We start from the raw sequence: 55543 nt of genomic DNA on the forward strand, positions 1-55543 counted from the left end.
ATCATGGCGGGGAAGTTGAAGGGGGTGATTCCGGCGACGACGCCGAGCGGGCTGCGCAGGGAGTGGACGTCGATGCCGGTGCCTGCGTTGTCGGTGAACTCCCCCTTGAGCAGGTGCGGGATGCCCGCGGCGAACTCGACGACCTCCAGGCCGCGTTGCAGGTCGCCGTGGGCGTCGGCGACGGTCTTGCCGTGCTCGGCGGACAGCATCCGTGCGAGGCTCTCCCGCTCGCCCTCGACGAGCTGGAGGAAGCGCAGCAGCACGCGGGCCCGGCGCTGCGGGTTCCACTGCCCCCAATCCGCCTGCGCCTCCTCGGCGTTGGCGATCGCCGCTTCGGTGTCGGCGCGGCCGGCCAGCGGGACACGTGCCTGTACGGCGCCGGTGTTCGGGTCGTACACGTCGGCGAAGAGACCGGACACGCCGGTGGTGTGCTTTCCGCCGATGAAATGGGTGAGTTCACGGACCATGGATGCCTGCTCTCGTCAGGTTGGATCCGGGGATGGCACGGCAGGCCGACGGACCGCACCCGGGTGGGGGTACGCCGCTGCGGAAATGCCGTGAGAACTACGAGCGCGCGAAATCGGTGTGTGCGTGCTCCGCCGGATCACCAGGGTCGTGGGTACAAACCGGTGCCATGCGTGTCTGCTCCATCCTCGTGGACAACACGGAACAATCCGCGGCCGGTATCCTGACTCCCGGATCCCCGCGTGCCGCCCGCCTTCCCGACAGACCTCGTCAGTGGCGTGTGGATGGCAGCACACTCCCCGGTCACAGTGGCGGGACCGTGCCGGTTTCTCACCGGCTTCCCTGCACCGCGGACCTTGTGCCCCGAACATATAGTTGGACGTCCTAGTAAGTCCAGAGTCATCGCCGCGCGGCCTACAGTCGGTGCATGCGCATCGTCTCCCTGCTTCCCGCGGCCACGGACCTCGTGGCGGACCTCGGACTCGCCGCTGACCTGGTCGGACGCACCCACGAATGCGACTGGCCGCCCGCGGCGATCGCCTCGGTGCCCGTGGTCACCCGGGCCGAATTCGACGCGGACGAGCTCAGCAGCCGGGAGATCTCCGCCGCGGTGGGAGGCTCGGCGCACCGCGGATCCTCGCTCTACACCCTGGACACGGAGGCACTTGCCGCGCTCGCGCCGGACGTCCTGCTCACCCAGGATCTCTGCCGGGTCTGCGCGGTGTCCTACGAGACGGTCTCCCGGGCAGTGCGCCTCATGGACACCGGACCTCGCGTGGTGAGCCTGGAACCGCGAACCCTGGACGACGTCCTGGACTGCCTCGTCACCGTGGGCGACCTGCTCGGGGTCCGTGAGACGGCCGAAGGGCGGCGGGCGGAGCTGCGTGACCGGCTCGCCGAGGTCCGGCGCGCCACGGCAGGTCGGCCGGCGCCCCGGGTGGTGGCCATCGAGTGGCTCGACCCCTTGTGGCCCGCCGGACACTGGGTGCCAGAGCAGATCACCTGCGCCGGCGGAGAGCCGCTGCTGGCCGCGCAGGGAGAACACACCGAGCCGATGACCTGGGAGGCCGTTCGCGAGGCACGCCCGGACGTCGTCCTGGTGCTGCCGTGCGGATTTCCTCCCGAACGGACCCTGACCGAGCTGGATCTGCTGACCTCGCTGCCCGGGTGGGAGGGGTTGCCCGCTGTGCGCAAGGGCGAGGTGTGGGTGCTGGACGGGCCCGCCTACTTCAATCGGCCGGGCCCCCGCGTGGTCCGGGGTGCCGAAGTCCTCGCCCACGTGCTGCACGGGGTACGCGCAGGGGATCCCGTGACCGTGGAAGAGGCGCGGCGGCTGGGCGGGGCGTAGCGCTGCCCGGCGGCAGAACGCCCGCCAGAACGGAAGCCCGGCATCCATATGGCCGTCTCGCGGGATCCGCTTCCAGCACGTGCCCACCAGGTCGTACGATGCGTTCTGCTCCGGCCCACGCGGCGGGAGCTCACAATCGAATGCATGCACAACTGGGGGAAGCCGGTGGGAATCCGGCGCTGACCTGCAACCGTGAACGGCGCCCGGCGCCGTGAGTCGGAGTACCCGGAGTGCACTGCGTACTGCTTCTCACTGTCATGGTCTGCAGCGCGAAGCCCCCGTCCCCGGCCGGTGCCCCCTGCCCGTTTCCTCACGGAGACGAGCAGGGGATGGGCGTGCGGGCGGAGGGACGTCGGCTCGGACCCGACGTCCCTCTCAGGAAGAAGGCACCATGCGCCAGATACCCGCCCGCCGCTCCGCAGTCGCCGCGGTGGCTCTCGGTCTCGCTCTCGCCACCGCTCCGGCCGTGGCAGAGGCGGCCCCCAAGCCGAACACGAACGCGGCCGTCAAGGTCAACCTCACCGTCCAGGGCCCCGACGGGCTCCTGTTCAAGGGCAGGATCAAGACCAAGGGCCACGACGTCACGACCGCCACCGGTGGCACTCACAAGTGCGACGGCACCAACGGCGGCGCCAACCCGTCCAAGGTCCCCACCCCGACGGCAGCCCTCGACGACGCCGCCCACAAGAAGGGCTTCACCTGGGACGGCACCTGGTACGCGTCCTTCGACGACTACTCCGTCGACACGATCAAGAACGTCAGCGGCGGCGGCTCCGCCTACTGGAGCATCTCCGTCAACGGCACCCCGACCCCTGTCGGCGGCTGCCAGTTCAAGATCAAGGCCGGTGACGACGTCGCCTTCACCTGGACGTCCTTCTAGTCCCCTCCGGAGGACGTACGGCCGCCAACTGTCCTGGGCTTAGGGGCGCTTGCGCTGTTGCCCGCTCGCGGAACCACGCGGTGCGTCCGACAGTGCGGGTTGCAGGCACCCGGCCCGCGACCCGCACTGCTGTCGACAGATCAGGCGCCCCAGCGCAGGGCGATGGTGTCGCCCACGTTGATGACCTTGTTGCGCGCGGCGCCGGCGAACGAGGATCCGTCCACGCTCACCTTCCACGTGTTGGAGCCGCTGTTGGCCTTGCCGTTGACCGCCGTGATGGTGCCGGTGCCGGACGACGGCGTGACGCTGGTGACGCAACCGGACGGGGCGGCGGCGGTGACCGCGGCATTGAGGACGTCACCGAGGGTGGTGGTCGTACCGGTCGGGGTGAACGAGACCGAGCAGACCTTGAGGTTGCCGGCGCCGTCGTCGACGGTCAGCGCCAGCTTGGTGGCCGTACCGGCGGTGAAGGTGGACTGGGCGACCCACTGCGGGGCCCCCGGCGTGACCGGGACGGGCGGGGCCGTGGTGAAGCCGCCGCCGGCGACCGCGCGCAACGCGTCGATGGACGAGTACGCGGACGGGACGGTGTCCGAAGGCTTGTACTTGAACCCACCGGCGGGGTTGTACTGGTTGGCGATCAGGAAGTCGATCGGAGTCTTGCCACTGCCCGTGAGGAAGTCGCCGGTCTGCGGGTTGAATCCGCAGGCGTTGAGTCCTGCGACGCCCCAGCCGTTGGAGCTGGTGTTGACCCCGTAGAGGGAGTTGAACGCGCCGCTGCCGGAGACGAGCGTGCTCTTGAGGAAGTTCTTCGCCTGGACGACGTCGGTGTCGGTGTTCGGGACACCGGACACGCACAGGGCGGCCATGGCGGCGCCGGTCATGTCGACGTCGCTCGCGGAGTTCAGGACGGTGGGGTTGCCCTCGCCCTTCTGGTACGTCCAGCCGCCGTCCACGTGCTGGTTGGCTCGAATGCGCGTGACCATGGAGTCGGTCAGGGCCTGGGGAACACGGGCGCCGCCGGCCTGGGTCTTGGCACCTCCGAGAGCGAGAGCGGCAAAGACGGTGCCGTTGAAGTTGCCGGACGTGCCGAAGTAGCCGGTCTCGGCCGTCTGCCAGTACGAGTAGACGTGGGCTATGAGGTTGCGGGAGGCCGAGACGCGGGCCGGGTCGATGCCGGCGGCGTAGGCGTTGAGCGTGCCCCGTTCATAGTCGGTGACCACCGGGGACGCCTGGGGCCAGCCCGCCGTCGACAGCAGGTTGCGGTAGACGGTGCGCGCGTTCTTGGTGGTGTCACCGCCCGGGTAGACGTCGACCACGGCCGTGCCGGCGGCTGCGAACGTGCTGAACGCCCACTCGTTGGACAGACCGCTGCCCGCGTACGAACCGTCCGCGGCCTGGAGGGACTTGAGATACGTCACGCCGTTCGTCCTGGACGTGGCGATCTGCGCGGGCGAGGAGGTGGCGAAGGCGGGGAGCGTGGTGAGGACGAGCGCGCCGAGCGCGGCGGGCACCGCGAGCGTGAGGCGGCGCGGGATACGGGTACGGGACATGGCCTGCTCCTGGGATGAGGGACGCCGACCCGACCGGTGCTCTCGCAGGCAGGCGGCCCGGAGCTCGGTGGCGGCCGTCCGAACGCGTGGTACGGCTTGAGATGTGCATCGCCATATGGGCATTCGGGCTCGGTGACGGCCCCCTGCCGTCCCACACCGCTGCGCGTCAGCCCCGGATTCGCACCAGGTTCCCCCATGTGGCAGCCCAGGACGCTACCCGAGTGATCAAGGGTCCGCCAGCCACCGTGCCGGGGACCGATCGTGCGTCTCTGCAGCCTTGCAGCGTGAGACGCAGACCACCTTGACGGTGTCTTTATCCGCGTGGTCCACTCCGACTGATAAGCACTCAGCTCCAGGGGAAGCCGGTCGAAATCCGGCGCTGACCCGCAACCGTAGGCCCGGTACCACCGGGCGAGTCGGAATGCCTGGAGCCAGGTTTTTGCAGCGAGAAGCGCCGTCGCGGACTACGGCGTGGTTCGAACGGCTTCCCCGTGCGCCCATGGGCTGTGGAAGCCCTTTCGCCACGCACTGGTCCGCCCGGCCGATACGAGGGGCCGTGGTGGGGACCGCACAGCAATCAGAGCGACACCTGGGGACCAAGGGGCTGTTGTCGCTCGTATCGGCGGCGCTGCTGACCTTCGCCGCGAGCGTGGCCTTCGTCGGTGGGTCGGCACCGGCCTCGGCCGACCCGATCGAGCAGTGCACGGCCACCACCGGGGCCCTTGTCGCCGTGGACTTCGGCCCGTTCGGCGGCACGGTGGAGAAGGGCTGCGACACCACGCCCACCACAGGCTACGAGTTGCTGCAGACGGCCGGCTTCACCATGGAGGGCACCGTCCACGACGGCCCCGCCTTCATCTGCCGCATCGGCAAGGGCACCGGTACCCAGTACCCCACGCCGGACAAGGAGAACTGCGTCCTCACGCCGCAGGCCACCGCCTACTGGTCGTACTGGGTCGCCTCGCCCGGGCAGCGCAAGTGGTCCTACAGCCAGCAGGGCGCCATGGCCCGGGCTCCCAAGGCGGGCGACGTGGAGGCCTGGGTCTACGGCGGCACCGACATCGCCGGCACCAAGGGCAAGCCGTCGTTCACCCCCGACGACGTCCGCGGATTCACCACCCCCGACCCCACCGTCCCGACGGCCCCGCCCAAGGTGCCCGCCGGCTCGGTCGACGTGCCCGCGACCACCCGCTGGGTCACCGGGACCTTGACGGACGGGGAGCGCATCGTCGACGAGGGCTCAACGACCCCGAACCACTTCCTCACCACGGAGGCCGTGTTCGCCCTCGCGGCGGCCGACCGCAAGAGCCCTGCGGCCAAGAAGATCGCCGACTTCCTCTCCACACCCGCGCAGACCGACGCCTACGCCTACCCGGCCGGCAAGGACGGCATCCCGGACGCCACCGCCGCCGCCCGGCTCGCACTCGTCGCCGAGGCCACCGGCAAGGACCCCCGCGCGTTCGGCGGCCACGACCTGCTCGGCGACCTGGTGAAGTACGCCTGCCCCCGCGACATCGGTGACGGCGAGACGATCGAAGGCTGCTTCACCAAGGGCGACTTCCGTACGACCGGCCAGGCCGACGGCCAGGCCATGGCCGTCATCGCCCTCGTCAACGCCGGTGTGACTCCCCCGGCGGGCTCCGTGGCCCGGCTGACCGTCCTGCAGTGCGAGGACGGCGGGTTCACCAGCGTCCTCATCCGGCCGGGAAGCGAAGGGTGCGAGAGCGAGGCCGGCTCCACCGGCTTGATCGCCCTGGCCCTGGAACGGGCCGGTGGCCACGAGGCGGTCCTGCAGAAGGCCCGCAACTACCTGAAGAGGTCTCAGCTGGCGACCGGCGCGTGGCCGGCCGTCCACTACGAGACGACCGGCAACCCGATCGCCACGGCCTGGGCCGCGCAGGCCCTGCGCGCCCTCGGCGACGAGGCGTTCGCGGACGCCGGTGTCTCCTGGCTCTCCAAGCGCCAACTCCCGACGGGCGGATTCGGCTTCGGCGAGGACGACACCGAATCGAGGCTGTACCCCACCGCGACCGCCGCGATCGCGGGCGCGGGCAGCGATCTCGCCACTCTGACGGCCAAGCCCGCCAATCCGCCGACCCCGACCACACCGCCCACCCCCACCACGCCGCCGGCCGGTGAGGGCCCGGACCTGAAGAAGGGCGTCGCGTACCTGACGGCCCCGTCCCGCCTGGTGCAGGGCCGCTTCTACGAGAGCCAGCCCGGCAGCGGCTTCGCCGACTACGGGCTGACCATCGACGGCGCGTACGCCCTCGCCGCCACCGGCGAGAACAACGCCACCCTGCGCAACATCGTCGACTTCATGGACCAGGGCGGCAAGGACGGCCAGAAGCGCGGCATCCACGAATGGACCCTCGTCGGAACGAAGTACGCCAACGGCGGCTCCATCGGCAAGGCGGCCGTACTCGCCCAGTCCGTGGGCCGCGACCCCCGCAACTTCGGCGGCCAGGACCTGATCGCCGCACTCGCCAAGATCACCTGCCAGGCGAAGACCGACACCCGCCAGGAGTGCGCGGCCAAGGGCAACTACGCCTACGCCACGTCCGTCTTCAAGCAGTCCCTCGGCGTCATGGCCCAGCTCCGCGCCGGCGAGAAGGGCGCCGCGGCCGAGCCCGCCGCCTACCTCAAGAGCCTCCAGGATCCCTCGGGTGCCTGGGTCAGTCTGATCGGCGAGCCCAGCGGCCCCGAAGTGGACTCCACCGCCATGGCGGCCATGACCGTGGACCTCCTCCCCGACGCCGGCTCCCAGGCCGCGGTGGACAAGGCGCTCGCCTGGCTCGCGACCCAGCAGAAGGAGGACGGCGGCTTCCCCGGCGCCTCCGGCAACTCCGTCAACTCCGCGGCCCTCGCCGTCCAGGGACTCTCGCTGGACGCGCCCAAGTACAGCGCCCAGATCGCGAAGGCCCGGAAGTTCCTGGCGAGCCAGCAGAACGCCGACGGCGGCTTCAACGTCGCCAAGGGCGGCCAGACCGGCTCCGACCTGCGCGCCTCCACCCAGGCCGTCGGCGGCGCCACCGCTGTCTCCTTCGGCGCGCTGACCCGGGACCTGACCGGCACCACCCCCGAGCCCGTCCCCAGCACGTCCGGCGGCACCTCCGGCGGCAACGGCTCGCCCGTCATCGTGACCCCCGGCGAGACCGGCGATTCGGGCTCGGCAGGCGGCTCCGGGTCGGGGTCCGGCGGCGGCCCGCTCGCCTCCACGGGCGCCCAGGTCGGCACGCTCGCCGCCGCAGCCATGGTCCTGGTACTCGGCGGCTGGGGCATCACCCGCGCCGCGAAGCGCCGCCGCGAGACCCCGGGCGGTGAGGCATGATCCGCAACCGAGTCGTGCTGTCCCTGGCCCGGACCGTCGCCGCGCTGGGGCTGACGGTGGCGGCGTTCGTCGCCACCGCAGCCCCGGCGGGCGCCGCGCCACAGCCCATGGGCCAGTGCACCACGTCCTCGGGGGTCGTCCTCGCCGTGGACTTCAGCCACTGGGGCGGCCCGGTCTACCGCTCCTGCGGTACGACCCCCACCACCGGCTACGAACTCCTCAACCAGGGCGGCTGGGCCACCACCGGCACCGGCCACGACGGCCCCGCCTTCATCTGCCGCATCGGCTACAGCGGCCACCAGGGCGGCAAGCAGTACCCGACCCCGCAGCAGGACGACTGCGTCCTGACCCCACCCGCCTCCGCCTACTGGTCCTACTGGCACGCCGACCCCGGGCAGAACACCTGGCAGTACAGCCAGTTGGGCGCCATGCTCTACAAGCCGAAGCCCGGCAGCGTCGACCTGTGGATCTTCGGCGGGACGAACATCGAGGGCACCGAGGGCAAGCCGACGGTCACCCCCGACCAGCTCCGGGCCAAGAACACCACACCCACCGGGGGGCCCGCGCCCAAGGACACCCGCACGGCGAAGCCCCTTCCACCGAACGTCAACACGGGCCCCAAGCCGGAGAACCCGCCCCCGGCCGCCCCGCAGCCCACGACACCGGCGCCCGGCCCCACGGCTTCGGAGAGCCCGTCGGCCTCGGCGACCCCTGCGGAGAGCGTCGCACCCACGCCCTCCACGTCTCCTTCGTCCGGCGCTCCGGCCGTGGCCGCTCCCGGCCCCGAGGTGGTCGAAGCGGCGCCGGCCGCCGACGCGAAGCACGATGTCGGCTCCTACCTGCCCGCCGTCGCCACCGGAGCGCTGGTGCTGCTGATCGGCGCCGCCGCCGTGTTCGCGGCCCGGCGCCGCCGCCGCCGTACGGAGTAGCCACGTGTCCCGCACCACCACCTCGGCTCAGCCTGCAAAGCCGCCCGTGTTCGGCCGCGCGCCGGACACGGGCGGCCGCCGCCTGCCCCGCACCCTGCACCCGGTCGCCTGGTGGATCTGGGCACTGGCCCTGGCCACCGCCGTGAGCCGCACCAACAACCCGCTGCTGCTGTTCCTCGTCCTCGCGGTGCTCGGCTACGTCATCACCATGCGCCGCACGGAAGCCCCCTGGGCGCGCGGCTTCAAGTACTACCTGTACCTGGCACTCACCGTCGTCGCGATCCGCGTCACCTTCCGCGCGATCTTCGCCACCGGCATCACCCCGCGCGACCACTTCCTCTTCTCCCTGCCCCACATCCCCACACCCGACTGGTACGCGGGCATCCAGCTCGGCGGACCCGTCTCCCTGGAAGCCCTGCTGTCCGCCGCGACGGACGGACTCCGCCTCGCCTGCATGCTGTGCTGCATCGGCGCCGCCAACACCCTCGCCAACCCCAAACGGGCGCTGCGCGTCCTGCCCGGCGCCCTGTACGAACTGGGCGTCGCCGTCACCGTCTCCATCAGCGTCGCCCCACAGCTCGTCCAGAGCGTGCAGCGCGTCCACCGGGCCAAGCGCCTGCGGGCGGGCCGTTCGAAGGGGCTCCGGGCCCTGCGCGGCATCATCGTGCCCGTCCTGGAGGATGCGCTCGAACGGTCCCTGCGCCTGGCCGCCGCCATGGACTCCCGCGGCTACGGCCGCGCGGGCACCGCCACCCGCGGTTCGCGCCGCCTGACCGGCGCCCTCATGCTGCTCGGCATGTGCGGGCTGTGTGCCGGCGCGTACGGACTCCTCGACGCCACCGCCCCGAAGCTGCTGGGCCTGCCCGCCATGGGCGCGGGCGCGCTGCTCTGCTTCGCCGGACTGCGTCTCGGCGGCCGCCGCGTCACCCGGACCACCTATCGGCCCGACCCCTGGCGGTTCGCCGAATGGGCCGTCGCCGGCTGCGGCGTCCTCTCCGCCGTCCTGCTCTTCACCAACATCGGCTTCAACGCGGCCGAGTTGAACCCGTCGATCTATCCCCTCAGCTGGCCGACCCTGCCTCTGGTCCCCGCTGCGGCGATCCTGCTCGCCGGCACGGCCGGCTTCCTGGCCCCGCCCCCGACGGCGCCCGCCCGCCCGGCGGTGCCGGCACCACGCACCGAGGAACCCAAGTGATCACCTTCGACCAGGTCAGCGTCCAGTACGAGGACACGGCCGAGCCGGTCCTGCGCGATGTGGACCTCACCGTGGAGGAGGGCGAACTCTGCCTGGTCGTCGGCCACACCGGCGTCGGCAAGTCCACCCTCCTGGGCGCCGTCAACGGCCTCGTCCCGCACTTCACCGGCGGCACCCTGTACGGCCGGGTCACCGTCGACGGCCGCGACACCGCCCACCACCCGCCCCGCGAACTCGCCGACGTCGTCGGGGTCGTCGGGCAGGACCCGCTCGACGGCTTCGTCACCGACACCGTCGAGGAGGAACTGGCCTACGCCATGGAGCAACTGGCGGTCGCGCCGGCCACGATGCGCAAGCGCGTCGAGGAGACCCTCGACCTCCTCGGCCTCGCCGACCTGCGCCACCGCGCCCTGCACGAGCTGTCGGGCGGCCAGCAGCAGCGGGTGGCCATCGGATCCGTCCTCACCGCCCACCCGCGGATCCTCGTCCTGGACGAGCCCACCTCCGCCCTGGACCCCACGGCCGCCGAAGAGGTCCTGGCCGCCGTCACCCGGCTCGTGCACGACCTGGGCGTCACCGTCCTCCTCGCCGAACACCGCCTGGAGCGCGTCGTCCAGTACGCCGACCGCGTCATCCACCTCCCCGGCGACGGACGCGTGGTGTCCGGCCCGCCCTCCGAGGTCTTCCGTACGTCCTCCATCGCCCCGCCCGTCGTCGAGCTCGGCCGCGCGACGGGCTGGACCCCGCTGCCGCTGTCGATCCGCGACGCCCGCCGGGCTGCCGCACCCCTGCGCGCACGGCTCGCCGGGGCCACTCCCCCGCCCGTTCGCCCGGCACCCCCTGCCGCCGACACCCTGCTCACGGCAGACGGGGTGACAGTGACCTACCAGGGCGTGCCCGCCGTGCGCGAGGTCGATCTCACCCTGCGCGGCGGTGAGATCACCGCGCTGATGGGTCGCAACGGCTCCGGGAAATCCTCCCTGCTCTGGGCCCTCCAGGGCTCCGGACCGCGCAAGGCCGGCACGGTACACGTCTCCGACACCGACGGGGGGAGGGACAAGGACCCGCGGAAGCTGTCCGCGGCCGAGGCACGCCGTCTCGTCGGCCTGGTCCCGCAGACCCCCACCGACCTCCTCTACCTGGAGAGCGTCAAGGAGGAACTCGACCAGGCCGACACCGAATCCGAAGTCGGCGCGGACGCACCCGCCGCCCGCGAGATCCTCGACCGCCTCGCACCCGGCATCCCCGACGCCACCCACCCCCGCGACCTGTCCGAGGGGCAGAAACTCGCCCTCGTCCTCGCCATCCAGCTGTCGGCGGCTCCCCGGGTGGTGCTCCTCGACGAGCCCACCCGCGGCCTCGACTACCGGGCCAAGGAACAGCTGATCACCATCGTCGACGGCCTCGCGGCGCAGGGACGCGCGGTCGTCATCTCCACGCACGACGTCGAGTTCGTCGCCCGCGCCGCCGACCGCGTCGTGGTCATGGCCGAGGGCGACATCGTCGCCGACGGCCCCACCGCCGAGGTCATCGTCGCCTCCCCCGTCTTCGCCCCGCAGACCGCGAAGATCCTCTCCCCGCTCCCCTACCTCACGGTCGCCCAGGTCACCGCCACCCTCACCGACGCCGAAACGGATCCCTCCCGATGACCGCCGCCGTGCGCACCGCGGCCATCCGGATCAACGCGCGGGCCGGCATCGTCATCGCCATGGCGGCCTTCCTCGGCATCGTCGCCTTCTTCTGGCCGTTCCTCGTCGCGCCAGGGAAGTTCGGCTCCAACTACGCACCGCCGCTGATCTTCGGCGTCCTGCTCGTCATCGTCCTCTGCGTCGTCATCTCCGAGATCGCCGAAGGCGGCATCAACTCCAAGGCACTCGCCATGCTCGGCGTGCTGTCCGCGGTGAACGCGGCGATCCGCCCCCTGGGCGCGGGCACGGCCGGGATCGAGACCGTCTTCTTCATCCTGGTCCTGGCCGGCCGGGTCTACGGTCCGGGCTTCGGCTTCACCCTGGGCTGCACCTCGCTCTTCGCCTCCGCCCTCATCACGGGCGGGGTCGGGCCCTGGATGCCGTACCAGATGTTCGGCTGCGCCTTCGTCGGCATGCTCGCCGGCTTCCTCCCCCGGGCCACGGGCCGCAAGGAGGTGGCCATGCTCGCCGTCTACGGCTCAGCGTCCGGCTACCTCTTCGGCTTCCTCCTCAACCTCTCCTTCTGGCCCTTCTCCCTCGACCCCAACAGCTCGATCGCCTACCTGCCCGGCCTGCCCTTCACCGAGCAGTTCCAGCGCTACCTCGCCTTCGACCTCGCGACGTCCCTCGGCTGGGACACCGGCCGCGCCGTCACCAACTTCATCTGCATCTGCCTGGCCGGCCCCGCGGTCCTCACCGTCTTCCGGCGCGCCGCCCGCAAGGCCCGCTTCCAGGCCCCGATCCGCTTCAAGCCCCGCACGGTCGCAGCCGAGCAGTGAGGCCGGAGGGGTGCGCGGCCGGGGACGTTCTCCTTGGGGTCCAAACATGATCAGGTACTCGACCGGTCCGGCGGTTCCGGCGTTCGCGACTCCGTGGGGGGTGCGGGTGTCGAACTCGATGATCTCCCCGGCCGTCAGGACGAGGTCCTGATCGCCGAGTGCGAGCCGGAGCCGCCCGTACAGGACGCACAGCCACTCGTAGCCCTCGTGGGACACCTGTCGGGGCCGTCCGGGCGGCTCCGCGACGGCAGGCAGGACATGCTTGTGGGCGTGCAGGCCGCCGACGTACGGGGTCAGCGGCAACACCGTCTTGTCGTCTCCGAAGCTGTGCGGCGCCGGGCTGCGGGGCTCGGCCTCAGGAACGGGCGCGGTGCCGGCCAGCTCGTCGAGGGCGACTGCGTATTCCTTCGCCAGGTGCAGCACCACTTCCAGGGTGGGCTTGCGCCGGCCGGTCTCGATCCGCGACAGCGTGCTGGGCGAGATGCCGGTCGCGCGGCTGACATCGGCGAGTGTGCGACCACGGCGCTCGCGCACGACCCGCAGCCGCGGACCCATCGCCGCCACCATCCGGGCCACCTCGTCACCAGCCATCGTCCCCGTCCCCTCCCGTCGCGCCGCCCCACCGCCCTGTCCTGCAACCTTGCCAGAATGGCAACGCCGATCGCGCCGACCGGCCGCGACGCCGCATGATCGACGGGTCCCGCCGACCGCCCGCGAACCGAGGAGAAATCCCCATGCGATCCGAGCCGACCGCCGCACTCCGCCACCGCACCGTCGAGGCCCCGGCCGGGCGCCTGCACCTGGTGGAGCAGGGCACCGGCCCGTTGGTGCTGCTCGTGCACGGCTTCCCCGAGTCCTGGTACTCCTGGCGCCGTCAACTCCCGGCCCTCGCCGAGGCCGGGTACCGGGCCGTCGCGATCGACGTGCGCGGCTACGGCCGCTCCTCCAAGCCCGGCGCGACCGACGCGTACCGCATGCTCGACCTGGTGGAGGACAACGTCGCCGTCGTCCACGCCCTCGGCGAGGAGAACGCGGTGATCGTCGGCCACGACTGGGGCTCCACCATCGCCGCCACCTCCGCCTTGCTCCACCCCGGAACGTTCCGGGCCGTCGCCCTGCTGAGCGTCCCCTACGCGCCGCCCGGCGTCCCCCGCCCCACCGACGTCTTCGGCCGGATCGGCGGCCCCGAGCAGGAGTTCTACGTCTCCTACTTCCAGGAGCCCGGCCGCGCCGAGGCGGAGATCGAGCCCGACGTCCGCAGCTGGCTCGCCGGCTTCTACGCGGCCCTGTCCGCCGAGACCATGCCCGCCGAAGACGAGCCCGACCCCCACTTCGTCGCCCGCGGCGGCAGGCTGCGCGACCGATTCCCGGCCGGCCCGCTCCCGGCATGGTTGAGCGAGGACGACCTCGACATCTACGCCGGGGAGTTCGAGCGCACCGGCCTGACCGGCGCCCTCAACCGCTACCGCAACGTGGACCGCGACTGGGAAGACCTCGCCCCGCACCGCGGAGCCCCGATCAAGCAGCCGTCCCTGTTCATCGGCGGCACCCTGGACGCCTCCACCACCTGGATGTCCGACGCCGTCGACGCCCACCCCACCACCCTCCCCGGCCTGTCGGCCTCCCACCTCCTCGAAGGCTGCGGCCACTGGATCCAGCAGGAGCGCCCCGACGAGGTCAACCGTCTGCTGACCGACTGGCTCGCCACGCTCCGAAGCTGAAGCAGGCGGGCTACCGGGGCCGGGCGCTTCGGGGGCAGGTCTGCGACGTCACCCTCGCCTGACAAGGGTGACGTCGCAGACCTGCCAGCCCTCGCCGCGCGGGGCCTGTTGAACTGATCACGCAACCACAGGTCGTTCACGGGACGGAATCCATGGCCTCGACAGACACCACCGCGTGCCCCTCCGGCGAAGTCGGCTTACCGACTCGATCCCCCCTGATCGGGTGGCTGGCCGTGAGTGCGGTCATGCTGGGAATCTTCTCGATCGTCACGACCGAGATCCTGCCGATCGGCCTGCTCACCACGATCGGTTCCGGCTTCGCCGTCTCCGACGGGATGGCCGGGCTGATGATGACCATGCCCGGACTTCTTGCGGCCGTCTCCGCACCCGTGGTCACCGTGGCGACCGCACGCATCGACCGCCGTCTGATGCTGTGCGTGTTCATGCTCCTGCTGGCCGTGGCGAACTTCCTGGCCGCTGCGGCATCCGACTACTGGCTGGTCCTGGTCTCCCGGGTCATCGTCGGCATCGTCATCGGGGGCTTCTGGTCGATCGGGGCCGGACTGGCCGAGCGTCTGGTGCCCGCGGCGTCGGTCGGCCGCGCCACGTCGGTGATCTTCTCCGCAGTACCGCTGGGCTCCGTACTCGGTGTACCGGCGGGCACGTTCATCGGAGACTTGGCGGGCTGGCGCACGGCCTTCGTCGTCATGGGTGCCCTCAGCGTCGGTGTACTGGCCATGCTGCTGCTGGTCATGCCGTCGCTGCCGCCCGACCGGACGACCCGTCCGAGTGTGCTGCGCAACATGCTCAAGGGTGTCAACACGCGTTTCGCGCTGCTGTTGACCTTCCTTGCCGTGCTCGCCCACTTCGGGACCTACACCTACGTCACTCCGTTCCTGGAGCAAGTCACCGATGCCGGCTCGCACCTCATCACCATCTCCCTGCTGGTCTACGGTGCCGCAGGAATCGTCGGCAACTTCCTGGGCGGAGCGCTGGTCGCCCGCCACCCCCGAGCCGCCTTCGGTCTCGCCGCCGGCATGATCGCAACCGCCACCTTGCTGCTGCCGGTCCTGGGGAGCCGGCCGGTCGGCGCCATCGCCCTGCTGATCGTCTGGGGCGTCGCCTATGGCGCCGTCCCCGTCTGCTCCCAGACGTGGTTCACCAAGGCGACCCCCGACGCGCCCGAGGCAGCGTCGGTCCTGTTCACCGCTTCCTTCCAGTTGACGATCTCACTCGGCGCGGTGGCCGGTGGCGTCGTCGTGGACCGGACCTCCCCGTCCACGGTCATGACGCTCGGCAGCCTTGTCGCCATGCTCATGGCCGTGGCCGCATGGGTGCACTTCGCCCGCCGTCTGACATGGCCGGACAACACATGACGGCTCGCAGAGATCCCGAGCAGCTGTTCTCCCGTAGGCGGCTCGGCTCCTCCACCGCTTCGGCCTCGGAACAGGCGCCGGAGGGTCTCCGGGGGAACGTTAAGCTCCACACCCGTGGAAGACATCAACATACGGCAGCCGCTGCACCCCCTGGACACGGGCGAGGTCGTCCTGCGGTTCACGGGCAGCGTGGAGAAGAGCGAACTCCGTGAGGGACTGAAGGCCGCAGGAACGTTTCGACGGATGCGCTGGCTCGCCGCCGTAGGCGCGTTGTCCATCGCGCTCCTGGGAGTGCGCGTCGACCCCGAGGGCGGCTCGGTCAACATCGGCCTCGTGGCCGCCGCGGTCGTCTACGCGGCCGTGTTCGCGTGGCTCGCCCCCCGGCAGATCGTCGCAAGTGCCGTCCGGGCCCAGCAGGCCCACGAGGGCGCGGACTGCGTCGTCGACGGCGCGGGCATCGCGGCCGTCCTCGACGGCACGGACATCAAGCGCCTGAGCTGGGATGCGATGAAGCGGTATCACGAGACCTCGAGTCTCTACACCGTCGTGGGCGGGTCCGGACTCAAGACATGGGTGATGGTCCTGCCCAAACGGCTGATGACCGCACCCGACGCAGAACTCCTCGGCGCGGTCCTCGATTCCCGGCTGCGCCGCCGCTAGGGCATCTGTTCACGGCGAAGAGGTCCGGGGTGTCCGGACCGGACGAAACGGTCTGGGTCCCGTTAAAGACGGGTTTCCTGACACCCCACCGGAACACGCCCGGACAGGAGGCGGGCTGGTTCCGGCGATCGTCAGGGACGCAACCAGATCGGGTTGGTGAGGGCGGCCGGCGGCCCGGGGAGGGGCGGCACCTGGGGTGGATGCCGGACTTCCGCACGGACGTAGGCGGTGCGGGCGGGTGTCGTCCGCCATTCCAGGGCCGTCGCCGCGGGCACGGTGAGGGCCAGGCCCTGGTCCGTCACCAGGCGCAGCTCGCAGCCCTCCGCGCCGGTCACCGACAGCCGTACGAGGACCTGCGCGTCCGCGCCGACCGTCTCCAGGACCTCCCCGATGCCCGCGTGGGCCCCTCTGGGGGTCACGGCGGTGAAGTCCACGGAGACGGCGGAGGATTCGGCGGCATAGGCGCGTCCGGCACGCAGCCCCGCCAGTATCGCCCTGCGGGACAGGTCGTCGGCCAGGACGACGGTGTGGGGCCCGCCGATGCGGTCCGGGTCGCGGTGGTAGTCGCTGTGCGCGAGGGCGGGCAGCCACCGGCTGCCGTTCGCGGTGCACAAAGTGGCGTCCCAGGAGGCCAAGGACACCTCGTCGTCGGGTGTCCAGGGGCCGTTCCACACCTCCACGGCGTCGGCTTCGCCGAAGCCGAACTTCCAGGCACAGCCGATGCAGGTGGCGTGCGGGTGGGCGGGTACGACGAGGCCGCCCGCCCGGCGGACGGCGCGGGCGAAGCGGGGGAAGCGGCCGTCGCGGGCCCGGTAGCGCCAGTCGATGAACGTGCCCGGGTCGGTGCCCACGGCCAGGACGTGGCCGGTCCGGGTGGTGATCTCCTCGCCGGTGAGGACGAGCAACCCGTTGTCGGCAGCACCCGACCAGGCGGTGTGGGAGCTGTGGGTGTTGTGCTCGGAGGTGTTGACGAAGTCCAGGCCGGCGGCGCGCGCAAGGCCGATGATCTCGGTCGGGGTCCGGCGGCCGTCCGAATGCACGGAGTGGACGTGGCAGTCCCCCCGGTACCACGCCCTGCCGCGGCCGGGAATGCGCTCGCGCGGGTAGGTCACCGGGGCGGCGGGGGCCGGAGCGCCCTGGGCGAAGGTGACGGTGATCTCGTAGGGCAGGCCCTGTGGGGCGACGGTGTAGGGGCCGAGGGCTATGTACCAGCGGCCCGGCTCCAGCGGTCCCGGCAGGTAGCCGGGGGTGGCTTCGTCCGCACGGAGGAAGAACTCGCTGCGGGCGCCGCCGGACCAGCCGCGGAAGCCCCGGCCGCCGAGCGCGGTGCCGCGCTGGTCGAACAGGCCTATGTCGAGGGCGTTGCCCGGAGTACCGGGAGGGGTGGGCGGCTTGTCGTAGCGGTAGGAGACGCGCAGCTCGCGCACGCCGGGCGGGATGTCCACCGGCACGTACACGAAGTCCGGAGCGCCGGGCGGGATCGTGCCGCGCAAGGTGACCGTCGTGGTCGGCGCGGCTTCCCCGCCCGCATCGACAGCGGGCGAGGGTGCGGGAGCGGGAGCGGCGACGGCGGTGACCGAAGCGGTTGCCTGTGCCAGTAGTGCTCGTCTACTGAGGGCCATGGAGCCCAGGATCCCGGAAACAGGTGAATCCGACGTGAACACCCGAGCGCCCCGGGGCCGGCGGCTGCGGCGGGGCGGGGCGGCCCGCGGTGGCCGTGACCCTGCGGGCGATTGAGGAGGGGACGTTCCGTACTGGGCGGACGGCATCTTCGGGAGGGCCGTGCCGACGGCGAGCGCGTCGGCGCGGCGGGCGGAACCGGAGGCACCCTGGCGGGCACCGACGGCTTCGCCACTGGAGCAGGGATTTCGAGACAGATCGCGCCGCCCTCCTGTCGTGGACCATTCCCGCCGGACAAGCCACGCCCTACACTGCGACCGCTCCACCACCTGACGATCATCAGAAGGGCCCACACGATGAACAGAGCACTGATCAGCTCGTTCGCTGCCGTGACGTTAGTCGTGTCCGGCGCAAGCGCCGCCACAGCTTCCGACGGAGCTCCGCCGCGCACCACGCACGGCCCTTGCCAGTACACACAGACCCCGGACGAGCCCGCCGCGCGCCCCGTTCCCCTGCCGCCCGACCCACGGCGCACCCCCAGCCGTGGCACGGTCGACATGGCTGTTCCGACCAGCCAGGGGCCACTCCCGCTGCGTTTGGACAGGGCCAAGGCGCCGTGCACGGTCCAGAGCTTCCTGCACCTGGCACGGCACGGCTTCTACGACCGGACCGTGTGCCACCGTCTGACGGCGTATCCGACGCTGAAGGTCCTGCAGTGCGGCGACCCGACCAACACCGGTGAAGGAGGGCCCGGGTACAAGTACAAGGACGAGCTGCCGGTGGATCTGCCACCCGCACCGACCGACCCGACCGGAGCGCGCCGCGTGTACGAGCGGGGCCTGCTGGCGATGGCCAACGCCGGTCCGGACACGAACGGCTCACAGTTCTTCATCGTCTACGGCGACTCCGCGCTGCGCCCGAACTACACGGTCTTCGGCACGGTCGGCCCCGAGGGCCTGGCAACACTCGACAAGACCGCCGCCGGAGGAATCGTGCCGACCGCGGAGGACCCGGCACCGGTCGACGGCACACCCGTACTGCGGACCGAGCTGCTCCGCGTCCGGCCGTCCTGTCGGCACTGACTTCTTGCGGCCCGGCCCGGCTCGGCCTACGCCAAGCCCCAGGCATCGTTCGTTCGATTCGCCGCCCCCTCGGTGCGGTTGGGCTCCGGCACGGTGCGGCGCTCGCATTCCTCATCGATGCGCGTGATCAGTCGGCCCAAGTCCCGTTTGGCTCCGGGCGGAAGATGCGGCATCGCCCACTTCAGGTCATCACGGGTATCTACTACCCCGGGTGAATCGAACGCGGAGGCGTCCAGGTAGCGTCCGGGCTGTGTCCCCTGCGGCCGCGCGTGGCGGCTGCAGGGGACAGGGGTTGGGCCCGCCCCAGGACGAGCACGCAGGTCTTCCGCATCCAGGGCAGGCACCAACCCTCCGGAGGAGTTCCGACCGCTGAGGGCTGGAGGCCGGTCAACCAAGGGCCGGCCCATCGGCCCGGGCTCGGACCCTCGGCGACAGCCGTCCACTCCCGCTCTGAAAGCAGAAGGAACCACAGGCGGCGACACAGAGTTCCTGCTCCTGTGAATACCTGCTGGAAATCACCGGAATCCGAAGCAGTTCCAGGAAGTCGGGTTCCGACTCGCGAAGACCGGTGGGAAAAGTAGCGGTAGGCATGCGGATCTCCTATGGAGGTACGGATGGAGGGGCAATCGGGCCCCTCCATCTCACCGGACGTCCCTCTTCGTCCCGTCCTCCGAACGGACGAAACGGCGGACGACCCTCACGACAGCAACCGATCGGCACGTTCCCCCAGGCCGTCATCCCGGCGGTAGGCCTGGGCAGCGGTGGCGAGCAGGAGCAGGGGGAGAGCGGCGGCAAGGGGGCCGCTGCACCAGATCACTCCGGGCCCCGGGCCTCACCCGAGCACGCCCTATCGGCACGGGGCTGAGCCAGACCCGGCTTGATCGGGAGCCCTGTTCATGCGGGGCCGCAGATCCGGTCCCGGCCACCTGACGCGGTAGGGGAGGCCAGGTCCTGGGCCTGTCCACCGCGGGCCGACTCGGACAGGAACGTCCACGTGCCCGGGCAGGGACGCCAGAACCGGCGGAAGGCCGTGGCCGAAGCCCAGGCGCGCTGGGCCATGCGGGTGGCATCCGTGCCGGTCACACGTCCGCGGCGGTACCGGCCGCGAATCCCGGTCGAGCCTGCGGCCCCGCCGGGGCCGAGGCAACCCGATCCGGGAGTACACATGCGAAAGCACACCTTCACCGCCGCGTCCGCCGCGGTTCTCGCGGCCCTGTGCGCGGCGCCCGCGCTGGCCGCCGCCTCTGACACCCCGCCACAGACCCTTCCGGCGATGGAGGGCAAGGGCGGCCTGCGCGCGATCGGCCTGACCGGCGACCAGCGCCTGGTCGAATTCGCCGTGAACAAGCCGTCCAAGACCTGGTCCCTGGGCACGGTCTCCGGTCTCGCCGGCGACACGAAGCTCGTCGGCATCGACTTCCGGGTCCAGAACGAGCAGCTGTACGGCGTCGGCGACCGGGGCGGCGTCTACACCCTGAACACCACGAACGCGGCGGCGGTGAAGGTGTCGCAGCTGACCGTGGCACTGACCGGGACCGCGTTCGGCGTGGACTTCAACCCGGCCGCGAACCGGCTGCGAGTCATCTCCGACACCGGCCAGAACCTGCGCCACAACATCGATGACCCGACCGCCCCGCTCACGACGACCGTCGACGGCACCCTGACCAACCCGACCACACCGCCTTCGACAGCGATGGGCGTCACGGGCGCCGCCTACACCAACAACGACCTGAACGCCGCGACGGCCACCACCCTGTTCGACCTGGACACGATGGCCGATCGGATCTCCCTGCAGTCCCCCGCGAACGCCGGAACCCTCGCCCCCACCGGAATGCTCGGCGTCGACGCCGACCTCGACGCCGGGTTCGACATCCACTACAGCCCGGCCACCGGAGTGAACCGCGGCTTCGCCGCCATCGGCACCGCAGGCTCCTACCGCCTCTACGCGGTCGACGTGCTGACCGGCAAGGCAACCGACAAGGGTGCCTTCCCGACCCGCTACCAGGTCACCGACCTGGCCCTGCCCATCAACCAGAAGTAGCCCCCGATCCCCTGCCGGTCCCGGCCCGCGCGCTGCTCCCGTGGCGACGACGGTGCATCACCCGGGCCGGGCCCGGCAGGACATCACCCGCCGATGGGTGTGGCCGGACAGGCCGGTGGCCCCACCCCCGAGGGGGTGGGGCCACCGGCCGTTTCCCGTCGCCGCGTGTGCCGGCTACTTCGGCATCAGGACGGTGTCGACGATGTAGACGTTGGCGTTGGCGGTCTTCACGTTGCCGCAGACCACGTTCGAGGTGCCGTTGACCTTGTAGGCCTCACCCGAGCCCATGGTGGTGACCATGCCCTTCTCCAGAGTGGCGAAGGAGCCGTTCTCCAACTGCTTCGGGGCGAGCCTCTGACCGACGACGTGGTAGGTGAGGATCTTGGTCAGCTGCTCCTTGTCGGCCAGGACCTTGTCCAGATCGGCCTTCGGAATCTTCGCGAAGGCGTCGTTCGTCGGAGCGAAGACCGTGATGTCCTTCGCGTTGTTGAGGGTGTCGACAAGACCCGCCTGCTTCACGGCGGCGACCAGCGTCGACAGGGCCGGGTTGTTCGAGGCGGCAGTGGCGACCGGGTCCTTCGCCATCCCGTCGAACGAACCCGCACCCTCCTTCGGAACACCGGCACACGCCGCACCGAACGGCTGGTCGCCGGTCATCGATTCGTCGACAGGAGTGCTCTCTCCGGTCTTGGCCTGGTCGCCCGCCGCGGGCGGCGCGGCCTTGGTGTCACCCGAGTCGGAGCACGCGGCGAGGGTGAAGGGCAGCAGAGCCGCTGCGGCAACGGCAATCGCGGTACGGCGGATCTTCAGGGTATTCATGATCAGTTGCTCCCCTTGAGCTTCTGTCGATGGGTTCCACGAGGGTTCGGAGGTGGTGCTGCCGGACCGGCGTTTCGTGGTGGAGCCGAGCCGGATGTGGCGAGCCGCTGCGCCTGCTGCGGCCCTGTTCGTCCGCCTCGACCCGTCGGCCGGCCGCCCCGCCGAGGGCGGCGGGGGGGAAGGCTGCTGCGGACTGGTTCACGTACTGGGTTCGGCGGCATCCAGCCGGCGGATTGGCTGGCCACCCGAAAGGGTGGCCTGCTCGATTCCGGCGCCTTCAGGGGTCGAACGCGTCCGCCGCGGTGCGAGATCAGTCGTACGGGGGTAAGCCACTGGGTACGAATGGTGCCCGGGCGGGATGAGGGCCGTCAGCCAGGCGTCGATGCGGCACGCACCGCCAGGCCGAGCGCGACGACGACCACGCGGGCGCAGCGAGAAGTGCTGCGGGTGGCTGAGGCAACAGCCACCCGCAGCCGACCCGACGGCTCACAGGCGGGTGCACCCGAGACGCGCCCGGTTCGGTGTCCGGCGGGTCAGCGGGAGAACGTTCGGCGCGGGACAGCCAAGGTGAGGGCTACGGCAGACGGGTTGAAGCAGGCCGGAGCCCACTCCGCCGTGGTGGTGTCGGCGGGACAGGGGCACGGGCGAACAGGTGTCGGCACCTGCCGACCCCGGCCTGCCGAGCCAAGACCGGCGGCACCCCGAGAAGTGGCCCGAGTCCGCCGGCAGATCGTGGACGCGATCCGCTGCGTCGTCGACAACGGCGCGAAGCGGCGGCCACTGCCCGCGGACTCCTCAACCGCCTACCGCGAACGCCTCCGGTGGACCAGGAGGAACCCCGCAGCCGTCGGTGTGACTTGACCCGCCGGCAAGACACTGCCACGGGCCTTTCAGTCCCACCAGAACGTCCAGTGGGCGTTGCCCACCAGAGCTTCCTCCGCGTAGACCCGAATGCTCTCGTACCCCTGCCAGATGTTGTCAGGGCAGAACGCGAAATGCTCCGCAGCGACCGCCAGAGCTTCAGCCAGCGTCCGCGGAGGGGCTGCGACAGACAGGTCAAGCCGCGCGTGGGACAGAGCAACCACCCGCACTCCGAAACGATCCTCCCAGGAACGGAGAACGGCACACAGCCGGGCCACGTCGCTCTCGAAGTTCACCGGCCCTGACCAGCCGATCGCCGCGGGGAGGTCAGCAGACCGGCCCACCGGAACCAACGCCGGCCGAGGACTCTCCAGCGAATCCCCGACCAAGGCATTCGCCACGTCCGCAGCAGTGGTGTCCGGATCTGCCGGCACCCTTCCCGGTGACGCAATCCCGGGCCAGCTTCGTGTGAACGGGGCTATGGTCTCGCCCGCGTCCTCATCGTCTTCGTTCTCCTCGGTCTCCGATGCCGCGGATTCCCAGAAATCCTTCAGGACCTCCTCGGCATGATGGTCGCCCGGGTCCGACATCATGCCGCGATCCAGCCCGCCGTCCCACCACTCCTCGCCACCGGATTCGCCCTGGAGGAGGACGGGCTGCAGTCCCACATCCCGGGCCGACGAGTACTCGGCCCACGTACCAGGCGCTGCGACCCCATCGGCCACCCAGAGCAGCGGCTCAGGCCAAGCACCGTCGTTGGTCTCGGTCACCAGTGAGCCCGGTGGCAGGCCAAGACCCAGCCTTCCGCCTCTGGGGTCGGTCAACAGCACCGTCAGCGGATTGGCGCGTGTCGTCATGACGGTGAAGGTAACGGCCCCCACTGACAGACCGCGGCTCTCGCGAGCAGGAAAGCGATCTCGCGGGCGGTGGCTCCGGCCTACGGGGCGGCTCGTAGACCACGCCGATGCTGTGGGCACACACGTGGGCAGGTGAACGCGGGCTGCCTGCCGGGGGCGCTCCGCACGCCGCTCAGTCGTCCGTCGGGTCCGTCGGTGGGACGGGTCAGGGCCGGCGCTTCCAGAGGGTGACTTCGGTGAGGTAGGTCGGGACCGTGTACTGCTTGCTGGTCGACGGCTCGACAGTGACGATCTTGACCATGGCCAGGTTGCCCTTGGATGTGACCGTGCACAGCAGATCGCCCTGAACGATGGCGCTGGTCGCGCCCGAAAGGTCCGAACTCGGCAGCCGCTCGGGAATCGGGTTGGTGGCGGCCGCGTCAGCGCACAGCTCGGGGGTGGCTCCCTTGCTCTTCCCGAACGTGGTCGAGCTCTTGACGTCCTCGAAGCCCATCTCCAGCTCCCGCTCCTTCCAGCCGATGTCCCCGAACGGAGCGACCTTGGGAAAGTCCAGGTCGACGGCGTTGACCTTGCCGAACTCCCGGCCCGCCAGCAGCTTGAGCGGCTTGTCCTTGTAGACCTCGGTGTAGGCAGGGCCGTTGGCGGAGGCCTGGGGCGCGGCCGCGGAGCCACCGGACTGCGCCGCGGGTGCGGCGGCGTCCTTCGGCTGGTCTGCCGCCTTCTGCTTGTCGTCACTCGCGCTCGCCTTGCTGCCCTTGCCGTCGTCGCGCGTCGCGTACCAGCCGCCGCCCGCGATCAGCGCCACCGCCAGGACTCCCGCGCCGACGATCAGCGGCGTGTTCCTGCGGCCTGCGGCAACGGGCATGGCAGCCGCCGGACCGGCGGCCGGGGGCGGCGCGTAGGCGGCGCTGGTGGGAGCCTCGTGCAGGGGCGAATGCGGGTGGCTGCCCGTCGCGCTCTGCGTCGGCGCGTACGCCGGGTGGGCCGGTGCTGCGGCCTGGGTGGGGGCGTAGGCCGGCCGGGCCGGCTCGGGGGCGTGGGTCGGCGTGTACGCGGGCCGGGCCGGCGTCTGCGCCAGCTGCTCGCGCCGGGTGATCTCCGCGGCGATCGGTGCGGGCAGCCAGTCCGTGAAGTCGCGCAGCTTCCGTCCCGCCGACTTGCTGCACCACTCGGCGATCTCCGCGGGCAGGGGCCGCTGCGCCGGATCGGCGGCCAGGCAGCGCTCCAGCAGGCTCCGCAGTGCGTCCGGGTAGTGGCTGAGGTCCGGTGCCTGCTGGGGGGTGTTGGCTATCGAGGCGGCGATGGAGATGCCCGAGCCGTCGCCGTACGGGTGGCGGCCGGTGGCCACGACGGCGGCGATCAGACCCAGCGCGAAGATGTCGGTGGCGGGTGTGACGGTCTTGCCGAGCGCGTGCTCGGGTGACATGTACTGCGGGGTTCCGATGAACCCGCCGCTGCGGGTCAGCTGGGTGGTGTCAGTGGCTCGTGCGATGCCGAAGTCGATCACCCAGGGGCCGTTCGAACCGAGCAGGATGTTGCTGGGTTTGAGGTCGCGGTGCACCACCGAGGCAGCGTGTACCGCCTGCAGCGCCTGGGCGGTGCAGCCGATCAACTGGAACACGGCCGCCAGGGGCAGCGGTCCGTGGGTTGCGAGGGCCTCGTCGAGTGGCAGTCCGGGCACGAACGCGGTGGCCAGCCAAGGCTGTTCCCCGCTGGTGTCGTGGTCCAGAACCGGCACGATGTGGTAACCCTGCACACGGCGGGCCGCTTGCACCTCGTGCTCGAACCGTGCCCGGAAGTCCTGCTCCTGGGCGAACTCGCGTCGAATGACCTTCAGCGCGACCGGCTGATTCCCCCGGGTCCGGGTGAGGTAGACGGAGCCCATGCCCCCCTCGCCGATCTTGGCGAGCAACCGGTACCCGGCTATCTCCTGCGAATCGTTCGGCCCCAGCGGGCCCATCAGGGCACGGTCGGCGTTCGACATTGCTTTCCCCTCGTTGATCAACGAGGGAAGATCGTAACGGGCGTTCGCCCCCGTCCGGGCGCCGCGTACTTCCGCGTTGAAGAGCAAGGGCGGGCAGGTCAGAGCGCGGTGTCCGCCCTACGGAGCGCGTCACCGGGCCGGCCGAAAAGCCGGCGCGGCTGACGCAGCGACAGCTGGACCGCTACCTGGCGGCTCGGGACCAGTACCTGCCGGGATCCCGACTCTCGATCGGATGTCCTGCAGGCGGTCACTGGGCCTCGTCGCTGCGTACGTTTCCGCGGTACGTCACAGCGTCGGGGCCGATCCCCAGGGCGGTGAGCAGGGTGTTGATCGCGACGTCGTCGTCCTCGGTGTCCTTGATGACGGACACGATGGTGTCCTTCAAAGAGCTGGTGTTCAGCCGGTAGAGAGCGAAGTGGATTCCTTCGATGTGGACCATCGCCACATCGACCTCGGAGAGCTCTTCCCAGCCGTGCTCGATCGACAGCCGCAAACGGTGCGCCAAGGCCTCCAGCGGAGGCGCAAGGCAGGCGACTTCGCGGAACAGACCTGAGACGTACCACCACATGCTCGTCTGCCACGCAGGGTTCGGGTTCGGGCACGCCGAGACGGGTGCCTCCAGCCAGGTGGCCTCCGGGCCGGGCACATCGAAGTTCAAGATCTTCCACCCCCTTTCGACCGCAGCCTACTCGGGCCGTCCGGCCGCGCCCAACGAGGCCCTGCCACAGCCACAAGCCCATCCGCGCAGGCGGGATTGACGGCTTCATGCCGGCGTTGAGGAAGGGGAGGGCGGCCACGATGACCGACCACACCGTGCGAGATGCCAGGGGGGCGGGGGCGGGAAGAACTGCCGCCCCCGCCCCCCTGGGTCATCGGTCGAGCCTGGACGCCTCGACGCTGTTCATGCCTTCCCGAACCCTCCGACGGCGATGTCGGCCTGCCGTGGAGTCACTGCGGCCGGACCTCCGCTCGGTGCTGCCGGCCGGGGAAAGCGGCTTGCGTCGCCGCCTAGTACGACAGGTCCTTCTGCTCCGTGATGAGGCGACCGGCAATGTGTAAGTTGCCGTCGGAGTCGAGTACCGCGATGACCTTCTTCGTGGAGCCGTGGTGGGTCGTGAAGTAGATCTTGTCCGCCTCCTGCGAGGTGGAGTAGTTCGTGTTCACCGAAAGCTCGATGCTCACCGGAGAGCTGATGAGCACGTCCTTTGAGGTCGGGATGATCTGGCTCTGCCGCAGTTTGATACGGCCGTGGTTGTCGCCCTCGTCCCAGTCCGACGCCACCCCGAGATCGATCTCAGCCATGAGGTTTCCCCTCCAGTTCCGGCGGGCCGTTTCCTCTGGCGGGCTCCGGCCGCGTCGTTCCGTGCTTGAAGCCCGACAAGACGCGCCCACTCCCGAGTGAAAGAACTTCCTCGGTTGGGTGACATAAGGCATCACCCGAACCGGTGAAAATCCTACGCAGCCCGGTCACTCGACGCGGGCAGATGACGAAAATGCTCACTTTGCATTGAAGAGTGACCGTTTTTGGTCAAGTCGGTCAGTATTGCTGGAATGCCGACCGCCCTGACGGGCAGGCGGACTCGTCCGACGCGTCGAACGCGTCCGACAGTGTCCTTAACCGCGCCGCCCGGGCGGTGTGTCCTTCGGCCGCGGCAGGCTTCGGCGATGTTGAATCGGAACATGACCAAGCGTGACGATTCGGCTCTTTTCGGCAACCGGTTCCTGACGGTCCCCGCCCCCTCGGAGACCTTCCCCGAGGAGGGCATGGCCGCGACGGACGCGATGCGGCTCGTGGAGGTGGATCTCGCGATGGAGGGCGACCCCCAGCGCAACCTCGCCACGTTCGTCACCACGTGGATGGAGCCGGAGGCCCAACGGCTGATCGCCGAGAACCTCCACCGCAATTTCATCGACCATGCGGAGTACCCGATCTCCGCGGAGATCGAGCAGCGCTGCGTGCGCATGCTCGCGGATCTCTTCCACGCGCCCGGCCGGACGACCGGGTGCCGGACCCAGGGTTCGTCCGAGGCGATCATGCTCGGCGCGCTGTCGTTGAAGTGGAAGTGGCGCGAGCGGCGCCAGGCAGCCGGTCTCTCGGCCGACCGGCCCAACCTGGTGTTCGGGGGTGACGTCCACGTCGTGTGGGAGAAGTTCTGCCGCTACTTCGACGTCGAGCCGCGGATCGTGCCGCTCGCGGAGGGCAAGTACACGATCGGCCCGGAGGACGTGGAACCTCACCTCGACGAGAACACGATCGGCGTCGTCGCCGTCCTCGGCACCACGTTCACGGGCCACAAGGACGATGTCGTCGGGATCGACAAGCTGCTGCGGGACATCCGCAAGAAGCGCGACCTCGACATTCCGATCCATGTCGACGGCGCCAGCGGCGCGTTCGTCTGGCCCTTCCTCTACCCGGACTCGAAGTGGGACTTCCGGCTCGAACAGGTCCGCTCGATCAACGTCTCGGGGCACAAGTACGGACTGGTCTACCCCGGCATCGGATGGCTGGTCTTCCGCGAAGAGGCCGACCTGGCCAAGGACCTCGTCTTCTACGAGAACTACCTGGGCAAGACCGACGCGACGTTCACGCTGAACTTCTCCACCGGCGCCTCCATGGTGCTCGCCCAGTACTACAACTTCGTACGGCTCGGCCGCCAGGGCTACACCTACGTCATGAAGGTGATGCAGCAGAATGCCCGCGCACTGGCGGACAACCTGCGCGACAGCGGCCGCTTCGAAGTGATCGGGAGCGACCTCGAGCAGCTGCCGCTGGTGGCCTTCCGTCTCGCCGGCAAGCACGCCTACGACGAGTCCGACATCGCCTGGCAGCTCTCTGCCGAGCGGGGCTGGATGGTGCCGGCATACACCCTCCCGCCCAACGCGGAACGGGTGAAGATCCTGCGCGCCCTGGTCAAGGAGACCCTGAGCCGCGAACAGGTCGACCGCCTGACCCAGGACATCGCCGACGCATGCCGCACCCTGGACGAAAAGGGAGCGGCCCACAGCATCGAGCGGACCCAGGTCAAACGCGGCACCGGCTACTGACACTGCGACGGAGCACGCCCCGCGCGGGTGTCCTTGTCACGCGACGGGGCGATCCCGCAGGGATCCTGCCCCCATGTCGGACACATCTCCTGAAGGAAGGCACGTCATGAAGCTCGCGGTCATCGGCGGTACCGGGCTGATCGGATCGCAGGTCGTCACGGATCTGAACGCCGCCGGGCACGAGGCGGTGCCGCATTCGCAGTCCACCGGAGTCGACGTCATCAGCGGCCAGGGACTGGACGAGGCGGTGGCGGGGGCCGATGTCATCGTCAATCTGACGAACTCCCCGACCTTCGACGAAGCCTCGCCCGCCTTCTTCCAGACCTCGATGGAGAACCTTCTGGCCGCGGGCGAGAAGGGTGGCGTCCGTCATTTCGTCATTCTTTCGATCGTCGGCGTGGACCAAGTGCCGGAGCTGGACTACTACCGGGCCAAGGTGCTCCAGGAGAACATCCTCACGGCGGGCCCGATCCCCTACTCGATCGTCCGCGCGACGCAGTTCATGGAATTCGTCGACTCGATCCTGTCCTGGACCACCGACGGCGACACCGTCCGGCTACCGGCCACGCCGATCCAGCCGATCGCTTCCAAGGACGTGGCCCGCGCCGTGGCGGAAGTCGCCGCGGGCACCCCGCTGGGGGGCATTCGCAGCATCGCGGGGCCCGAGGTCTTCTCCCTGGACGAGTTGGGCCGGCTGACGTTGTCCCACAAGTCCGACGGCCGCACCGTCGTCACCGACCCCACCGCCGGCATGTTCGCCGTCGTCAAGGGTGACGTCCTCACCGACAAGGACGCTCACCTCGCCCCCACCCGCTACGCCGACTGGCTCTCCTGAACCTTCTCCAACTGTTCCTGCGGCCCCGCTCCGGAGGCTCCCCACTGCACTACGCCGTCCGGGGCTTGTCGTTCAGTTCTGCGACTCGAATCCCGCCAGGAGGGGCCTCGGGTCGAAGGTCACCCGGATCCGGGTGACCTTCCCGTCCTCCACGTGCATCCAGTTCGCCGTCGGGGCCGGCGGTGCCACGCTGGTGCACAGGTCGAACCAGGTGATCACGTCATCGCCTTCCGCCACCCGCACCTTCACGTCGATCTTCACGAGCACCCGGCGGAGCCCCCTGAGCCCGGCGAGCGCCTCGTCGACCCCCGACGCCCTGCCCAGCGCTCCGACGAAGTCGACGTTTTCGGCCAGTACGCCCCGCAAGGCATCGAAGTCGCCGGCCTCCCAGGCGGTGAAGTAGGTCTCGGCAAGCTCTCGCGCAGTCTTCTTCCTCGTCGTCATGCTCTCCACCCTCCAGCCGACCGATCCATCTGTCCAACAGATGGATCGGATGGAAACTATCCTCACTGGATATGGAGATTCACCAGCTGCGCTACTTCGCCGCGATCGTGGACGAGGGCACCTTCACCGCGGCCGCCCAGCGGCTGCACATCAGCCAGTCCGGCATCAGCACCCAAGTGGCCAAGCTGGAGGCGGAACTGGGCCAGCGGCTCCTCGACCGCTCCAGCCGTCAGATCCGCCTCACGGCCGCCGGTGAGGCTGTCCTCCCCCTCGCGAAGAGCGCCCTCGCCACATGCGAGGCCATCGCGCACACCGCCGCCGAGTTCGCCGAAGCCGTCCGCGGGCGGGTCCGTCTCGGCATGATCATGGGCTGCTCGATCCCGGCCTTCCTCGACGCCGTCGCCGATCTCGGCCGCACCCACCCCGGCATCGAGGTCAGCCTTCACGAGGGCCCGTCCGACGACCTCCAGGCCCGGACCCTGGCCGGCTCACTCGACCTCGCACTCATCGGCTACGCGGGCGCCGTCGCGACCGGTCTGGAGGCGAGCGTCGTCATCGACGAGCCGATCACCGCGGCCGTCCCCGCCGGGCACTCCCTCGACCGGCCGGAACTGCGCCTCGGCGACCTGGGGAGCGAGAAGATCCTCTGCCTCTCCCCCGGCACCGGTATCCGCGCCGCCTACGAGGACTCCTGCCACAGGATCGGCCTCGTCCCACACGTGGACATCGAGGCCAGTTCTCCGGCCACCCTGCTCCGCCTCACCGAGCGCGGCGCGGGCGTCGCGGTCCTCAGCGCTTCCTCCACGCAAGGCGCCGGCCTCCGTACGGTCCCGCTCACCGACGCCGCCACACACGCCCGGCTCGGGATCATCACCCGCCGAGGCCGCCACTCCCCCGCCGTGCAACTCCTGCGGAGCAGGCTCCTGTCCGCCCTCCACACCGGATAGGCCGAAGTCCGGGGCCCGGGCGGGGACCGCCCGAACCGCAGATCCCGGGCAGTCCGTTCTCGTTGTACGCTGCCCGGCTGCCCGGCCCGCTGCTACTTCAGCAGGGTGCGGAACTCCTCGAAGTCGAGGACACCGTCGTGGTTCGCGTCGGCCGCCATGGCCTTCTCGACCTCTTCGGCGAGGCGTTCCTGGGCACCCTCGGCCTTGAACCCCTCCGCCAGTTCGGCGATGCTGATCCGTCCGTCGCCGTCCGTGTCGATCTCGTCGAACAGCGCCTTGAGCTCGGCCTCATTCATGACATACCCCTCTCACGTTCACAGGCCCCGAAGGGCCACATACGCCACCACCCTGCCACACCATCAGCATCACCCCTGACGGCCGGCACTCCCTCGTCCTGCATGCGCTCCAGAGCTGCGACGGCCCGGCCGGCGGTGGTCGGTTCGAGACGAGCGTGCTGCCGCCCCGCCCTTCACCGCTTCCACCCGTTCCGGATCCGTTCCGTCGCTGTTCTACGATCACGGTTCGGCGATCACGCGGGACGCCGTACGAGGACCGGACGGACTGGACGAACTGGGGGACGCAATGGCGATCGACAGGCCTGGCCGGCCGGAAGACCTGCCGGCGGCCGAGGTGTTGTGGGCGCGCTGGGCCCTGGTTGCCGTGCTGGAGGCGACGGCGAAGGCGGAGGGCCAGGCAGACCGCCGGGGCGGCACGTGGATCGACGGCCAAGGTCTGCACCTCGACGACCGCGGCTGCACCTGGTGGACGTTCCAGCAGTTGGAAGAGGGCCGCTACCTCTTGTACGGCCATGACGAGTCCAGTGCCGTGAAGTGGCACGAACCCTCGATCGACATGCTGGCGCAGGCGCCGGACTGGCTGCCGTACGAGCACCTGCGGGAGCTGTTGAAGGGCTGGGAGCTGGGCTGCGTGTACTGGTACGAGAACGGTTCCTGGGCCCGCGCGCCCTACCCGGACGAGCTGGACGACGACGGCCTCGACTGCGGAATGAGCCGTTTCGCCGTGCGCGAGGAAGCACTGCGCGACCTGATCGCCTCGGAACGCGGCCTGCCCCGAGCGCGGGCGGACGCCCTGCTGACCGCAGCCGAGGCGCGCAGGCTCACCACCTCGGAGATCGGGGAGGTGCTGGACGCGGCCGCCTCTGCGGAGGAGTACGTACCGGCGGACCGGGAAGCGATGTTGAGGTCCCTGGAGCTGGCCGCCCTGGGCTGGTCCGCGCGGAACCAACCTGGGAATGCGTGACACACGTCGCCGCCGATCGACAGCAAGGCCCTCGACGTCCGCACCGCCCAACGCCACCCGGACCGCTCGGGTTCCACAGCTCCCGGACGGGGCCGGCCCTCGGGGTGCGGCCAGCCTCGCGTAGGGTCGGCGGATCCACACCGAGCAGGGGGAGTTGGGGATGGGCCACACCTTACGACGGGGCGCCGGCGCGGCACTGACGGCGGTGGCGGCAGCCGCGGTACTGGTGGGCTGCACGGAGGAACCCCGGGAGCGGGTCATGCCCGGCCCGACGGCCACGGCCACGGCAGTTCCCCAGGAGGCCCTGGCCCTGGCCGAGCGCTATCGGGCGGCCGGCGGGGACCCGGACGTGTACGCGATCCAGCTGGAGGACGGACCGGAAGGCGTGCCCCGGGTGGTCCTCCGGACCAGCAACGCGGATCAGGCGGACGCGATCTTCCGTCGGCAGAACACCTCGGTCACCGCCCACCTGACGACGAAGGAGGGGGTGTCCTTCACGAAGGGCTACCTCATCGACGTCTTCGGCCCCGACGGCCGCCTCATCCACCGCATGGACGCCCGCCCCTAGCTCGATCTCCCACCTCTCCAGCGGGGTCGCAGCGCGTCCGATCGTCCGCAGGATCCCGCACATCGGAAACCCGCATCACCACCCCGGCGGACCAGCGGCCGCGACCCGACCGCCGCGCTCATGCGGCGAGCGTTTCCCGAAGGAGTGCGCCGAACTCGGCCGGCCGTGTGGTCAGTCCGGTGTGGCCGCCGGGGAAGTGCAGGAGCCCCGTGCCGAGATGCTCGGCCAGAAGGGCCGCCGGACGGTAGGCCAGCTCCCCGCGCGAGTCCTGCCCGCAGGCGAGTACGAGCCGGCCGGACAGGGCCTCCAGGCGGGCGATGTCCGGGGTGTAGGACATGAAGCTCGGTACGATCCGGCCGACGAAGTACGGCAGGTTGGCCATCGTCTGCTCGGCCCGCGCCGCTGCCTGTGGTGGCAGCTCGGTCACGGGCTTCGGCTCGACGGGGGCGGCGCCGTCCTTCTTCAGTCCCGCGGCGAACACGGCCATGGCCGGCATGAGCCCCTGCGTGCGGAAGGTCTCCTGCACGCGCGCGATCAATGCGCGATGGTCTCCTGCATCGGGCAGCACCTCCACCACCGGTGGCTCGTGCGCCACGAGCCGTTCGACACGTTCCGGGTGCGCGGCCAGCAAGTGCAGGGCGACGATCGCGCCCGAGCTGGTGCCGAACACCCGGGCCGGCTCGCCGGGCGAGAGCAGTTCCAGCATCCGGAAGGCGTCGTCGGCGTGCTCTGCCACGCGCTGCTCGGCCTCGGAGTCGTCCAGCGTGCTCCGGGACATGCCGCGCGGGTCGTAGGTCGCGACGGTGTACTCGGCGGCCAGGTCGTCGGCGATGCCGTCGAAGGAGGCCGCGCCGCCCGATCCTCCGGGGATCAGCAGCAGGAGCGGGCCCCGGCCGCGTACTTCGTAGTGCAGGGTCGCGCCGTTCACGCGCAGGCTGCCGAGGGTGGGGGCGGTCATGCGGAGTCTCCTTCTCGGGACGGGGGCCAGTGCTCCAGGAGGGTGTGGAGGGCGTCGAGCGCGCGGATCCACGACTGCTGCGGTGAACGCTGGTGTGCGAACCCGCCCGCGGCCTCGAGGGCGACGAAGCCGTGGAACGTGCTGCGCAGCAACCGGACCGCGTCGGTCAGGTCGGGCTCGGCCAGTCCGTAGCCGCGGAGCATGCCGTAGGTCAGCTCGACCGCGCGCCGTGGCCCGGCTGCGTTCGCGGCGAGTTCGGGATCGATCCGGATCGGGGCCTGTGTCGCCGCGTAGCGCCCCGGGTGCGCGTGGGCGTACTCCCGCCAGGCGTCGGCGAACGCGACCAGAGCTTCTCTGCCGGCCCGGCCGGAGGTCGCCTCCGCGATGCGGATGGTCTTCTCGTCCGCTGCCAGCAGCGCGATCCGGCCGCGCAGATCCTCCAGATTGCGGACGTGCGCATAGAGGCTTGCGTCCTTCACGCCCAACCGCCGTGCCACCTGCGACATGGTCACCCTGTCCAGCCCGACCTCGTCCGCCAACCCGGCACCCGCGACCGTCACCCGCTCCGCCGTCAGCCCTGCCCGTGCCATGTACCCTCCGCACTAACCTAGGAGTCCTAGTTTTAGACTAGAACCCCTAGGCACTGCAACTCCCGGCAGGCCACGGCCATATGACCTCCGCGTGAGGCCTTCCCGGCCTGGCCACTGGAGGGGCAGGCGGCATCGGGGTGCGGGGCGAAGGCGGCATCGGGGTGCGGTCAGGTACGGCGGGCCTGGTGTGCGCTCTTCCAACCGGCCAGAGAGGCCATGCTCAGGCCGGCCCCGAGGAGAACGCCGGCCACGGTGTCGGAGGGCCAGTGCACGCCCAGGTACACCCGTGTGAAGGCGACCCCTGCCACGGAGACCGCCGCGGCCGCCACGGCCAGGATCCAGACGGCGGTCGGTGGGTTGCCCTGACGGGCCAGCCACAGCAGCACCACGCTGCCGGCGGCCATCGTCATCGCGTGCCCGGAGGGCATGGAGGCGAAGGAGGCCGAGTCCACGGGGTCCTCCCACACCGGCCGCGGACGGCCGATGGCCCACCGCAGCACCGCGCGGAGGGTCCATTCCACGGCGCACGTCCCCGCGACCCACAGGGCCAGCATCCGGTGGCGCTTCGACCACAGCACCACGACGGCGCCGATGATCAGCAGCCGCACCGTCCACGGGTCCCACACCCAGTCCGTCAGGATGCGGTTGGCCCCGGTCCAGGACGGGTGCTCCACTGCGAGCCGGTGCAGCCCTGCGGCGAGGGTCCGGTCGAGGCGGAGCAGCGGGGCGGCCCCGGACGCGGCCGCCGCCATGACGGCCGCGGCACCGGCGATCAGGGCCAGCGCGGGCCGCGCCAACGGCTCCGCCAGCCAGGCGGCGAACCACGACCACGTCCGCGACCACGGCCCCGACCTCGACCCCGATGTCGACGTCGACGCATCACCCCCCTCTCCGCGCTGCGGGCCGGAGCCCGGGGTCGAGGGGCGGGAGCGCGCCCGCTGCGGCACGTCCGGGCCCGGACGGTCAGCCATCCTGGTCCCGGGGCCCCGAGGAGGCGGACACGGGCCGGCCCCGGCGGCTCCTGACCTTCCGGGTGATGAAGAGGCCCAGGCCCAGGACGGCGAGGCCCAGGACGACCTTCGAGAGCACCCCGACGTACTGCTCGACCAGCCCCCACTGGGCGCCCAGGGCGTAGCCGGCCAGGATGAGGCAGGAATTCCAGATGAAACTGCCCAGGGCGGTCAGGGTCAGGAATATGGGGAGGGGCATGCGTTCGAGACCCGCGGGAACGCTGATGAGGCTGCGGAAAATCGGAACCATGCGGCCGAAGAACACGGCTTTGGTGCCGTGTTTGGCGAACCAGCGTTCCGTCTTTTCCAGGTCCGCGGTCTTCACCAGGGGCAGACGCGCCCACAGGGCGTACATCCGTTCCCTGCCGAAGAGACGCCCGACCTGATACAGCGCGAGGGCACCGATCACGGAACCCGCCGTGGTCCAGATCAGTGCGGACGCCAGGCTCAGCGCGCCCTGGCCGACGGCGAAGCCGGTCAGGGGCAGGATGATCTCGCTGGGCAGGGGCGGGAACAGGTTCTCCAGGGCGATGGCGATGCCCGCGCCGGGCCCACCCATGGTCTCCACGAGATTCGTGGCCCAGCCTGCGATCCCACCGGCTGCTCCGCTGGTGTCCGCGCTCATGCTTGTCTCCTCGTCAATGGGGTGTCGGGCCGCCGCGCCCGTGGCGGGCTTTCGATTACGGCGTTCAATGCGATTCGCCTGCGTGCGGTGCGAGAACTCCCGTGCCGACCAGGACGAAAATGGCTATGCCCAGCAGGATTCGGTAGGTCACGAACGGCATGAAGCTCCGCGTGGTGATGAACTTCATGAACCAGGCGATGACGGCGTAGCCGATGACGAACGCCACCAGCGTTGCGAAGAGGGTCGGACCCCAGGCGGTGTGGCCCTCGCCCACGGCCTTCAGCTCGTAGGCCCCCGACGCCAGGACGGCGGGGATCGCCAGGAGGAAGGAGTAGCGGGCAGCCGCTTCCCGCGTGTACCCCATCAGCAGGCCGCCACTGATGGTGGCGCCGGACCGGGACACTCCCGGGATCAGGGCCATCGCCTGGCAGAAGCCGTAGATCAGGCCGTCGCGTACTCCAAGTTCGGTCAGGGTCTTCGGCTCGCGTCCCTTGCGGTGACGGCCCCCGGCGGCGCTGCGGCTGGCGAGGCGGTCGGCGATGCCGAGCACGATGCCCATCACGATCAGGGTCGTGGCGATCAGCCGCAGGTCGCGGAAGGGGCCTTCGATGAAGTCCTTGAGGGTGACCCCGAGCACGCCGATGGGGATGGAGCCCACGATGACCAGCCATCCCATGCGGGCGTCGTGGTCCCGCCGCATCCCCGGGTCGGTCAGGGAGCGGAACCAGGCCGACAGGATCCGTGAGATGTCCTTGCGGAAGTAGATCAGCACGGCGGCCTCGGTGCCGATCTGGGTGATCGCGGTGAAGGCCGCCCCCGGATCGGGCCAGCCCGCGAACGCCGCGGTCAGTCTGAGGTGGGCGCTGGAGGAGATCGGCAGGAACTCCGTCAGCCCCTGCACCACCCCGAGGATGAACGATTCGAACCACGACATGGAGATCTGCGCCGTCCAGAAGACTTGATGTCGATCGACAGTGGAGGTGCCGCCGGCGCCGGGCATCGCCGGGCCGGCGGCTGACTCTGCGCACGGCAGAGGTGTCGGTCGGCCCCCTGGGCCGGATCCGACCGGGGATCAGGGCGAGCAGACCTTGGTCAAGTCCCCGGCAGCGGTCTTGACGGGGGTGATGTCCGGGTTCGCGTTGCCGTCGCGCAGGGCGGTTCCCACGTCGGCGACGGCCTTCTTCAGGTCGGCCGTCGCGGTCGCGAGGTCGGCGTTCTCCGTGGTGTCACCGATCTCGGTCAGGCTCTGGTCGATGTCGGCCAGCGCCTTCTGGGCATCCGCGGGGCTGTTGGACGCTTGGCCGACGGCCTGCTGGAGGTCGTTGACGCTGGCCGTGACCGCCTTCGCCACGCGCACGCAGTCCATCGCCGTGCTGACCGACTGGCAGCCGGTCGTGGCACCGATCCCGAGGACCACCGCGAGGGCGGTCGCGGCGGTCACCGAACGACGCTTGAGACGAGACATTACAAATCCTTTACCTAGGGTGAAAAAGAAGAAATGGCACATGCGCGCACCGCAAAAAGGGGGTGCACGAATAGACGCACTGGGGTGCGCTGGGAACGGGCAGCGAAAAGCGCCGCACCTGTTTTGGATCACGGAGGCCGGAACGTGCCGAGCCCGATAAGGGGCGGCAGGAGCGCACGGGACTACGAAATGGAGAGCCGACCTGCGGAGCTGCGTTCGACGGCCGTCACTGCGCGCAACGGCTCGTCCCGCCACAGCAGCGCGGTGTTCCGGCAGGCCGTACGAGGCCCCGGAGCCCGTCGGCCCTCAGCAGCGACGAACCTGCTCCACGGCCGGGTCGGCATCCAACACGGTGACACCCGGCGGGCAGACCTGAACCCGGTCCGCACGATCGAATGAGGCCAGCACGACCACGGTGCTGGTAGGGGGCGCAGCGGGCTCGGAGTCGTCGGCGTTCGAGCCCCGGTGCCGCAGGACGCGGGTGCTGTCCGCGTCGTCCGTGGGCGCTTCCGGAGTGAGGTCGTGCCACCCGAAGGCGGCGGCCGAGACCGGACCGGCGGGCGCTTCGACGGGCTGGAGCGTCGGGTTCAGGAGCCCGAGGGTGAAGACGGAAACGACCAGGAAAGCGGCAAGGGCAGCGCAGAGCGCGAAGGCATTCTTGCAGCGCATCGCTCACTCCCCCACGCAATTGATCCCGCACGACAAAGGATATCTGTCGACGTTGAGCCACTTCTGGAGAACTGCACTATAACAGTCCTGCCTGAACCGCCCGGCCGCCTCCTCACCGCACCCCGAGGAGACTCGGCGGCCGCGCCGGCCTTGATGGCGGGGAAATAGTTCTGCATCTCCGGTGCAGTGCACCGAATGCTCCGCACAGGGTGCACGGGACGTACGTAGCCCCGGCCGCGGTCCGCATCACGAGCGGTGACCGCTCCCCCCTCTCCGTCCCCTGCCCAACGTGGCAAGGTCGGGCCGGCCACCAGCAGCAGGCCCTTCGGTGGCGCGGACCGACGGGGCGTCGTCGAAGCGTTGCGCACCGCCCCGCGGATCGCGCGGGGCGGTACGTGGACGGGTCAGGCGGGCAGCGGGACCAGGTGGTCACCGGGGATCCCGGACAGGCCGGGGGTGTAGTAGTCACGGATGGCGTCGGCCCAGACGGTCACGGTAATCCGGTCGTCGGCGTCCGGTCCGAAGGCGTCGAACAGCCGGTTGATGTTCGGCACGTCGAAGCCCCACGCGGTCATCAGGGAGAGGAAGCGGGGCCGTTCGATCAGACCGTCCCCGTCCGGGTCGCCGAGCGCGGCCAGCGCGTTCGCGAACCTGTCGGCGGCAGGGCCGAACCGCTCGGGGTCGAGCACCGACGCCTCGAACTCCTGCGGACTGATCACACCGTCGCCGTCGGTGTCCAGCGCCCCCGCCAGCACGTTCCACCAGCCGCGCATGCTGTCGGCCAGCGCCTGCCTGGCCTCCGGACGGGAGTCCGCGGCAGCGGCCAGCACCCGGTCGGCGTTCAGCTCGAAGTCCTTGGCTTCGAGCACTCCGTTGCCGTTGGCATCGAGCAGCTTGAAGATGAGCGCAACCCGCTGGGCGGCTTCGTTTCGCACGGTTTTCTCTCCTCGTAGACCATCGGGGCCAGGACATCCCCGGCCCGACCTCGCCCCGCGGTGTACCGGTACACCGCGGGGCGAGGCGCAATTCTTGACGATCTTCGACCGGCAGACGGCAGAGCCGATGTTTCTTCATACGGGCGGGTGAAATCGTGTGATGAGTGGGTCTGCCCCGGCGCTGGTGGGGGCAGCCGGGCTGCCGGCGGCCCTCAGGGAGCGGTCGGGGTCCGGCCCCAGCAGGTGGCCATGGCGAAGAACGACTCCCTGGTCAGGGGATGCGCCAGATGATCGACCGCCTCATCGAGCACGGCCTCGGGCAGTCCGGCGGCCAGCATCCTGTCCTTGGCCTGTTCCAGCGTCAGCGCCAAGAAGCGGTCGAAACCGGCATCGAGGCCCACGACCGGCAGGTGCGTGTGCAGGCCGACGTCCCGCAGCCCGAGCGAGGTGAACGCCTGGGGGTACTGCGCGGCGCAGTGCCTGTCGCTGCCGATCGTCTCGGCGAGCATGCTCCAGTAGCCGGTGATCGTGCGCCGGTACGCTTCGTGCGGGGACGTCTCGCCGCCGACCGCGAGGGCGTCGGAGACGACCAGCAGCCCGCCGGGCTTGAGCCAGGAGGCCATGCGGCGGAGCACCTCTTCCCGGGCGCGCAGGTGCATCAGCACGAACCGCGCGTGCACGAGGTCGAACCGGCCCGGTTCGAAGCCTGGGTCGGTGATGTCCGCCTCGACGACCCTCACGCCCCTGGCCGAGAGGTGGCCGAGGAACCGGGCGTCGCGGTCGACGGCCGTGACTTGGCCGGCGGAAGCGGTGACGGACGCGAGCCAGCCGCTGAGACTGCCCGTGCCCGCGCCGACGTCCAGGCACGACCAGTGGGTGTCGATGCCCAGCCCGAGCAGGTTCTGCCGGCTGACCGGGTCGAACGCGTCGGCCAGACCGCTCAGCCGGTCGGACTCGTTGCTGTGCGAGGCGGCGAAGAGCTTGTCTCCGTAGCGTTCGGCCTCGTGCGTCGTCGTGGTGATGACAGGTTCTCCTTCGGGAAACTTCCCCCTGGAGACCCCTCCTCTGCGGCAGAAGCCGGAGACTCCGGAAGGGACGTCCGAACAGTCGGATCGCCACGGAGGCAGACAGGACGGAAGGTGTCTCACGAGGGGCGGCATGTGCTGCCCGTCGAAGCCAGAGCCTCCCGGGCGATGACCGGGAGATGTCCGGTCCGCAGCCCGACAAGCCACGGTTGATGGGGCGTGAGGAGCGTACGTACGGGATCCCGGCGAGTCCCGGAATGCGTCACACCGTCACCCGAACGAGGTGGGATCCGGCGGGTGTGCACCTGGCACCCGCAGGCTGGGCGATACACGACGATCCAGGCCGCTCGCGCCCCGGGCCGCGTGGTGGTCGGCTGCAAGGCTGACGCCATGCCAGGCGGGAACCCTGGTCAGCAGGCTCGGACGGAGATCTGGTCCCGCACCTGCGAGGCACGGACGTACTTCCAGCTGCCGGTGTCGTAGATCTGCCCCCAGAACCAGCGTTGGCCCTGGTTGTCCAGCCAGCAGTTCATGGCGAACTTGGTGCCGCTCTTGGACCAGTGGTGCGGCGTGGTGCCGGTGTGCGGCGCACTGTAGATCGCCACCCAGCCGTTGGCGTCGTTCTGCCAGACGTACGAGATTCCGGCCGCCGAGGCGGGGGCCTGCACGGCGGCTGTCCCTGCGAGCAACGCACCGGCCACTGCGAGCCTGCCGATGTGACGCGCAAGTCGTCGGTTGTTCACGATGTACCTCCTCGATGGGGCTCCGAGTGGGACCGCGAGCCTGCCAGGCGAGGCGTGCGGGCGCAGGCGTTCAGGCGAAGCAGAGACATGTGGCTCCGGAGCAACGATTCTTCCGGGCCACCGTATGCGTGAGAAGTCCGGGACCCGGTGGGGACTGCTCAGGGCTCCGATCGTGAGCCACGCACGCGGCTGCCGCCTGACCGCCTCTTACTCCGACGGTTCGGCCGCAGGCCGCCGTATAACCAGGTGCCCGAAGCTCACGGGCCGTCGTACCGTACCCGGATGATCAACGAACCTCCAGCTCAGGCTGTCTCCGACATCGAGATCCGCCCTATCGGTGAGCACGAGATCACCACCTGGGACCGTGCCCTGATGCGCGGTTTCCTCAGCCCGCACGAGGGCGACGGCACGGAGGTACGTCACCGTCAGTTCGTGCCCGGCCGCTGGCTGGCGGCGGTGGACCATGCGACCGGCGGGGCTTTCGTCGGCACCTACCGCAGCTATGACCTGGAGCTGACGCTCCCCGGCGGGGCCGCCGTGCCGGTGCACGGGATCACCGGTGTGAGCGTGGCCACCACTCACCGACGGCGCGGGCTGCTCAGCCGGATGATGAACGCAGACCTGGCCGCCGCCCGCGAGCGCGGCAGCGTTGCCGCCGTGCTCATAGCCTCCGAGTACCCGATCTACGGCCGCTTCGGGTTCGGTCCGGCGACGAGGATGGCCGGGCTGACGGTCGACGTGCCGAGGTCGGGGGGCCTACGGCCCGGGCTGCCCACCCCGGTCGGCGGGCGCATCGACTTCGCCAGTCCGGAGGAGGTCCGCGAGCTCGGCCCCGAGCTGTACGACCGCTGGCGGCTCACGCAGCCCGGCGCGCTGAGCCGGCCGGCCGCCAACTGGGCCATGGACACGGGCGAGGTGGTGCTGCCCGCGCGTGGTTGGAAGGAGCCCTTCTTCGCGGTCCACCGTGATGCGGCCGGGAAGGTGACCGGTCTGGCCGTCTACCGCGTGGACGACAAGTGGATCGGCATGGCACCGGACTCCACCCTCAAGGTGATGGACTTCCTGGCCCTCGACCGGCCGACTGCCAACGCCCTGTGGCAACTGCTCTTCTCGGTCGACTGGGTGCAGCGCATCGAGGTCGAGGACATCGGCCCGGACGATCCGCTGCCGCTGCTGCTGGCCAACCCGCGCGCGGCCACTACGCACGTCTCCCAGACCGACTTCACCTGGCTGCGGCTGCTCGACCTGCCCGCCGCGTTCGCCGCCCGACGCTACGCCGGGCCCGGCCGGGTCGTGCTGGCCGTGACCGACCCGCACGGCTGGACCAGCGGCAGCTGGCTGCTGGAGACGGCCTCGGACGGCACCGGCCGCTGCATCCCGACCGAGTCGCCCGCCGATCTCACCCTCGGGGTGAGCGAGCTCAGCACCCTGTACCTGGGCACCGAGACCGCCGGCCGCCTGCTGGACGCCGGGCTGCTCGCCGAAGACACCCCGGGCGCGGCGGCCCGCCTGGACCACCTCCTGCACACCCCGATGCGGGCCTGGAACACGCTCACCGTCTAGTACGGCAACGGTCTTTGCCGTGGTGCCGACCGACGCGGACGACGTCGGCCCTGCTCACCGCGCCGCCTCGATGGCGAGCTCGGCGAGCAGGCCGCGGATGCGGCGCTCGATCTCGTCGCGGATCGGCCGGACGGCTTCGACACCCTGACCCGCGGGGTCGTCCAGCTTCCAGTCCAGGTACCGCTTGCCGGGGAAGTACGGGCAGGCATCCCCGCAGCCCATCGTGATGACCACGTCCGAGGCCTGCACCGCGTCGGCGGTGAGGACCTTCGGGATCTGGGCGGAGATGTCGATGCCCACCTCCTCCATGGCCTCCACGACGGCGGGGTTCACGGCGTCGGCGGGGGCGGAGCCGGCCGAGCGGACCTGGACCTCGCCCCCGGCGAGGTGGGTGAGGAAGGCGGCGGCCATCTGGGAGCGGCCGGCGTTGTGCACGCAGACGAACAGCACGGAGCGGGCGGCAGGAGTGCTCATGAGGACACGGTGCTTTCTTCAGCGGGTCGGGCGGGGCTTGGGAAGTGCTGTTCATCGCGCCCGGCGACAGCCCCGTCCCCGGGCACCGGTGCCGGGCGCCCGAAGGTGACGGCGACCAGGACCAGGCCGACGCAGGCACCGGCGAGCTGGGCGGCGAGGAACGGTGCCACGGAGGTGGGGGCGATGCCGGCGAAGGTGTCGGTGAACGCCCGGCCGATGGTCACGGCCGGGTTGGCGAAGCTGGTGGAGGAGGTGAACCAGTAGGCGGCGCCGATGTAGGAGGCGACCGCGACCGGTGCCAGGTGTGCGCGGCCTGCCCGCGCCAGTCCGAAGATCAGCCAGACCAGTCCCGCGGTGGCGACCAGTTCGCCCAGCCACAGATGTCCGGCGGACCGGTCGTGCGTCGACCACTGCACCAGCGGCCGGGCGAACATGGCGTCGGCCAGGACGGCGCCGCCGATGGCGCCGGCGATCTGGGCGGGTATGTACGCGGCCACCTCCCGCAGGCCGGGTCCGGGTCCGGGGCCGTCGGCCGTACGGCGGCCGGTGAACCAGGCAGCGAGGGTCACGGCGGGGTTGAAGTGCGCCCCGGAGACGGGGCCGAGCAGGGCGATGAGCATGCCCAGGCCGAGGACGGTCGCCAGGGAGTTGGCCAGCAGCTGCACGCCGGCGTCGCGGGTCAGCTCGGCCGCCTGGATCCCGGAGCCGACCACCACGGCCACCAGCGCCGCCGTGCCGACGGCTTCGGCCGCCGCCCGCCGCGCCAGCGGCACCGGTGCGCTCACGCGGAGGCCTTCGCGGGCACGGCGGGCGTCTCAAGGAGGGCGGACAGCTTCGCCAGGGCCTCGGGGAGCACCCAGTAGTACACCCAGGTCCCCCTCCGTTCGGAGCCGACCAGGCCCGCCTCGCGCAGCACCTTCAGGTGGTGGGAGATGGTCGGCTGGGAGACGTCGAACGGGCCGATCAGGTCGCACACGCACGCCTCCCCGCCCTCGTGGGAGGCGATCAGGGACAGCAGCCGCAGCCGGATGGGGTCCGACAGCGCTTTGAACATCCGCGACAGCTCGGCGGCGTCCGCTTCGCCCAGCGGTTCGCGGACCATGGGGGCGCAGCACGCCCCGTCGTCCTGGCCGAGCACCGGCAGATCAGCTTGTTTCGACATGCCTCTATGTTGACGCCTGTCGATCCAGGTGGCAACCTCGATTGTATCGACAGCCGTCGATACAACGTCGTCCGTGATGGGAGACCGCCATGTCCCGAGTACAGCTCGCCCTCCGCGTTGCCGACCTGGAAGGCTCGATCGCCTTCTACTCCAAGCTCTTCGGCACCGAGCCCGCCAAGCGGCGCGAGGGCTACGCCAACTTCGCCGTCACCGAGCCCCCGCTCAAGCTCGTCCTCATCGAGGGCGAGACCGGCGAGGAGACCCGCCTGGACCACCTCGGTGTCGAGGTCTCCAGCACCGAGGACGTCACCGCCGCCACGACCCGGCTGAAGGAGGCGGGCCTGGCCACGTTCGAGGAGAACGACACCTCCTGCTGCTACGCCTTGCAGGACAAGGTGTGGGTGACCGGCCCGGGCAAGGAGCCGTGGGAGGTGTACGTGGTCAAGGCCGACGCCGACACCCTGGAGAGGGCCGGCACCGCCCCGGACGCCTGCTGCGGCACCACCGCCTGTTGCACTCCCGAGGAGCAGGCCCTCGACCCCTCCCGGACCCCGGCCGAGGCCAAGACGGCCGCCGGGTGCGCCTGCGGCAGCTGACCGGCTGCCTGCCGGGCGACCTCTTCCGCCTCGGCCGGCCTGAGTTCCTTCAGCTCAGCGACGGGGTCGGTGGGAGTTCACGGGGGTTCACGGGGTCCTGGCAACTTCCAGCGCGTCGGCCAGTGCTTGCGGAGTGCGGGTCGACAGGTAGACGTACGGTGTCGGGTCGGCCGGGTCGGTGTTCTCGATACGGACCGCACCAGTGATGTAGCTGCGCATCAGCATGTGGGCCCGCATGTCCGCCTTGTACGTCCGCCAGGCCCGCGCTTCCTCGGCCTCCAGGACGTGGACCCGGCCCAGCGCGCCGAGCGGGATCCGTGCGTCGTCGGCGACCAGCAGCCCGCTGGTGACGCGGATCCGGGAGGAGCCCTGTGCGCTGACCCACATGCAGGCGATGAAGGTGCCCACGGCGAATCCGCCGAGGGCGGCGAGGCCTCCGTACGGCAGGACGATGAGCGCCATGGCGAAGCCGGCGGCGACGGCGATCAGCCACCAGGTGCGGGGCGCGGTGAGTCGCTCGTCGTAACCGAGTGGGGCCGGGGCGGCAGCGGAGTCGCCCGCGGTCCCGAGCCCCTGCCCGGCGTCACCGTCATGGGCCCCCGTCACTTGGCGAGCCGTTCGTCGATCAGCGCCTTGAACGCCTCGTAGGTGCGGGGTGTCTGTATCCGTTGGCCGTCGAGGAAGAAGGTCGGCGTGCCCTGCACGTTCAGGCCCATGCCGTCGCGCTGGTCGGCCTTCACCCGTTCCTCGGTCGCCGGGTCCTTCACTGCCGTGTCGTACGTGTTCATGTCGAGGCCGAGTTGCTCGGCGTAGGTGCGGAAGAGGTCCGCCTGGGAGTTCTGGAGCTCGCCCCACTCCTTCTGGGTCGCGAACATCTTCTTGTACATGTCCTCGAACCTGCCCTGCTGGGCTGCGGCTTCGACGGCGACGGCCGCGGTGCGGCTGTTGCGGTGGCCGGGCATGGGGAAGTAGCGGGCCACGAAGGTGACCCGGTCGCCGTACTCCTCGCGGAGCCGCTCGACCGTCGGGTGGACGGCTCCGCACGCCTCGCACTCGAAGTCGAGGAACTCGACCAGGGTCAGCTCGCTGCGTGCGGGGGCGGTCAGGCGGTGGCTGTCCTCACGTACGGCACGCGCTTCACCCGCGGCGGGCGGGGGCGGGGTGGCCGTGGCCGAATCCTCCGGCTTGACCAGCAGAAACGTACCGAAGGCGGCTGCCAGGATCGCCACCACCGCAGCAAGGGCCAGCAGGTTCTTCTTGGACTTCGTCATGATTCCTCTACGTGTTCGGATCGTAGGCCGGGTCGGCCCGGCGAGCGGCGGGCGACGGGGCGGGCGGGCGACGGGGCGGGCGCCCGCCGCTGCAGGCGGCGGTCACGGGCGTGGATCGTGGTGGGCGACCGCAGAACCGGCCCGCAGCAGTGCGGCGCTCAGGGGTACGAGGAGGGTGCGTGCCGCCGTACGGGCGGCACGCCGGGAGAAGGCATGCATGAGAAGGGAGAGGTCTCTCTGTGTTCCCCGGACCAGCCGGGGCAGTACACGCCGCCGCCGGTGGACGGCCTCTCCGTACGGCCGCTAGGCCGGGCAGAAGCCTCCGCCGGACGACAGCCCGGGCGTCGGGAGATGGGCACGCCACGGCACGGCGTGCCCGCCCCTCGGCGGCGCGCGTCCGGCGTGCAGCCGGACCACGATCGCGGACGGCGGCGTTGCGCCCGGCTCCAGGTCCCGCAGGGCCGCCTTCGGCCCGTTGCCCGCGGGCAACAGCGGCCATACGAACATCAGCAGGGCGCGCAGGGCCTCGAGGACGGGCTTGCCGCACCACAGCAGCCGCTCGGTGAGCCCGAACAGGTGCGCGGCGAGGACGAGCATGACCAGGTGCCCGGCGAGGAAGACCTCGGGCGGGGCACCCGCCGTCGAGGCGTGTTCGACCAGAGCCACGGGTTGCCGCGAACCGGACACGGCCGCGCAGGCCCCCGGCAGCGAGTACGCCGCGTGGTGGGCCAGTTGGGAACCGACCAGGGCCGCCATGAGCTGGGTGTCCGAGAGCTTGTGCCGGGTCAGCAGCACCGCGCCGGGTACGGCGATCGCGGCCATGCCCAGCAGAAGCGCCCATCGCGGCATGTGCCCCTGCGCGAGGAGGTGGCCCGCCAGCGGCAGCAGGACGCACAGCGCCGCCAGGGCTCCGGCCCGCAGACCGCGCACCACTCCGCGGGCCGGCGAAGCCGACCGCGGTACGAGGGTGGCGGACATGGGCTGCTGCGCTTCCTGGGGCTTCGGGGGCGTCGTGGGGTGGGGGGACTTCGGCGCCGGCCGGTGACTCACGGAGAGCCGAGGACCACCCGCAGGGTATCCCGGTGCCCCTGGCGTCCTCGCACCCGGCTCCGGTTCCACCCGCGGCGGCCTTCCCGACCACGGCACCGGGCCCCCGGGCCCCCGGGCCCCCGGGCCGGTTCGTGCCGGGACGTCTGATCGCCGGTCGACCACGGGTGGGGCGGGTCCGGTGGCTAGCATCGCCGCATGGGTATGGACATAACCGTCCTGGTCGTCGACTGGGCGCACCTCATGGACCTGGCTCCGGAGGACCGGCTGCGGGTGGTGCAGGAGTCGGCGTACGCGGACGACGACCCCGACGGAGGCGGTGACGTCGTCGACGGGTGGGTGTGGCCGGCCGCCGGGTCGGAGCGGGCCTGGCTGGGGCGGTACGAGTTCCCGGGCACGCTCGGCTCGTACAAGCCGCACTTCTGGGCCGCGGAGGGCTGGGAGACGGTCCGGGGCGCCGCCGGGGGCGGGGTGCGGGCGGCGCTGGACGAGTTCCTGGAGGGGCTGATCTGGTGGGGACCGCAGGCCGACGTGGACGCGGAACACGTCGACCCCGGGGTGTTCCCCTCACTGGAGGGACTGTGGAGGCCCGGGCCGCTGATCGTGCGCGACCCGGCGACGGTGGCACGGCTGCGCCGGAGGTGGCACGAGGCCGCACCGGAACTGGAGGGTCTGCGGATCCCGTACGGGGAACTCGCGGGGCGGGGGCCGGGGCAGTGGGTCGCGGGCTTCGAGGAGTTCGCCGAACTGGTGGCGGGCTGGGCCGAGGTGGTCGAAGAGGCGGGGCGGCGGCAGTGGGGTGTGATCGGCCTGCCGATCTGAAGGCCTTCCCGTGCATGGTTCTCGGGTTGGCGTGGACGTGGCTGTGGCCGTGGTCGTGGTCGCGGGTGGGCCAGGATGCCGTCCACGATGAGCGGACCGAACCGGCGCATCGTCACATGCTCAGGACTGGTCGCACCGGGGGGCGGCCTGCCTGGTCGGCAAGCCGCCCTGTCTCAGCGGAACTCGTGTACCACCTGGATCTCGCCGACTATGTGGGCGTTGAAGTCGTCCAGTTCCTCAGCAGGAACCCACAGCTCGAGGATCGTCCGCCCTCCGGCCTGCTGGACGGGGTACCGGCTCAGGAACTCCGACTCGACCTCGAATCGGGTCACGAACCCGACACCGCTGTGCTTCACGTTCCAGTCCCTCGCGATCTTGATCGCGTAGTCCTCGTTGAGGACGGGGTAGAAGATCGGCTGCTCGGGAAGCCGGGGCGGCCAAGCGCGCCAGTTCAGTTCGCGGACCAGGTCCAGCTCCTTGGGGCCGGTGGGGCGCCACAGGGTCGTCGTTGCTCGCCGGCTGGTCATGTGAATCACTCTCTGAACGTGGAAAGCCGCTGGTACGGCTGGTCTGAGACGGGACGGTACCGGCGCCGGCAACCCGACAGCCACTCGGTTTCCGCGCCACACCATCACGCGAACACCCGTAGGCATGCTTCGAGAGAGCCCTCGGCGGGCGGGCACTCGAGGGTGAGTTCACTCAGCACGGTGATGGCACCAGCGAGATGCATCTCCGCCGCGTGCACACCCAGCGAGCCGGCCTCGGCCGCCCGTACCGGGTTCGCCGCCGCGGAAGGGCACGTAGACCACGGGCGGCACGATCTGGTTGATACCAGTCGGGATGGCCCGGAATGGACTCCCAGCCGGGAGGGCGAGTCGGGCGTCCGGGGCGGGGTGGCGAAGCGCGCCACCGACCCCCAAGGCTCCCCGGGGGCCGGTGGTTTCGCGCTCGATCAGGCCGACGGGCCGGCCACGCAACCGGGGCGGGGGGACGGCGCGCCGGCTGCCCCGCCCGTCGCGGTGCTACCCCTGCGGGCGGTACGCCTGCTTGCTGGCGCAGGTCCACACCGTCGGACTGCCCAGGCCGTTCGCGTCCAGCAGCGCGCCGCCGACCCGGTCGTCGTCGGTGACCGCGTGGGCGCTGCCACGACGCGGGCCGTTCCCGCCCGGCAGGGCCAGCACCGGACCCTGGCCGGGCCAGTACGCGGGCTGCGTGCTCTTCGCCCAGCCCTCCTGGTAGGACGCCCCGTAGCCGACCGCCGCACCGGACGTCGGGCTCGTGCCCTCCAGCGCCAGCTCGGACTCCCCTGCGAGCCGTCCCGGCTCCGCGGGCAGGGCGTCGTAGGGCTTCTTCCAGATCGCCGGACGGTGCTCGCGCAGCTCCCGCCAGCTCGCCCACTCGTGCCCGACCACCCGACCGCGGTCGTCGATGCCGGTACCGACCGTGCTGTACATCTGGGCCTCCTCGTTCCAGACCTGGAGGCTGTACGGCGGGTATCCGCCGGCCGGCCAGACCACCGGGTGGAAACGCATGAGGGTCTGGTCGCTGTCCTGGTCGTAGAACTCGCCGCGCAGGTGGCCCAGGATGTCGCCCCGCTTGTTGACCGCTTCGACCGACAGCCTGCTGCCGGGGAAGGCGTCCGCGGGGAGCGGGAGTTCGCGGACGACCTTCCCGTTCGCCCACTCCTTGGCGACGCCGTCCTCACTCGTGACCATGCGCCCGCCCTCGTTGACGGCCACCGACGACGCGCTGCGTCCGGGGGCGGTCAGCACCTTCACCGCCGCGTCCCCGGGGCGGTAGCTGAAGGCGGCGGTGGTGTCGATGTCGCGCCGGATCGTGCCGACCATCAGCCCGCTGTCGCTGACCGACGTGACCTGGCCGCCGGTCCAGCCCTCGGGCAGAGGCACGGCGTGCACGGTGGTGCCCGTCCAGTACACGGGCATCCCCTTGCTGGTGCCGACGCTCAGGTCCCCGCGGCCGAAGTCCCGCACGGTTCCCCCGTCTGCGACGGCTCCGGCGGCCAGTGCCTGCAGGGTCCGGATGTCCGGCGTGCAGCCGGCGGTGCCTGCGGCCGTGGCCGGACCCGTGGCCGTCACCAGCCCCGCCAAGACGGCGGCGGCGGTGACGGCGGCAGCGTTCTTCTTCCTCATGCGTGAGTCCCCCTCGTGATCATGAAGCGATTCGCATGCACATACTGCCGGGTGAACGGCCCGCACGCAGGGGTGATTTCACCGTGCGGCCCCGCTCGCCGGCAGCGAATCCCCTCCGCACGGATGCGGAACACGCTGCACCGGACCCGGATGCCCCTTCCCCACTCTAGTCAAACTTGACTAGAGTGGCCGTGTGAGCGAGAAGACGATTCCGATCCTGCCGTGCCCGACCATCCAGCCCGTTCTCGACTTCTATCGGGCGATCGGGTTCCAGGTGACCCACCAGCAGCGCAGCCCCAATCCCTACGCAGTCGTGGAACGAGGCGGCATCGAGCTCCAGTTCTTCGGCCTGAAGGGGTACGAGCCGACCCGGTCCATCAGCACGTGCTACGTGATGACCGATGACGTCGACGGGCTGTACGACGCCTTTCGGTCCGGCCTCAAGCTGGCCTACGGGAGGGTCCCGACGCGCGGGCTGCCGAGAATCGGGCCGCTGAAGGACATGTCGTACGGCGTGCGGCAATTCCTCATGACCGACCCGGCCGGCAACTGCATCAGAATCGGGCAGCCGGCAAACCAGGACCGGGACCAGGGCCAGGGCCAGGGCCAGAAGAGCCACCCACCCGCACCCCGTGAGACGTTCGCCCGAGCCCTTCACACGGCCTCCCTCTTCGCCGACTCCAAGGACGACCCTGCGGGCGCGGCAAAGATCATCGACCGGGTCCTGCGCCTGGAGGACGAGAGGCCGACGCCGGTGCAGCTCTTCCGCCTCCTCGTCCTGAGAGCGGACTCCGCCTCGCGCCTCGGTGACGCGGAAGCGATGGCGAGTGCCTTGGGTGGGGCCGCCGCGGTTCGCCTCACCCCCGAGGAGCGGGAGTCGGCCCGCGATGACACCGAGCGCCTCGAAGACCTCCGGAACCAGGGGCTCCCGTAGGCCGCGAAGACCGGGCCTCGCCCGGCATGTGCCAGACCTCGCGATGAGCGGGGCGTACAGGGACTCGGCGGAACGCCTGGGCCGCACCGTCGCCCCCGTCGCCCCGAACCTCCGCGCCGGCTCCACCGGCATGGGTAACGTCTCGCACCTGGCGCCCACCATCCACCCCACGATCGGCCACGACTACCGGCGACACGATGATGCGCCACCCCGACTTCACGCGGCACGGCACCACCGACCGCGCCTCCCTCGACGAACGACTCGCCATGGCCTGGACCGGCAGCACCCTGGCCACCGACCCCGCTCACCACATCCGCCTCCTGGCCCGCCCAGCGGACCGCGCCCGTACCTGACCCACCGGACGGGCCGGCCCGTCGGACAGATCACACGACGCTTCCTCCCGACGCATCCCATCCGCCGACGCGGTGCCACGAAGCGCCGAGGGCGCCAGGTCGTCGTCTCAGCGCTCACGGAGTCCGGGGTTGTCCGGGTCCTCGTCCAGGTCGTCACCGGACGCCTCGGCGAGACGGGGGCGATATGCCGGTCCGTCGGCGTACGATCAACGACAGTGCCGTGGAACTGATTTGACGACAGCTGGGATCACCTGGGGGTGGCGGTGCGGATCAGGGTGCTGGCCGATGGCGACGAACTGGGGCTCGAGGGGCTGACGTCGTGGTTGCGCAGGGATTCGGGGACCGCCCACCTGCACGTGGTTCGGGTGGGACCCGAAGACGCCTCGACGATGAGTGTGTTGGAGGCCATCGACGTCGTCCTGAGCAATACGATCGCGGTCACGAACTTCGCGGTCGCTTACGCCGCCTGGCGGGAGGCCAAGGCACAGCGTCCCGGTTCCGGTGCAGGGACCCTCGTCCATCGGGGCGCCACGGTGGACATCAGCCATCTGTCGGCCGACGAACTGGCCGTTCTGCTCACCCGGTTGCGCGGTGAGGAGCCCGAGGGCGACGCGGAGTGACGCCCGAGGAGGGGCGCTCCTCGCGAGCCGTGCTGTTCGGAGTCCACGAATTCCGCCACTTCGGGGATCTGACCGGCGTCCAGCACAGTCTGGCCGCGTTCAGGGACGTGCTGACCGACCAGGACATCTGTGCCCTGCCGGAAGAGGTCTGCGAGGTGGTTCCTGCGGATGCCCCTCCGGGCGTGTTCCTCGACGCGCTCGATGATGCCGCCGAGGCGGCTGAGCACTTGCTGGTCGTCTACTACGCCGGGCACGGGCACCACCACGAAGTGGACGGCACTCTGCTCCTCGCGACTCGGGCCTCGAGCGTGCCACGTCCCTACCACTCGGTGAGGTACGAGACCGTGCGCGGGATCGTGGCCGCCTCGCGGGCGCTGCACAAGGTGGTGATCATCGACTGCTGCTGGAGCGGGCTGGTTCACATGGGCGCCGAGGATCAGGGTGCCACGGCCTTCGCCGTACCCGGCACCTGTGTTCTTTCGTCCGCCGCGGCCACGGAGAAGTCGCTGTGCGAACCCGGGGGAAGCGTCTTCACTCTCGCCTTGACCACACTGCTCGGCGAGGGACTAAGCGGCCCGCTCACGGACGGAGCCCTGGGAGAGCATGTGCCCCGGTTGGCAATGGACCAGGTCTATGACGCCCTGTGCGTCCGCTTGGCCGGACGCGAGGTCGCCGGCCGGAAAGTGCCGCAACCGCGTATGAGTGCGCTCGACGCCGGCCACCGCATCTCGATCGCCCGCAACCGTGCCTACGCGGGCGATCCCGTCGACCTCGCGAACCTCCACGCCGAATACGAACGCGTGGCCGCCCGGCGGAATCGGCCGGATGTGCGGGAGGTTTCACCTCCGCAGCGGTCGGCCCACGGACACGGAGCGCAGTGCCCCTACTGTCTCCGGTACGTACCCTTCGACGCGAACCGGCTGTTCCAGACCGACGAGGTGGGCCGCCATCTGCCCGCCGTCCTGGACGAGATGATGCACCCGGCACTCCGGCACAGCCTCCTGCAGAAGTCGTTTCACGCGTGCCCGTTCGCCGAGGAATACGAGCACAACTCGCTCCCCGCCCACTACTTCCTCCATGACGAGCCCCTGACCATCGCCCTGATTGGTTCCGTCGCAGCGGGCCGGACGACCCTGCTTGCGGCGATGATCTCCCAGATCGAAGAGGGCTTGCTGGAGCCGCTGGGCGTGCGATGCATACCACTCTCGACCCCTTTGCATGAGTGCTACACGCAGGGCTTTCTCCGGCCGTACCGTGAGGGCAAGATGCTGCGTATGACGGGGCCGGACCCGGCGCCCCGTCCCGCCGCAGGGCTGCTCGTGACGGGCGGGGGGAAGACCCGGCCCGTGATCTTCTTCGACATCGACTGCGGCACCCTGGATTCAATTCCTTCGCCGCAGACGCACTTTGTGATCGGGGCGAGCGCCTTCATCTTCGTGCTGGACCCGATCTGGGCGTTCCGAGGCGCAGCGCTCGAGCGCTGGCGCCGCGACTACCTGCGCGTGAAGCGCTCGCCACTCGGCGACCCCTACTTCAACCGCGTGATCGGCGCGCTCCCGTGGCAGTCCGAGCACGCCGAGGCTCACGCCGCTGTGGCCGTGGTCAAGAGCGACCTCCTCTCGACCGATCCGACAGTTCGACGCTGGTTGTCCAAGGGGCTCGATCCCAACACCGGAGCCCCGGGCGAGGAATCACGCGACGCCTACGCTTACGCCCGCCACTACGGCGGGGTCAACTGGGTCAAACCCTTCCACCATTTCTCTCGCTGCACCCTGCACTTCGTGTCGGCCACTGGAGGGCCTCCGTCCCCGGGTGGCGGCTACGCGTTCCGACCCCGGGCGCAGCGGGTTCTGGCCCCTCTGCTGTCGATCTTCTCCGCAGCCGGGCTGCTGGACGCCGAGGAAGGACGGCCGGACGAGGCAAACACTGCGGCTCCGTAACAACCCGGTGCTACCGCGCGAGCTACACCGGACGGCGTACGACGAGCGGCGGGATGTGGGCGTTCGACCGCGACGGTGGTGATGTCTGAGGGTGAAGCCGAGTGTCTGCTCCACGAACACTGACCTGAGCACTTGGTGTTCTGCACCGGCGTCAGCGCAGCGGTACGCCACGGCGCCGTGTGCCGCGCCGGTCGGCGAGCGCGGCGCCCAGCCGCAGGGCGATGACAGCGGTCCCGGCAAGGGCCGCCGCGCAGAGGGCCGTGAACGCGTCAGGTGTCCAGGTCCAGAGGGTCCCCGGGCCGACGAGGGCGAGGGCCGCGACCAGGACGGCCGTGGGGGTGGCTCCGGTGAGGCACCACAGGGCTGCGGGGGCGATGCGCCGTGAACCGCTCCGGCGGAGCAGGCGGAAGGAGTGGCAGGTCTCCGCGAGGAGGACCAGGGCCAGCGCTGTCAGAGCCCAGACGGTCACGTTGTAGGTCGCGGCGGAGGGGGGCTCGGCGGGGGTTCCTCCGGCGAGGATGCGGGCCGCACCGAACCCGACGTCCATGACGGCGGCGTCCTGGAGGAGGCCGTGCAGGTTCTGCTGGAGGACGAGGGCGCGGTTCTGCTCCGGCAGGAGGAAGAGCATGGCGGAGTAGCCGGGCGTGGCGCCCGTGTGCCAGACGGCGGAGTCGAGCGGGGCTTCGAGGCCTCCGACGCGCCAGCCGAGCCCGTATCCGGTGGCGGCTCCGGACGGGTGGAGGCGGCCGGACTGCCGCATGAGGCGGATCGACTCGGGGGTGAGCACCGCCTCGCCCCCGGTCGTCCTGCCCGATCGCAGCTGGAAGGAGGCGAAGGCGGCGAGGTCCTCGAGGTCGCCGCCGGCGTAGCCGTAGGCGGCGCCGGCGTCGTCCACACCGTCGGCGATCGCGGACGGTACGCCCCACAGGAATTGGTGTCCGGGTGGGAGTTTCCGCTCCCGGGCGGATGCGCGGTCGGCGATCGCCCCGTCCATGCCCGCGGGGCGCAGGACGCCGTCCCGGAGGTGGTCGGCGTAGGACCGGCCGGTGACGGACTCGACCAGGGCGGCCAGGACGAGGTAGTTGGCACTGGTGTAGGCGTACGTGGTACCGGGTGGCCCCAACGGTCGTACGCGGTCCAGTTCCGCGATCCGGCCCGCCGCGTCCGGGCAGTCGGCATCGAAGCAGTCGGTGACCGCGGAGGTCGCCGACTCCGGTATGCCCGCGGTCTGCTGGAGCAGGTGGCGGACGGTGACGCGGCCCGCATGGTCGGCGCCGCCGAAGCGGAAGGCCGGCAGGTGGTCGACGACCGGGTCGTCGAGCCGGAGCCTCCCGTCCTGTACGAGGGTCATCACGGCTGTGGCGGCGATCGGTTTGGCGACCGACCCCCACAGGAAGGGGGTCGAGGCCGTGACCGGCCTGCCGTTCCCGTCCGTGCCCCAGGACCGTGCGTGCACCGGGCCGTCGGGGCCGACCACGGCGTAGGCGAGCCCCGGCGTTCGGGTGGCTTGCATGCGTTCGCGCACGTAGGTGTCCAGCGCCGCGAAGGGGTCCGTCGGAACGGGTGAGTCCGCAGCCGCCGGCGTTCCGGCTAAGGGAGTCAGCGTGAGCAGGAGCGCGGCCAGAACTGCGGCGGCGCGTCGAAGGGGGTGGGACATCAGGAGCCTCGCTCTTCCGTCTTCCGTCTTCCATCGGCCATCGGCCATCGGCCATCGGCCATCGGCCATCGGCACGACAGATAACCGTATGTCGATACGGTTATAGCCGTACGCTGGTACGGTTATCAAGTGCCGCGAACCGCCGACCATGAACAACGCCGCCGTCAAATCGCTGACGCAGTCAGCCGGTTGATCTCGGAACACGGACTCGACGCCGTCACCGTCGCCCGCACCGCCGCTGCCGCCGGCATGTCCGTCGGCCTGGTGCAGCACTACTTCCGCACCAAGGACGAGATGCTGCTCCACACCTTCCGCGAAGTCGCGGCCCGCATCCGCGCACGCGTCGACGAGCGCATCCAGGACGGCATCGAACACAAACGGTCCCTGGCTGCGGTCATGGCCGACGTGATGACCGAGTACATCCCCCTGGACGAAGCGCGCCGCGCCGAATACCGCGTGGCCCGCGCCTTCGCCGGCCGCGCTCTCGACGCGCCGGCGCTCGCCGAGGTCGACACCGAGAGCGCCCGGCAGCTCCGCGAGGACATCGCCCGCGCCGTCCACAACGGCAAGGAATGCGGGGAGGTGGACGAACACCTGGACCCGCAGTCCGCGGCCGTACGCCTCGCAGCGGTGATGGAGGGTCTGG

54 protein-coding genes, 1 pseudogene and 2 riboswitches (2 of these 57 running past the window's edge) are annotated in these 55543 nt (G+C 70.6%); of the genes and pseudogenes, 25 read left to right on the forward strand and 30 right to left on the reverse strand.

Annotated features, from left to right (window positions below; genetic code table 11):
• Nucleotides 1–467, reverse strand: partial view of a CoA-acylating methylmalonate-semialdehyde dehydrogenase gene (locus AB0O53_RS22375; RefSeq protein WP_350997765.1) — the start only. It extends 1033 nt beyond the left edge of the window; only the first 467 of its 1500 coding nucleotides appear in the window; its start codon is at nt 465–467; the stop codon falls past the left edge of the window.
• 194 nt (nt 468–661) lie between these two features.
• Nucleotides 662–832: riboswitch (cobalamin riboswitch) on the reverse strand.
• A 60-nt stretch (nt 833–892) separates the two neighbouring features.
• Between AB0O53_RS22375 and AB0O53_RS22380 the strand changes: the two genes are divergently transcribed.
• Both AB0O53_RS22380 and AB0O53_RS22385 read left to right on the forward strand, forming a co-directional pair.
• A complete protein-coding gene (locus AB0O53_RS22380) occupies nt 893–1813 on the forward strand; it encodes a cobalamin-binding protein (protein ID WP_350997763.1) in 921 nt (306 codons plus the stop codon).
• Nucleotides 1814–2204: 391 nt separating this feature from the next.
• Complete coding sequence (locus AB0O53_RS22385) at nt 2205–2693, forward strand: DUF4430 domain-containing protein (RefSeq protein WP_350997761.1); 489 nt, start codon at nt 2205–2207, stop codon at nt 2691–2693.
• Nucleotides 2694–2833: 140 nt separating this feature from the next.
• Here the strand turns inward: AB0O53_RS22385 and AB0O53_RS22390 are convergent, their stop codons facing one another.
• Nucleotides 2834–4246 (reverse strand): hypothetical protein, encoded by a 1413-nt coding sequence (locus AB0O53_RS22390; protein ID WP_365197693.1) that lies wholly within the window; start codon nt 4244–4246, stop codon nt 2834–2836.
• 97 nt (nt 4247–4343) lie between these two features.
• A riboswitch (cobalamin riboswitch) is annotated at nt 4344–4472 on the reverse strand.
• Between the two features lie 333 nt (nt 4473–4805).
• Between AB0O53_RS22390 and AB0O53_RS22395 the strand changes: the two genes are divergently transcribed.
• From AB0O53_RS22395 to AB0O53_RS22415, 5 genes are read left to right on the forward strand one after another with little or no spacing between them, the layout of a single operon-like run.
• A complete protein-coding gene (locus tag AB0O53_RS22395) occupies nt 4806–7577 on the forward strand; it encodes a prenyltransferase/squalene oxidase repeat-containing protein (protein ID WP_365197696.1) in 2772 nt (923 codons plus the stop codon).
• A complete protein-coding gene (locus tag AB0O53_RS22400; protein ID WP_365197698.1) occupies nt 7574–8506 on the forward strand; it encodes a hypothetical protein in 933 nt (310 codons plus the stop codon). Before AB0O53_RS22395 ends, AB0O53_RS22400 begins: the two co-directional genes overlap by 4 nt.
• Before the next feature lie 4 nt (nt 8507–8510).
• Nucleotides 8511–9701: an energy-coupling factor transporter transmembrane component T gene (locus AB0O53_RS22405; protein WP_350997751.1), complete on the forward strand. Its 1191-nt coding sequence runs from the start codon at nt 8511–8513 to the stop codon at nt 9699–9701.
• A complete protein-coding gene (locus AB0O53_RS22410) occupies nt 9698–11350 on the forward strand; it encodes an ABC transporter ATP-binding protein (RefSeq protein ID WP_365197701.1) in 1653 nt (550 codons plus the stop codon). The genes AB0O53_RS22405 and AB0O53_RS22410 overlap by 4 nt, the downstream gene beginning before the upstream one ends.
• Nucleotides 11347–12168, forward strand: a complete 822-nt coding sequence (locus tag AB0O53_RS22415) for an ECF transporter S component family protein (protein ID WP_350997745.1) — start codon at nt 11347–11349, stop codon at nt 12166–12168. Before AB0O53_RS22410 ends, AB0O53_RS22415 begins: the two co-directional genes overlap by 4 nt.
• On the opposite strand, the pseudogene AB0O53_RS22420 reads toward AB0O53_RS22415, so the two are convergent.
• A pseudogene (locus tag AB0O53_RS22420) lies at nt 12166–12759 on the reverse strand (helix-turn-helix domain-containing protein); the annotation flags it as partial. The gene AB0O53_RS22415 and the pseudogene AB0O53_RS22420 overlap by 3 nt on opposite strands.
• A gap of 143 nt (nt 12760–12902) precedes the next feature.
• Between AB0O53_RS22420 and AB0O53_RS22425 the strand changes: the two are divergent.
• The 3 genes from AB0O53_RS22425 (at nt 12903) to AB0O53_RS22435 (ending at nt 15925) form a co-directional block, all read left to right on the forward strand.
• Nucleotides 12903–13889, forward strand: a complete 987-nt coding sequence (locus AB0O53_RS22425) for an alpha/beta fold hydrolase (protein WP_365197704.1) — start codon at nt 12903–12905, stop codon at nt 13887–13889.
• Nucleotides 13890–14041: 152 nt separating this feature from the next.
• Nucleotides 14042–15265 (forward strand): MFS transporter, encoded by a 1224-nt coding sequence (locus tag AB0O53_RS22430; RefSeq protein WP_435886666.1) that lies wholly within the window; start codon nt 14042–14044, stop codon nt 15263–15265.
• Between the two features lie 114 nt (nt 15266–15379).
• Complete coding sequence (locus AB0O53_RS22435) at nt 15380–15925, forward strand: hypothetical protein (protein ID WP_365197710.1); 546 nt, start codon at nt 15380–15382, stop codon at nt 15923–15925.
• Between the two features lie 131 nt (nt 15926–16056).
• On the opposite strand, the gene AB0O53_RS22440 is transcribed toward AB0O53_RS22435, so the two are convergent.
• Nucleotides 16057–17547 (reverse strand): CehA/McbA family metallohydrolase, encoded by a 1491-nt coding sequence (locus AB0O53_RS22440; protein WP_365197712.1) that lies wholly within the window; start codon nt 17545–17547, stop codon nt 16057–16059.
• Between the two features lie 555 nt (nt 17548–18102).
• Between AB0O53_RS22440 and AB0O53_RS22445 the strand changes: the two genes are divergently transcribed.
• The gene (locus AB0O53_RS22445) at nt 18103–18627 is read left to right on the forward strand and encodes a peptidylprolyl isomerase (RefSeq protein ID WP_365197714.1); all 525 of its coding nucleotides are present in this window, start codon (nt 18103–18105) and stop codon (nt 18625–18627) included.
• A gap of 1165 nt (nt 18628–19792) precedes the next feature.
• Entirely contained in the window at nt 19793–20668 is an 876-nt protein-coding gene (locus AB0O53_RS22450; RefSeq protein WP_365197717.1) for a DUF4394 domain-containing protein, read from the forward strand.
• 174 nt (nt 20669–20842) lie between these two features.
• On the opposite strand, the gene AB0O53_RS22455 is transcribed toward AB0O53_RS22450, so the two are convergent.
• The 5 genes from AB0O53_RS22455 to AB0O53_RS22475 all read right to left on the reverse strand — a co-directional run bounded on the left by AB0O53_RS22455 (nt 20843) and on the right by AB0O53_RS22475 (nt 26491).
• Nucleotides 20843–21487, reverse strand: a complete 645-nt coding sequence (locus AB0O53_RS22455; RefSeq protein ID WP_365197719.1) for a fasciclin domain-containing protein — start codon at nt 21485–21487, stop codon at nt 20843–20845.
• Between the two features lie 890 nt (nt 21488–22377).
• Nucleotides 22378–23205, reverse strand: a complete 828-nt coding sequence (locus AB0O53_RS22460) for a DUF4253 domain-containing protein (RefSeq protein ID WP_365197722.1) — start codon at nt 23203–23205, stop codon at nt 22378–22380.
• Nucleotides 23206–23410: 205 nt separating this feature from the next.
• Nucleotides 23411–25189 carry a serine/threonine-protein kinase gene (locus AB0O53_RS22465; protein WP_365197725.1) on the reverse strand — a complete coding sequence of 593 codons (1779 nt, stop codon included), beginning with the start codon at nt 25187–25189 and terminating at the stop codon, nt 23411–23413.
• A gap of 247 nt (nt 25190–25436) precedes the next feature.
• Nucleotides 25437–25847: a hypothetical protein gene (locus tag AB0O53_RS22470; protein ID WP_365197728.1), complete on the reverse strand. Its 411-nt coding sequence runs from the start codon at nt 25845–25847 to the stop codon at nt 25437–25439.
• A gap of 350 nt (nt 25848–26197) precedes the next feature.
• The gene (locus AB0O53_RS22475) at nt 26198–26491 is read right to left on the reverse strand and encodes a DUF6342 family protein (RefSeq protein WP_350997718.1); all 294 of its coding nucleotides are present in this window, start codon (nt 26489–26491) and stop codon (nt 26198–26200) included.
• Nucleotides 26492–26869: 378 nt separating this feature from the next.
• Here AB0O53_RS22475 and gad point away from each other — a divergent pair, with 378 nt between their 5' ends.
• Entirely contained in the window at nt 26870–28234 is a 1365-nt protein-coding gene (gad, locus tag AB0O53_RS22480) for a glutamate decarboxylase (protein WP_350997715.1), read from the forward strand.
• Nucleotides 28235–28340: 106 nt separating this feature from the next.
• Entirely contained in the window at nt 28341–29069 is a 729-nt protein-coding gene (locus AB0O53_RS22485; protein WP_350997712.1) for an SDR family oxidoreductase, read from the forward strand.
• 72 nt (nt 29070–29141) lie between these two features.
• Here AB0O53_RS22485 and AB0O53_RS22490 read toward each other — a convergent pair whose 3' ends face one another.
• Nucleotides 29142–29513 (reverse strand): nuclear transport factor 2 family protein, encoded by a 372-nt coding sequence (locus tag AB0O53_RS22490; RefSeq protein WP_350997709.1) that lies wholly within the window; start codon nt 29511–29513, stop codon nt 29142–29144.
• A 71-nt stretch (nt 29514–29584) separates the two neighbouring features.
• Between AB0O53_RS22490 and AB0O53_RS22495 the strand changes: the two genes are divergently transcribed.
• Nucleotides 29585–30460 (forward strand): LysR family transcriptional regulator, encoded by an 876-nt coding sequence (locus AB0O53_RS22495; protein WP_365197733.1) that lies wholly within the window; start codon nt 29585–29587, stop codon nt 30458–30460.
• 92 nt (nt 30461–30552) lie between these two features.
• Here AB0O53_RS22495 and AB0O53_RS22500 read toward each other — a convergent pair whose 3' ends face one another.
• Nucleotides 30553–30756 (reverse strand): EF-hand domain-containing protein, encoded by a 204-nt coding sequence (locus AB0O53_RS22500; protein WP_350997703.1) that lies wholly within the window; start codon nt 30754–30756, stop codon nt 30553–30555.
• 286 nt (nt 30757–31042) lie between these two features.
• Between AB0O53_RS22500 and AB0O53_RS22505 the strand changes: the two genes are divergently transcribed.
• Nucleotides 31043–31720: a hypothetical protein gene (locus AB0O53_RS22505; protein WP_365197736.1), complete on the forward strand. Its 678-nt coding sequence runs from the start codon at nt 31043–31045 to the stop codon at nt 31718–31720.
• A gap of 160 nt (nt 31721–31880) precedes the next feature.
• Complete coding sequence (locus tag AB0O53_RS22510; RefSeq protein WP_365197739.1) at nt 31881–32288, forward strand: hypothetical protein; 408 nt, start codon at nt 31881–31883, stop codon at nt 32286–32288.
• 118 nt (nt 32289–32406) lie between these two features.
• Here the strand turns inward: AB0O53_RS22510 and AB0O53_RS22515 are convergent, their stop codons facing one another.
• The 10 genes from AB0O53_RS22515 to AB0O53_RS22560 form a co-directional block, all read right to left on the reverse strand.
• Nucleotides 32407–33246 (reverse strand): alpha/beta fold hydrolase, encoded by an 840-nt coding sequence (locus AB0O53_RS22515; protein ID WP_350997697.1) that lies wholly within the window; start codon nt 33244–33246, stop codon nt 32407–32409.
• Nucleotides 33243–33836, reverse strand: coding sequence for a TetR/AcrR family transcriptional regulator (locus tag AB0O53_RS22520; RefSeq protein ID WP_350997694.1), 594 nt, complete (start codon nt 33834–33836; stop codon nt 33243–33245). Before AB0O53_RS22520 ends, AB0O53_RS22515 begins: the two co-directional genes overlap by 4 nt.
• Before the next feature lie 167 nt (nt 33837–34003).
• A complete protein-coding gene (locus AB0O53_RS22525; protein WP_365197743.1) occupies nt 34004–34633 on the reverse strand; it encodes a phosphatase PAP2 family protein in 630 nt (209 codons plus the stop codon).
• A gap of 166 nt (nt 34634–34799) precedes the next feature.
• On the reverse strand, nt 34800–35471 hold the full coding sequence (locus tag AB0O53_RS22530) for a DedA family protein (protein WP_350997689.1): 672 nt from the start codon (nt 35469–35471) through the stop codon (nt 34800–34802).
• 64 nt (nt 35472–35535) lie between these two features.
• Nucleotides 35536–36405 (reverse strand): undecaprenyl-diphosphate phosphatase, encoded by an 870-nt coding sequence (locus tag AB0O53_RS22535; protein ID WP_365197746.1) that lies wholly within the window; start codon nt 36403–36405, stop codon nt 35536–35538.
• Nucleotides 36406–36543: 138 nt separating this feature from the next.
• Nucleotides 36544–36936 (reverse strand): hypothetical protein, encoded by a 393-nt coding sequence (locus AB0O53_RS22540; protein WP_350997684.1) that lies wholly within the window; start codon nt 36934–36936, stop codon nt 36544–36546.
• Between the two features lie 306 nt (nt 36937–37242).
• Entirely contained in the window at nt 37243–37605 is a 363-nt protein-coding gene (locus tag AB0O53_RS22545; protein ID WP_350997681.1) for a hypothetical protein, read from the reverse strand.
• A 404-nt stretch (nt 37606–38009) separates the two neighbouring features.
• A complete protein-coding gene (locus tag AB0O53_RS22550; RefSeq protein ID WP_365197751.1) occupies nt 38010–38540 on the reverse strand; it encodes an EF-hand domain-containing protein in 531 nt (176 codons plus the stop codon).
• Nucleotides 38541–38752: 212 nt separating this feature from the next.
• Nucleotides 38753–39688, reverse strand: coding sequence for a class I SAM-dependent methyltransferase (locus tag AB0O53_RS22555; RefSeq protein ID WP_365197754.1), 936 nt, complete (start codon nt 39686–39688; stop codon nt 38753–38755).
• Nucleotides 39689–39975: 287 nt separating this feature from the next.
• Nucleotides 39976–40308, reverse strand: a complete 333-nt coding sequence (locus tag AB0O53_RS22560) for a hypothetical protein (protein ID WP_350997676.1) — start codon at nt 40306–40308, stop codon at nt 39976–39978.
• A gap of 282 nt (nt 40309–40590) precedes the next feature.
• On the opposite strand from AB0O53_RS22560, the gene AB0O53_RS22565 reads away from it, so the two are divergent.
• A complete protein-coding gene (locus AB0O53_RS22565; RefSeq protein ID WP_365197757.1) occupies nt 40591–41871 on the forward strand; it encodes a GNAT family N-acetyltransferase in 1281 nt (426 codons plus the stop codon).
• Between the two features lie 54 nt (nt 41872–41925).
• Here the strand turns inward: AB0O53_RS22565 and AB0O53_RS22570 are convergent, their stop codons facing one another.
• From AB0O53_RS22570 to AB0O53_RS22580, 3 genes are read right to left on the reverse strand one after another with little or no spacing between them, the layout of a single operon-like run.
• Nucleotides 41926–42345 carry an arsenate reductase ArsC gene (locus tag AB0O53_RS22570; RefSeq protein WP_350997671.1) on the reverse strand — a complete coding sequence of 140 codons (420 nt, stop codon included), beginning with the start codon at nt 42343–42345 and terminating at the stop codon, nt 41926–41928.
• Nucleotides 42342–43130 carry an aquaporin gene (locus AB0O53_RS22575; protein ID WP_365197760.1) on the reverse strand — a complete coding sequence of 263 codons (789 nt, stop codon included), beginning with the start codon at nt 43128–43130 and terminating at the stop codon, nt 42342–42344. Before AB0O53_RS22575 ends, AB0O53_RS22570 begins: the two co-directional genes overlap by 4 nt.
• Nucleotides 43127–43507, reverse strand: a complete 381-nt coding sequence (locus AB0O53_RS22580) for an ArsR/SmtB family transcription factor (protein ID WP_350997665.1) — start codon at nt 43505–43507, stop codon at nt 43127–43129. Before AB0O53_RS22580 ends, AB0O53_RS22575 begins: the two co-directional genes overlap by 4 nt.
• Before the next feature lie 89 nt (nt 43508–43596).
• Between AB0O53_RS22580 and AB0O53_RS22585 the strand changes: the two genes are divergently transcribed.
• Nucleotides 43597–44103, forward strand: a complete 507-nt coding sequence (locus tag AB0O53_RS22585) for an ArsI/CadI family heavy metal resistance metalloenzyme (protein WP_365197763.1) — start codon at nt 43597–43599, stop codon at nt 44101–44103.
• Nucleotides 44104–44190: 87 nt separating this feature from the next.
• Here AB0O53_RS22585 and AB0O53_RS22590 read toward each other — a convergent pair whose 3' ends face one another.
• The 3 genes from AB0O53_RS22590 to AB0O53_RS22600 all read right to left on the reverse strand — a co-directional run bounded on the left by AB0O53_RS22590 (nt 44191) and on the right by AB0O53_RS22600 (nt 46352).
• Nucleotides 44191–44709 (reverse strand): DUF3093 domain-containing protein, encoded by a 519-nt coding sequence (locus AB0O53_RS22590; protein WP_365197765.1) that lies wholly within the window; start codon nt 44707–44709, stop codon nt 44191–44193.
• Nucleotides 44706–45374: a DsbA family protein gene (locus tag AB0O53_RS22595; RefSeq protein WP_350997656.1), complete on the reverse strand. Its 669-nt coding sequence runs from the start codon at nt 45372–45374 to the stop codon at nt 44706–44708. The genes AB0O53_RS22590 and AB0O53_RS22595 overlap by 4 nt, the downstream gene beginning before the upstream one ends.
• Nucleotides 45375–45677: 303 nt before the next feature.
• Nucleotides 45678–46352: a hypothetical protein gene (locus AB0O53_RS22600; RefSeq protein ID WP_350997653.1), complete on the reverse strand. Its 675-nt coding sequence runs from the start codon at nt 46350–46352 to the stop codon at nt 45678–45680.
• 267 nt (nt 46353–46619) lie between these two features.
• Between AB0O53_RS22600 and AB0O53_RS22605 the strand changes: the two genes are divergently transcribed.
• On the forward strand, nt 46620–47243 hold the full coding sequence (locus AB0O53_RS22605) for a hypothetical protein (RefSeq protein WP_365197768.1): 624 nt from the start codon (nt 46620–46622) through the stop codon (nt 47241–47243).
• A gap of 173 nt (nt 47244–47416) precedes the next feature.
• Here the strand turns inward: AB0O53_RS22605 and AB0O53_RS22610 are convergent, their stop codons facing one another.
• Nucleotides 47417–47770: a hypothetical protein gene (locus AB0O53_RS22610; RefSeq protein WP_350997648.1), complete on the reverse strand. Its 354-nt coding sequence runs from the start codon at nt 47768–47770 to the stop codon at nt 47417–47419.
• 495 nt (nt 47771–48265) lie between these two features.
• The gene (locus AB0O53_RS22615; RefSeq protein ID WP_365197771.1) at nt 48266–49393 is read right to left on the reverse strand and encodes a hypothetical protein; all 1128 of its coding nucleotides are present in this window, start codon (nt 49391–49393) and stop codon (nt 48266–48268) included.
• A gap of 193 nt (nt 49394–49586) precedes the next feature.
• On the opposite strand from AB0O53_RS22615, the gene AB0O53_RS22620 reads away from it, so the two are divergent.
• From AB0O53_RS22620 to AB0O53_RS22635, 4 genes are all read left to right on the forward strand, one after another.
• Nucleotides 49587–50327 (forward strand): bleomycin resistance protein, encoded by a 741-nt coding sequence (locus AB0O53_RS22620; RefSeq protein ID WP_365197774.1) that lies wholly within the window; start codon nt 49587–49589, stop codon nt 50325–50327.
• 197 nt (nt 50328–50524) lie between these two features.
• A complete protein-coding gene (locus tag AB0O53_RS22625) occupies nt 50525–50680 on the forward strand; it encodes a hypothetical protein (protein ID WP_350997640.1) in 156 nt (51 codons plus the stop codon).
• Nucleotides 50681–50937: 257 nt separating this feature from the next.
• Complete coding sequence (locus tag AB0O53_RS22630; protein ID WP_350997638.1) at nt 50938–51300, forward strand: effector-associated constant component EACC1; 363 nt, start codon at nt 50938–50940, stop codon at nt 51298–51300.
• Nucleotides 51297–53240 (forward strand): caspase, EACC1-associated type, encoded by a 1944-nt coding sequence (locus tag AB0O53_RS22635; RefSeq protein WP_350997635.1) that lies wholly within the window; start codon nt 51297–51299, stop codon nt 53238–53240. The genes AB0O53_RS22630 and AB0O53_RS22635 overlap by 4 nt, the downstream gene beginning before the upstream one ends.
• A 151-nt stretch (nt 53241–53391) precedes the next feature.
• Here the strand turns inward: AB0O53_RS22635 and AB0O53_RS22640 are convergent, their stop codons facing one another.
• Nucleotides 53392–54945, reverse strand: a complete 1554-nt coding sequence (locus AB0O53_RS22640; protein WP_435886670.1) for a serine hydrolase domain-containing protein — start codon at nt 54943–54945, stop codon at nt 53392–53394.
• Nucleotides 54946–55026: 81 nt separating this feature from the next.
• On the opposite strand from AB0O53_RS22640, the gene AB0O53_RS22645 reads away from it, so the two are divergent.
• Nucleotides 55027–55543, forward strand: partial view of a TetR/AcrR family transcriptional regulator gene (locus tag AB0O53_RS22645; protein ID WP_350997629.1) — the 5' portion only. It continues 125 nt past the right edge of the window; the window shows 517 of its 642 coding nt (coding positions 1–517); the start codon lies at nt 55027–55029; its stop codon lies off the right edge, out of view.

Origin of the sequence: Streptomyces erythrochromogenes (assembly GCF_040684695.1) — a bacterium.
In the GTDB taxonomy this organism is placed as follows: Bacteria; Actinomycetota; Actinomycetes; order Streptomycetales; family Streptomycetaceae; genus Streptomyces; species Streptomyces erythrochromogenes_C.

Coding starts and splice junctions, on each gene's coding strand:
- AB0O53_RS22380 (WP_350997763.1), top strand. CDS start 893: ATGCGCATCGTCTCCCTGCTTCCCGCGGCCACGGACCTCGTGGCGGAC.
- AB0O53_RS22385 (WP_350997761.1), top strand. CDS start 2,205: ATGCGCCAGATACCCGCCCGCCGCTCCGCAGTCGCCGCGGTGGCTCTC.
- AB0O53_RS22390 (WP_365197693.1), bottom strand. CDS start 4,246: ATGTCCCGTACCCGTATCCCGCGCCGCCTCACGCTCGCGGTGCCCGCC.
- AB0O53_RS22400 (WP_365197698.1), top strand. CDS start 7,574: ATGATCCGCAACCGAGTCGTGCTGTCCCTGGCCCGGACCGTCGCCGCG.
- AB0O53_RS22415 (WP_350997745.1), top strand. CDS start 11,347: ATGACCGCCGCCGTGCGCACCGCGGCCATCCGGATCAACGCGCGGGCC.
- AB0O53_RS22425 (WP_365197704.1), top strand. CDS start 12,903: ATGCGATCCGAGCCGACCGCCGCACTCCGCCACCGCACCGTCGAGGCC.
- AB0O53_RS22430 (WP_435886666.1), top strand. CDS start 14,042: ATGGCCTCGACAGACACCACCGCGTGCCCCTCCGGCGAAGTCGGCTTA.
- AB0O53_RS22440 (WP_365197712.1), bottom strand. CDS start 17,547: ATGGCCCTCAGTAGACGAGCACTACTGGCACAGGCAACCGCTTCGGTC.
- AB0O53_RS22445 (WP_365197714.1), top strand. CDS start 18,103: ATGGCTGTTCCGACCAGCCAGGGGCCACTCCCGCTGCGTTTGGACAGG.
- AB0O53_RS22450 (WP_365197717.1), top strand. CDS start 19,793: ATGCGAAAGCACACCTTCACCGCCGCGTCCGCCGCGGTTCTCGCGGCC.
- AB0O53_RS22455 (WP_365197719.1), bottom strand. CDS start 21,487: ATGAATACCCTGAAGATCCGCCGTACCGCGATTGCCGTTGCCGCAGCG.
- AB0O53_RS22460 (WP_365197722.1), bottom strand. CDS start 23,205: ATGACGACACGCGCCAATCCGCTGACGGTGCTGTTGACCGACCCCAGA.
- AB0O53_RS22465 (WP_365197725.1), bottom strand. CDS start 25,189: ATGTCGAACGCCGACCGTGCCCTGATGGGCCCGCTGGGGCCGAACGAT.
- AB0O53_RS22475 (WP_350997718.1), bottom strand. CDS start 26,491: ATGGCTGAGATCGATCTCGGGGTGGCGTCGGACTGGGACGAGGGCGAC.
- gad (WP_350997715.1), top strand. CDS start 26,870: ATGACCAAGCGTGACGATTCGGCTCTTTTCGGCAACCGGTTCCTGACG.
- AB0O53_RS22485 (WP_350997712.1), top strand. CDS start 28,341: ATGAAGCTCGCGGTCATCGGCGGTACCGGGCTGATCGGATCGCAGGTC.
- AB0O53_RS22490 (WP_350997709.1), bottom strand. CDS start 29,513: ATGACGACGAGGAAGAAGACTGCGCGAGAGCTTGCCGAGACCTACTTC.
- AB0O53_RS22495 (WP_365197733.1), top strand. CDS start 29,585: ATGGAGATTCACCAGCTGCGCTACTTCGCCGCGATCGTGGACGAGGGC.
- AB0O53_RS22500 (WP_350997703.1), bottom strand. CDS start 30,756: ATGAATGAGGCCGAGCTCAAGGCGCTGTTCGACGAGATCGACACGGAC.
- AB0O53_RS22505 (WP_365197736.1), top strand. CDS start 31,043: ATGGCGATCGACAGGCCTGGCCGGCCGGAAGACCTGCCGGCGGCCGAG.
- AB0O53_RS22510 (WP_365197739.1), top strand. CDS start 31,881: ATGGGCCACACCTTACGACGGGGCGCCGGCGCGGCACTGACGGCGGTG.
- AB0O53_RS22515 (WP_350997697.1), bottom strand. CDS start 33,246: ATGACCGCCCCCACCCTCGGCAGCCTGCGCGTGAACGGCGCGACCCTG.
- AB0O53_RS22520 (WP_350997694.1), bottom strand. CDS start 33,836: ATGGCACGGGCAGGGCTGACGGCGGAGCGGGTGACGGTCGCGGGTGCC.
- AB0O53_RS22530 (WP_350997689.1), bottom strand. CDS start 35,471: ATGAGCGCGGACACCAGCGGAGCAGCCGGTGGGATCGCAGGCTGGGCC.
- AB0O53_RS22535 (WP_365197746.1), bottom strand. CDS start 36,405: ATGTCGTGGTTCGAATCGTTCATCCTCGGGGTGGTGCAGGGGCTGACG.
- AB0O53_RS22540 (WP_350997684.1), bottom strand. CDS start 36,936: ATGTCTCGTCTCAAGCGTCGTTCGGTGACCGCCGCGACCGCCCTCGCG.
- AB0O53_RS22545 (WP_350997681.1), bottom strand. CDS start 37,605: ATGCGCTGCAAGAATGCCTTCGCGCTCTGCGCTGCCCTTGCCGCTTTC.
- AB0O53_RS22565 (WP_365197757.1), top strand. CDS start 40,591: ATGATCAACGAACCTCCAGCTCAGGCTGTCTCCGACATCGAGATCCGC.
- AB0O53_RS22570 (WP_350997671.1), bottom strand. CDS start 42,345: ATGAGCACTCCTGCCGCCCGCTCCGTGCTGTTCGTCTGCGTGCACAAC.
- AB0O53_RS22580 (WP_350997665.1), bottom strand. CDS start 43,507: ATGTCGAAACAAGCTGATCTGCCGGTGCTCGGCCAGGACGACGGGGCG.
- AB0O53_RS22585 (WP_365197763.1), top strand. CDS start 43,597: ATGTCCCGAGTACAGCTCGCCCTCCGCGTTGCCGACCTGGAAGGCTCG.
- AB0O53_RS22595 (WP_350997656.1), bottom strand. CDS start 45,374: ATGACGAAGTCCAAGAAGAACCTGCTGGCCCTTGCTGCGGTGGTGGCG.
- AB0O53_RS22600 (WP_350997653.1), bottom strand. CDS start 46,352: ATGTCCGCCACCCTCGTACCGCGGTCGGCTTCGCCGGCCCGCGGAGTG.
- AB0O53_RS22605 (WP_365197768.1), top strand. CDS start 46,620: ATGGGTATGGACATAACCGTCCTGGTCGTCGACTGGGCGCACCTCATG.
- AB0O53_RS22610 (WP_350997648.1), bottom strand. CDS start 47,770: ATGACCAGCCGGCGAGCAACGACGACCCTGTGGCGCCCCACCGGCCCC.
- AB0O53_RS22615 (WP_365197771.1), bottom strand. CDS start 49,393: ATGAGGAAGAAGAACGCTGCCGCCGTCACCGCCGCCGCCGTCTTGGCG.
- AB0O53_RS22625 (WP_350997640.1), top strand. CDS start 50,525: ATGATGCGCCACCCCGACTTCACGCGGCACGGCACCACCGACCGCGCC.
- AB0O53_RS22640 (WP_435886670.1), bottom strand. CDS start 54,945: ATGGCCGATGGCCGATGGAAGACGGAAGACGGAAGAGCGAGGCTCCTG.